The organism is Citrobacter sp. H12-3-2 (assembly GCF_009649895.1).
GTDB lineage: Bacteria > Pseudomonadota > Gammaproteobacteria > Enterobacterales > Enterobacteriaceae > Citrobacter > Citrobacter portucalensis.
This window is the reverse complement of sequence record NZ_CP045837.1, coordinates 979,226-1,036,896: the sequence shown is the minus strand read 5'-3', so window position 1 is coordinate 1,036,896 and position 57,671 is coordinate 979,226. Positions and strand designations below refer to the sequence as shown.

Sequence of the window (57,671 nt, the reverse complement as noted above, 5' to 3'; positions counted from 1 at the left end):
TGCGTCGACGCCACCACGATCAGCAGTTTTTCATTGGCGATTTGTTTGAATTTATAGTCGCCAGCGTTGATGAGAGTGACGTTGAGCTTCGCGGCGATCAGATCATCGCGCAGGGCTTCCGCCACACGGCGCGCATTACCGGTTTGCGAGGCGGAGATAAGCGTAATGCCAGGCATTTCAGCGACAGGCGCAGGCGCCACCGCGTTGCTGCCAGGCTGCTGATTCAGCACGCCCCAAAAATAGCCAGAAACCCACGCAAGCTGTGCGGGAGTGAAATCGGTAGTGGCCGCCTGAAGGCGTGCCAGTTGCTCCGGGTTTAGCGGTAGCAAAGCGGAAGGTGGGGCCTGTGTCGTCATGCGTTGTCATGTTCCAGTAAGCAAAGCGGATTTCAGCAATAAAACCCAAACTGAAGATAAGGTTAACGGCGGGGATAGTAACAATTAAAGAAGGGATGGAAATAACAAATAACCAAATGGACTAACCTGTTTTAGTTATAGTTATTAACTGCAAAACAGATTATATAAGCATTTGATATATAAATAATTAACTAATATTGATCGTATGAATACGTAGCTTTAGTACTGAGCATCCTTTTATACACTAAATAATTTAAGATGCATCGAGGCGGCAACTGAGCAAGTCCCCAGGAGCTTACATGAGTAAGTGACTGGGGCGAGCAAAGGCAGCCAACAAAGAAGCAGCTTAAAGAATGACGTGTATAAATAATGATAAAATTTGCTCTTTACGGTACCCTACCGCGGTTTTTCGCATTCTTGAGAGTAAAAAATGTCCACCACCTTGTTTAAAGATTTCACCTTCGAAGCCGCTCACCACCTGCCGCATGTACCGGAAGGGCATAAGTGTGGCCGCCTGCATGGTCACTCATTTATGGTGCGTCTTGAAATTACCGGTGAAGTCGATCCGCATACCGGTTGGATCATGGATTTTGCTGAGTTAAAAGCCGCGTTTAAGCCGACTTACGACAGACTCGATCACTACTATTTGAACGATATTCCTGGCTTAGAAAATCCAACCAGCGAAGTGCTGGCCAAATGGATTTGGGATCAGGTTAAACCTGTGGTCCCTCTGCTGAGTGCCGTAATGGTGAAAGAGACCTGCACAGCGGGCTGCGTATACCGCAGCGAGTGATTATAGGCTTGCCGGATGGCAATGCGTCTTATCCGGCCTGCAACGAGCAACAAACTCTGGCCGGGTAAGCGAAACGCCCCCGGCACAGTTATCAGGCAATATTCAGATACTTATGGGTCTGCATCGACAGACGCCAGTTACGCGCAATACAGGTATCAATGCACAAACGCGTCGCATCTTCTTTCTGGCTGATTGGCTGTAAGGCGATGATTCGCGGTTTGTCGTCACTCAACGTCGCCAGCAGTTCATCCAGCGCTTCAATATCGCGGACACGGCCAACCGGATGCTTGATTTCATTCGCGCGCTCCAGCGCCTGTGACAGCACATCATAGCCACCGCGCATATTCACCTTCGGCGATACGGTCACCCAGGTATTCGGCGTACAGCGTACTTCGTGCGTGCCGCTGGTCTCAATCTGGCAGCTAAAGCCGTTCTTTTCCAGCAGGTCAGTCAGCGACATCAGGTCATGAATGCAGGGCTCGCCACCGGTGATCACCACGTGACGGGCGGTATAGCCCTGACGCGAAATGACCGCCAGCAGATCTTCGCTGCTCGCAGCACCCCATTTATCGCTTTCTTTGGTCTTGGCCAGGATGCTGTACAGGGAGACTTCCCGATCCTCAAGCTTATCCCAGGTGTGTTTGGTATCGCACCAGGCACAGCCAACCGGGCATCCCTGTAAACGAATAAAAATGGCGGGGACGCCGGTAAAGTAACCCTCACCTTGCAGGGTCTGGAACATCTCGTTAATCGGGTACTGCATAGCGCTCTCAATATGGGGATAAACGATAATTATCGCAGATCCCCGCCAAAGTATCATGCCCCATCGATGCTTTACGAGGCGATCGCTGCGACAAAGCGTGCCGTTATCTGCTGCGGGCGCGTGATAGCCCCACCAACCACCACGGTATGGGCGCCTAATGCCAGGCATCGTGCAGCACGTTCAGGGGTATCAACGTTCCCTTCCGCCACAACCGGTACACTGACCGCAGCCAACACATCACGTAAAAAACCGCAGTCGTTTTCCGCCAGCACATGCCCGGCAGTGTCAGCGGTATAGCCGTAGAGCGTAGTGCCCACGCAGTCAAAACCCAGGCGCTCAGCGGTCACCGCTTCGTCTACGGTGGCAATATCCGCCATCAGCAGTACGGACGGATAGCGAGCACGGATCTGCGTGACCAGTTCTTCCAGCGTTTGCCCACCGGGGCGCGGGCGCGCTGTCGCATCCAGAGCAATAATTTCCGGCTCAACGGTCATCAGTTCATCGACTTCCTGCAAAGTGGCCGTGATAAACACATCGCTACCCGGATAATCACGCTTGATAATCCCAATCACCGGCAGGGAGACGCTCTCTTTGATCGCGCGAATGTCCACCACGCTGTTTGCACGAATACCTACCGCACCGCCCTGCGCTGCCGCCAGCGCCATACGTGACATAATAAACGGGCTGTGCAGGGGCTCATTTTCCAGCGCCTGACAGGAGACAATTAATTGACCTTTCAGGGAATCCAGTACAGTTTTCATTACGATAAGATCTCTTCGACTTCGTTTTTAATGATGGTGACATGCGGGCCATAAATCACCTGAACCCCGTTGCCGCGAATAATTACGCCACGGGCCCCGGTCGCTTTCAGCGCCGCTTCATCGACCTTGCTGCTCTCTTTCACCGTCACGCGTAGACGTGTGGCGCAACAGTCCACCTCTTCCAGATTCTCTTTGCCTCCCAGCCCAGTAATTACGGCCGCAGCACGCTCACTTTGCGGCAGGCCGGATTCAGTCGGTGCTGCGTTTTCACGACCAGGCGTCAACCAGTTAAAGCGGTTAATCAAATAGCGGAAGGTGAAGTAGTAAAGGAAGAACCACGGGATCCCCACCATGGGGACGTACATCCAGTTGGTTTTAGCTTCCCCCTGTAGCACGCCGAAGAGGAGGAAATCGATAAGCCCACCCGAAAAGGTTTGCCCGATGGTGATATGTAAAATATGCGCGATCATAAACGCCAGACCATCGAAGAAGGCGTGAATGACGTATAACACGGGTGCGACAAACAGGAATGAGAACTCGATAGGCTCAGTGATCCCTGTCAGGAAAGAGGTCAGGGCCGCTGACAACAGCAGACCAGCAACAAGTTTTCTGTTCTCAGGCTTGGCGGTGTGGTACATCGCCAGACATGCGCCAAGCAGGCCAAACATCATGGTGATGAAGCGCCCTGACATAAAGCGCGAGGTGCCCGCATAGAACTGCTGCGTATTCGGATCGGCAAGTTGCGCGAAGAAAATACGCTGCGTACCTTCAACTAACTGGCCGTTGACGATTTCACTACCGCCAAGCGCCGTCGTCCAGAACGGCAAATAGAAGATATGGTGTAACCCCAGTGGGCCAAGCATACGCAGGATGAAGCCGTACAACAGCGTCCCCAGATAGCCTGTCGCATCCACCAGACCTCCCAGTCCAAAAATGAGTTTCTGGAAATGCGGCCAAACCACCGTCATGACCGCACCCACGACAATCGCGGCAAGGGAGCTAATAATCGGTACAAAGCGCGAACCGCTGAAGAAACCAAGGAACTGAGGTAATGAGACTTTATTGAAACGGCTATGCAGCGCGCAGGTGACAAGCCCAATCACCACCCCACCGAACACACCCGTTTCCAGTGTCTGAATACCCAGCGTCATCCCCTGGCCTACGGCACCGGGATTCTCGTGTGCCAGCGTTCCGTTGAGCGTCAATAAAGCGTTGATGGTGGCGTTCATCACCAGAAATGCCAGCAATGCCGCAAGCCCAGCGGTGCCTTTATCCGTTTTAGCCAGTCCTACTGCAACACCCACCGCAAAGAGCACCGACAGGTTGGCAAACACAATAGAACCTGCGCTGGTCATGATCGTGAAGATTGCCTGTAACCAGTCAACGTCCAAAAACGGATAAGCAGTCAATGTGTTTGGATTCGACAGCGCGCCGCCAATCCCTAACAACAGCCCCGCAGCGGGCAGTACCGCAATCGGCAGCATGAACGATTTGCCGAACCGCTGTGCCTTTTCGAACCATGCGCCCGATGAAGCGCCGCTAAACATTTGCATCATTTTTTCATCTCTCCGATTAATGATGAAAATTTTTACCATATTTAATATTAATAATGAAAATTTTCATCAAAATCCAGGAAGCCGATCATACTTTTTTAAAATGACTGGCATCTCTCCCCTGCTTTCCGCCACACTATCAACAGAGAAACGCATTAAGGATTTTGCATGTCAGAAAATGAAAACCTGCTGCTGAGATTGCGCCAGGGCGTTGACGGATATAGCCGAACACAGCAGAAGCTGGGAGAGTTTGTGCTCAGCGATCCGGCAAAAGTTGTCTACCTGACGATTACCGAACTGGCGCGTGAAAGCGACACCAGCGAGGCGAGCGTCACACGTCTGTGCCGCGCACTAGGGTGTAAGGGTTATAACGAATTCAAAATGGCGCTGGCACTCGATCTCCAGCAAGGACAGCCGGTAGAGCACAGCGGAGATGAGATTGACAATGTGGTCAATGAATCCGTACAAGCGCTACAGGACACAGCAAAATTACTCGACAGGACATTACTGGAATCCGCCGCTTTGGCGCTGCATCAGGCCCAGTCGGTACAGATTTATGGCGTAGCGGCCAGCGCTATTCTGGGTGAGTATTTACATTACAAACTCCTGCGCCTCGGCAAACCTGCACAATTGTTCAGTGACATGCATCGTGCAGCCATGAACGCCGCAACGCTTAACAAAGACACGCTGGTGGTAGCGATTTCCAGTTCAGGTTCGACGCGCGATCTACTGCATGTCGTTAAACTGGCGCGTAAGCAAGGCGTGCGCGTACTGGCGTTAAGTAATACGCCGCGCAGCCCGTTGGCTTCGCTGAGTGATATTCAACTGGTCGCAGCCAAACCAGAAGGTCCGTTGAGTGCTGGCGCGCTAAACGCCAAGGTGGGAGTGATGCTGTTGGTAGAACTACTGACTACGTCGCTGATTGCTCTGGATGAAAAGTACAGTAATGTGAGCCAGCAAACCGCCAGCGCGACCCTTCCTCTACTGCTTTAAGAGCATAAAAAAACCCGCCGCAGCGGGTTTTTACGTTAAGAGTTAAAGAACAGGATTACGCCTGACCTTTGATCTCTTTACGACCGTTGTACGGTGCTTGTTCACCCAGAGCTTCTTCGATACGAATCAGCTGGTTGTACTTAGCAACGCGGTCAGAACGGCTCATAGAACCAGTTTTGATCTGGCCTGCAGCGGTACCAACAGCCAGGTCAGCGATGGTAGCGTCTTCAGTTTCGCCAGAGCGGTGAGAGATGACAGCGGTGTAGCCAGCGTCTTTCGCCATTTTGATCGCAGCCAGAGTTTCGGTCAGAGAACCGATCTGGTTGAATTTGATCAGGATGGAGTTAACGATGCCTTTTTCGATGCCTTCTTTCAGGATCTTGGTGTTAGTTACGAACAGATCGTCACCAACCAGCTGGATTTTGTCGCCCAGTACTTTAGTCTGGTATGCGAAACCGTCCCAGTCAGACTCGTCCAGACCATCTTCGATGGACACGATCGGGTACTGTTTGGTCAGTTCTTCCAGGAAGTGAGTGAATTCTTCGGAGGTGAATGCTTTGTTGCCTTCGCCAGCCAGAACGTATTTACCGTCTTTGTAGAATTCAGAAGCTGCACAGTCCATCGCCAGGGTGATGTCTTTGCCCAGCTCGTAGCCAGCTGCTTTAACCGCTTCAGCGATTACAGCCAGAGCTTCAGCGTTGGAACCCAGGTTCGGCGCGTAGCCACCTTCGTCACCAACTGCAGTGTTCATACCTTTAGCTTTCAGAACCTTAGCCAGGTTGTGGAACACTTCAGAACCCATACGAACGGCTTCTTTCAGAGTCTTAGCGCCAACCGGCTGAATCATGAATTCCTGGATGTCGACGTTGTTGTCAGCGTGCTCACCACCGTTGATGATGTTCATCATCGGAACCGGCATGGAGTATTTACCCGGAGTACCGTTCAGTTCAGCGATGTGTGCATACAGCGGCAGGCCTTTTGCTGCTGCTGCTGCTTTGGCGTTCGCCAGGGACACAGCCAGGATGGCGTTTGCACCGAAGTTGGATTTGTTTTCAGTACCGTCCAGATCGATCATGATCTTGTCGATGCCAGCCTGATCTTTAGCATCTTTACCCAGCAGAGCCTGAGCAATTGGGCCGTTAACAGCTGCAACAGCTTTCAGTACGCCTTTACCCATGAAACGGGATTTGTCGCCATCGCGCAGTTCCAGTGCTTCGCGGGAACCAGTAGAAGCACCTGACGGAGCTGCTGCCATACCAACGAAACCACCTTCCAGGTGTACTTCGGCTTCAACAGTCGGGTTACCACGGGAGTCGATGATTTCACGACCGATGATTTTAACGATTTTGGACATTAGATTTTCCTCAGTACAAGTTAAACTAAAACTCCAGACAAACAATGCACCCTAATGGGTGCATTGCCGTTCTAACTTATTTACTTCTTACTTCGCCTGACGCTTCTGATGTTCACTGGCGGCTTTCACAAAGCCGGCAAACAGCGGGTGCCCATCACGTGGCGTGGAAGTAAATTCCGGGTGGAACTGACAGGCCACGAACCACGGATGATTCGGTACCTCAATGATCTCGACCAACTGATCATCACCGGAACGGCCTGCAATACGCAGACCCGCAGCTTCAATCTGTTTCAACAGCATATTGTTGACTTCGTAACGGTGGCGATGGCGTTCAACAATTGTCGGCGCGCCGTACAGTTGACGAACCAGGCTATCGTCGCTCAACTGACACTGCTGCGCGCCAAGGCGCATTGTGCCACCCAGATCGCTCTTCTCGGTACGGATTTCGACGTTGCCGTCTTCATCGCGCCATTCGGTAATCAGGGCCACCACCGGGTACTTACAGTCTGGCACAAATTCCGTGGAGTTGGCGTTATCCATACCCACTACGTTACGTGCAAACTCAATCAACGCAACCTGCATACCCAGGCAAATGCCCAGATAAGGAATATTGTTCTCACGCGCAAAGCGCGCCGTCGCGATTTTACCTTCAACACCACGGTAGCCGAAGCCGCCTGGGATCAGGATTGCATCAAGACCTTTCAGGATCTCAACGCCACGCGTTTCGACATCTTGCGAATCGATCAGCTTGATGTTGACGGTGACACGATTCTTCAGACCACCGTGCTTCAGCGCTTCGATAACTGACTTATAGGCATCCGGCAGTTCAATGTACTTGCCGACCATACCGATAGTCACTTCGCCTGCCGGATTCGCTTCTTCGTAGATAACCTGTTCCCATTCTGACAGATTAGCTTCCGGACAGTTCAAGCTGAATCGTTTACAAATATAATCGTCAAGGCCCTGAGATTTCAACAGGCCCGGGATTTTATAGATGGAATCGACATCTTTCAGAGAAATCACCGCTTTTTCCGGAACGTTACAGAACAATGCAATTTTTGCACGTTCATTAGCCGGAACTGCGCGATCGGAGCGGCAAATCAGGATATCTGGCTGAATACCGATAGAAAGCAGCTCTTTTACAGAGTGCTGAGTCGGTTTAGTTTTGACTTCACCAGCCGCCGCCATGTACGGAACCAGCGTCAGATGCATAAACAGCGTGTGCTCACGGCCAATTTCTACGGCCATCTGGCGAATCGCTTCAAGGAACGGCAGAGATTCGATATCCCCAACGGTTCCGCCGATTTCGACCAGAACAACATCATGACCTTCACCGCCTTCCAGAACGCGCTCTTTAATGGCATTCGTGATGTGCGGGATAACCTGAACTGTTGCGCCCAGGTAGTCGCCACGGCGCTCTTTACGCAGAACGTCGGAGTAGATACGACCCGTAGTGAAGTTGTTGCGGCGGCTCATTTTGGTACGAATGAAACGCTCATAGTGACCCAGGTCCAGGTCGGTTTCAGCGCCGTCTTCGGTAACGAACACTTCCCCGTGTTGGATTGGGCTCATAGTACCTGGATCGACGTTGATGTACGGATCCAGTTTCATCATGGTTACATTGAGGCCACGGGCTTCAAGAATGGCTGCCAGGGAGGCTGCGGCAATGCCTTTTCCCAGAGAGGATACGACCCCGCCGGTCACAAAAATATAGTTCGTTGTCATGCTGGACCTGAGAAGTTAGGGTGAAACGATGGAATTACCAAGACGGGAAAGTAGTATACCCGAACATGGCGAGCGCCACAAACTTTCATTATCCCCTCTCCTTCGTTCTTCAAGCCGCACCGGTGTTGGCTTCCTTCACTCACCCCAGTCACATAGCATTTCTATGTTCCTGGGATTCTTTCAGTCGCCGCCTTGTTGCGACTCGAATAACTCGAAGAGGCAGTATACAAGGTGTTTCATCAACATAACGGGAAGAGAAAATAGCCCCTTTTGGGTAAATGTTTTTGACGTAAATCAAGCGCTTGTTATTTAAAAAATCACACAAATCGCCCTTGACCGACGAAATCCCTTAGAGATCAATTTCCTGCCGTTTTACCTGTTGCCAGACTTCTTCCATAGTTTCCAGATCAACACCAGTCATTTCCAAACCGCGCGAAGCCACAATTCGCTCAACTTCACGAAAACGCCGCTCAAACTTCTCGTTCGCTTTCTGCAATGCGGTCTCTGCTTTAGTGCCTAAATGCCGGGCCATATTAACCGTAGCAAACAGCAGATCGCCCATTTCCTCCTCCAGTTTAGCCTGGTCGACAACAGCCTGCTTAGCCTCAAACATGACTTCGTCGATCTCTTCGTAAACCTTGTCGACAACCGGTCCTAACGTTTTCCAGTCGAAGCCAACATTTGAGCAGCGTTTCTGGATTTTTTGGGCGCGCATTAATGCCGGTAAACTGCGGGGAATATCGTCGAGTGCGGAATGCTGTGCCTTCTGGGCGCGTTCTTCACTTTTGATTTTTTCCCAACGGGTCAAAACCTCAGTACTGTTACTGGCAGAAACATCAGCAAAAACATGTGGATGACGGCGTTCAAGCTTATCGCTAATCGCAGCACAAATATCATCAAAGTTGAAGCGTCCTTCTTCCTGCGCCATCTGGGCGTAAAACACCACCTGGAACAGCAGGTCGCCCAGCTCTCCGCGCAGATCGTCAAAGTCTTCACGCGCAATCGCGTCCAGCACTTCATAGGTTTCTTCGAGGGTGTAAGGGGCAATAGTGGAGAATGTCTGCTCTTTGTCCCACGGACAGCCGTTTTCCGGGTCGCGCAGGCGCTGCATAATACCGAGCAGTCGGTCGATTTGATTCATTGGGATATCCTGAAATTTCAATACAGTAGACCGGATAAGGCGATAGCCGACATCCGGCAACATAGCAATGCCTGATGGCAACGCTAACGCGTCTTATCAGGCCTACAAGGTTATCCGGCCTACAAAATCATTAATTACCGTGCAAGCGACGTGCGTCGATCACATCCGGTACCTGGTTCAGCTTGCCGAGCACGCGCCCGAGCACCTGCAGGTTATAAATTTCGATGGTCATATCGATGGTGGCCAGCTGTTGTTTGGTATCACTTCGGCTGGCAACTCCCAGCACGTTCACCTTCTCGTTGGCGAGAATCGTGGTGATATCACGTAACAAGCCGCTGCGATCGTTGGCCTGGACTCGAACCACCAGCGAATATCCTGCCGAGTAGCTTTCGCCCCAGACCGCATCAACAATACGTTCCGGCGCATGGGAGCGCAGCTCAGCCAGCTGTTCACAATCCGCCCGGTGCACGGAAATACCGCGTCCCTGGGTAATAAACCCGACAATCTCATCGCCTGGAATCGGCTGGCAGCAGCGGGCGATGTGGTGCATCAGGTTACCTACCCCTTCCACCACCACACGACCGTCGTCTTTACGACGACTCTGCGGTGCCTGCGTTTTCTGCTGAAGCTGTTTCAGCGCGGCGGCATCCTGTTCGGCAGCACTGGGCTTATTAAACTGCGCCTGCAGGAAGTTCACCATTTGGTTGAGGCGGATGTCTCCTCCGCCAATCGCCGCCAGCAACTCGTCCAGCTCATTGAAGCTGTAGCGCGGCAGCAGGTGTTTTTCCGCCTCTTTCAGGCTGATACCTAAATGCGCCAGCTCATCGTCGAGGATCTGGCGACCAGCAAGGATGTTTTTGTCGCGGTCCTGTTTACGGAACCAGGCGTGGATCTTCGAACGCCCACGACTGGTGGTTACGTAGCCAAGGTTAGGATTCAGCCAGTCGCGGCTTGGGTTTGGCTGTTTCTGGGTGATAATTTCAATTTGATCGCCCATCTGCAGCTGGTAGGTAAACGGTACGATGCGCCCGCCAATTTTCGCGCCAATGCATCGATGCCCCACATCGCTATGAATGTGGTAAGCAAAATCGAGCGGCGTGGAGCCCGCAGGTAAGTCTACAACGTCGCCTTTTGGCGTAAAGACGTACACGCGGTCATCAAAGACCTGGCTACGGACTTCATCCAGCATTTCACCGGAATCCGCCATCTCTTCCTGCCAGGCAATCAGCTTACGCAGCCACGCAATGCGATCTTCATGACCAGAACGCGCCGCGCCTGAAGCGGTGCCCTCTTTGTACTTCCAGTGCGCCGCGACGCCCAGTTCGGCATCTTCGTGCATCTGTTTGGTACGGATCTGAATTTCGATGGTTTTCCCGCCCGGCCCCAGTACAACCGTATGGATTGACTGGTAGCCATTGGGTTTCGGATTAGCAACGTAATCATCGAACTCATCCGGCAGATGGCGATAGTGAGTATGTACTATCCCGAGTGCGGCATAGCAGTCCTGTAAACGCTCTGCCACGATACGCACTGCGCGTACATCGAACAGTTCATCGAAGGCCAACTGCTTTTTCTGCATTTTGCGCCAGATGCTGTAGATATGCTTCGGACGTCCATACACTTCGGCTTTGACGCCTTCCGTTTTCATCTCTGAGCGCAAATGACCGACGAACTCATCAATGTAATGTTCCCTGTCGATACGACGTTCATGCAGCAGCTTGGCTATGCGTTTGTATTCAGCCGGGTGCAGATAACGGAAGCAATAATCTTCCAGCTCCCATTTTAATTGCCCGATTCCCAAACGGTTGGCCAGCGGTGCATAGATATTGGTGCACTCTTTTGCCGCCAGAACGCGTTCATCTTCCGGCGCATCTTTCACTTCACGCAGATGGGCAATCCGCTCTGCCAGCTTGATGACCACACAGCGGAAGTCATCCACCATTGCCAGCAGCATGCGACGGACGTTATCGACCTGCTCGGAAGAAACTGAATCGGTATGCGTGGCTTTAAGCTGGCGTATTGCCGCCATATCACGCACACCGTGGATAAGATGAACAATGGATTTGCCCACGCTCTCGCGCAGGATGTCTTCACTGACCACGTTGGCATCAGCCAGAGGGAACAGCATTGCGGCACGCAGCGTGTCGATATCCATGCTCAACATAGAGAGAATTTCTACCATCTCCACGCCACGCCACAGCAGCAGATCCGCATCCGGATGCCCCTGTGTCTGCTGGAGGCAGTACGCCCAGGTTTCGGCTAAGCGTTCACACGACTGCTGGCTGGAGATCCCCAGACTCGCGATCCATTTCTTTGGATCAAACTCACCAGCTTTATTTATATGTGCACTTCTTACCGCAACCATTGTCCTCTCCTTAAGGGGCCAGGCCTGTCGAAGTCGACAAGCCCTACCCATTGTCTTTCATGCTGCATTACAACCCGAAATCCAATGGGTACAAAATTCATTACAAACGCTCAAACAGGACCATTGATTCCAGGTGTCCAGTGTGCGGAAACATATCGAGCATCGCCAGTCGCCGTATGGCGTATCCAGCGTTGAGCAAAGCATCGCTGTCACGAGCCAGCGTTGCTGGGTTACAGGATACATAAACAACGCGTATAGGTTCTAATTTTATAATATGTTGCATCACACCTGCAGCCCCCGCACGCGCAGGATCAAGCAATACTTTGTCGAATCCGTTTTTCGCCCACGGCTGTCGGGTAACATCTTCCTCAAGGTTTTCATGAAAGAATGTCACATTGTGTAATCCGTTATTCAGCGCGTTTTCTCGGCCTTTTTCCACCAACGCAGGAACACCTTCTACGCCAACCACGCTTGCTGCCCGAGTTGCCAGCGGTAGGGTAAAATTTCCCATGCCACAGAACAGATCGAGTACACGATCTTCAGGTTGCACATCGAGCCATTCCAGCGCACGGGCGACCATTTGTTGGTTTACCCCTTCATTGACCTGAATAAAATCGCGCGGGCTGAAGGTTAACCGTAGTCCATTTGAATCATACCAGGGCGATTCTTCTGATATTGATTCCAGTATCTCGCTTTGCGGGGCCAGAAACAAAGACAGCCCCTGAGAATGCGAAAAGCATTCCAGTTTTTCTTTATCCGCAGCACTCAATGGCGCCGTGTGGCGCAAAATCATCAGGGTTCCGCTTCCCGCCTGCACCAGTTCGACATGGCCAAGATGGCGTAACCCTTGCAGACTTTCCAGACACGCTCTGAGATGGGGCAATAACGCCTCAAGCTGGGGCACCAAAATAGGGCATTGTTTGACATCGATAATGTCGCTGGAACCGGATTTGCGAAACCCCATCTGCAATTTTTGTTCTTTTGGCCGATAGTTCAGACTCAAACGCGCGCGACGACGATAGCCCCACGGGGCATCTGCTATAACATCCGACACCTCACATTTCATTAAACGCGACAACGCCGCGCTTTTGCTACGCTGCTGCAATGAGATGCTGGCATGCTGCTGCTGGCAACCGCCGCACACGCCAAAATGCGGGCAACGTGGCACTTCACGCTGTGGGCTGTCGTTTAAACGTCGTTTTACTTGCGCGCGGGCAAACTGTTTTTTATCTTCGGTAATCACCACCTCGGCGCTTTCCTGGGGTAGCAATTCCGGTATAAACAACGCCTTTCCGTTATGGCGAGCGACGCCCTGACCAAAAGGATCGAGGTCATTGACGGTAACGGTTATGATCTGACGCGTCGTCACGCGTCGTTTTGCAGAGTAGAATTGCGCCATCGACGAGATATTTCTCTATTTAACAGTGTGACCCTAATTGTCCCATAACGGAACTCCATGACCAACTACAGCCTGCGCGCACGCATGATGATTCTGATCCTGGCCCCGACCGTCCTGATAGGTTTGTTGCTCAGTATCTTTTTTGTTGTGCATCGCTATAACGACTTGCAGCGTCAACTGGAAGATGCTGGTGCCAGCATCATTGAACCACTCGCGGTCTCCAGCGAATATGGCATGAACCTGCAAAACAGGGAATCCATCGGCCAGCTTATCAGCGTGCTGCATCGTCGCCATTCCGATATCGTGCGGGCAATTTCTGTTTATGACGAAAATAACCGACTATTCGTCACCTCTAATTTTCATCTCGATCCGTCTGAAATGCAGTTGGCGACAGGTTCACCGTTTCCCCGGAAGCTGAGCGTCACCCGGCACGGGGATATCATGATCCTGCGAACCCCTATTATATCGGAAAGCTATTCACCGGATGAATCCGCCGTAAGCGACGCCAAAAACACCAAAAATATGCTGGGGTATGTGGCGCTTGAGCTGGACCTTAAGTCCGTACGATTGCAGCAGTACAAAGAGATCTTTATCTCCAGCGTAATGATGCTGTTTTGTATTGGTATTGCGTTAATTTTCGGCTGGCGTCTAATGCGCGACGTGACCGGCCCGATTCGCAATATGGTGAATACCGTTGACCGAATACGTAGAGGACAGCTCGACAGCCGCGTGGAAGGTTTCATGCTGGGCGAGCTGGATATGCTCAAAAATGGCATCAACTCGATGGCTATGTCTCTCGCAGCCTACCATGAAGAGATGCAGCACAACATCGATCAGGCCACCTCTGACCTGCGCGAAACGCTGGAGCAGATGGAAATCCAGAACGTCGAGCTGGATCTGGCGAAGAAACGCGCCCAGGAAGCGGCACGTATTAAGTCTGAGTTTCTGGCAAACATGTCCCACGAGCTGCGAACACCGCTGAATGGCGTGATTGGCTTCACCCGTCTGACACTAAAAACCGAACTCAACACCACACAGCGCGATCACCTGAATACCATTGAACGCTCGGCTAACAATCTGCTGGCCATCATCAATGATGTACTCGACTTCTCCAAACTTGAGGCGGGCAAGCTGATTCTGGAAAGCATTCCGTTCCCGCTGCGCAGCACGCTGGATGACGTCGTTACGCTGTTAGCGCATTCATCCCATGATAAAGGGCTTGAGCTGACGCTGAATATTAAGAATGACGTACCGGACAACGTCATCGGTGACCCGCTGCGTTTACAGCAGGTGATCACCAATCTGGTCGGCAACGCCATCAAATTTACCGAAGGCGGCAACATCGACATTCTGGTCGAGAAGCGAGCCCTTAGTAACACGAAAGTGCAAATTGAAGTACAAATCCGCGATACCGGGATCGGTATTCCTGAGCGCGATCAATCCCGTCTGTTCCAGGCTTTCCGTCAGGCGGATGCCAGTATTTCCCGGCGTCATGGCGGAACCGGGCTAGGTCTGGTCATTACGCAAAAACTGGTCAACGAAATGGGTGGGGATATCTCCTTCCACAGCCAACCTAATCGGGGTTCCACGTTCTGGTTCCATATCAGCCTCGATCTCAACCCTAACGTGCTTATTGATCGTTCGACAACCCGATGCCTTGCCGGTAAACGATTGGCCTACGTCGAACCTAACGCCACCGCCGCACAATGCACGTTAGATATCTTGAGTGAAACACCGCTGGAGGTGATTTACAGCCCTTCGTTCTCCGGGTTGCCAGCGGAGCACTACGACATTCTGTTGCTGGGCATTCCGGTCACTTTGCGCGAACCACTCACCATGCAGCATGAGCGGCTGGCAAGCGCAGCAGCGATGACCGACTTCCTGTTGCTAGCCTTGCCTTGTCATGCACAAATTAATGCTGAGAAATTGAAACAGGGCGGCGCGGCGGCGTGTCTGTTGAAACCTCTCACCTCAACCCGCTTACTGCCCGCGCTGACAGAGTATTGTCAGCTGAACCACAGCGCGGATCCGCTGCTGATAGATGAAAGCAAAATTGCGATGACTGTTATGGCGGTAGACGACAACCCGGCGAACCTCAAGCTGATTGGCGCATTGCTGGAAGATAAGGTCCAGCACGTCGTGCTCTGTGACAGCGGGCATCAGGCGGTGGATCGCGCCAGACAAATGCCGTTTGACCTGATCCTGATGGATATTCAGATGCCAGACATGGACGGTATTCGTGCCTGCGAACTGATCCACCAGCTTCCTCATCAACAGCAGACACCGGTCATTGCGGTCACCGCACACGCCATGGCCGGGCAGAAAGAGAAGCTGCTCAGCGCCGGGATGAACGATTACCTGGCGAAGCCTATCGAGGAAGATAAGCTGCATAATCTGCTGTTACGTTACAAACCGGGCGCAAGCACATCGCTGCGGGCACTCACCGCAGAACCTCTTGAGCCGGTCGTCAATCCGAACACGACGCTCGACTGGCAACTGGCATTAAGGCAAGCCGCGGGTAAGAACGATTTGGCGCGGGATATGCTGCAAATGCTGATCGATTTTCTGCCTGAGGTGCGTAACAAAATCGAAGAGCAACTGGTCGGAGAGAACCCCGAAGGGCTGGTGGATATGATTCACAAGCTGCACGGTAGTTGCGGTTATAGTGGTGTCCCCCGCATGAAAAACCTGTGTCAGCTCATTGAACAACAGCTACGCAGTGGAACCAAAGAAGAAGAGCTGGAACCTGAATTTTTAGAGCTTCTGGATGAAATGGACAACGTTGCGCGCGAAGCGAAACGGATATTGGGGTGATATTCGCCGGATGCGGCGTAAACGCCTTATCCGGTCTACAGGTTTCGCTGTTTACCGTAGGCCCGATAAGCGTCGCGCATCGGGCACATCGCCGAATGCGGCGTAAACGCCTTATACGACCTACAACTCAGCGTAATTGCTGCCCTGCTTTAAGCGTTGCGGCTACGTTTCGCGCCGTCATTCGTACGTTGTCGCTCGCGTTCTTCAGCGCCTCATCCAGGGTACAGATGGTATAGATGACACTGAAAACCGCATCCAGCCCATGCTCGTGGACCACACCGACATCGGCCGTCAGGCTACCTGCGATACCGATAACCGGCTTGTTGTAACGCTTTGCGACCTTCGCCACGCCAACCGGAACCTTACCGTGAATGGTCTGACTATCAATGCGCCCTTCACCTGTGACCACTAAATCCGCATCCGCAACGCAGGCATCAAGGTGTAACGCATCGGTCACTATCTCAATACCGCAGCGTAACTGTGCGCCGCAAAACGCATACAGCGCCGCCCCCATACCACCCGCCGCACCACCACCGGCCAGATCCAGCACGTTGACGTCCAGATCGCGGGCAATAAGTCGCGCATAGTGCGTGAGCGCCCGATCCAGGCGGGTAATCATCTCCGGCGTCGCCCCTTTTTGCGGACCAAAAACCGCAGATGCGCCCTCTTTTCCAGTCAACGGGTTGGTCACATCGCAAGCCACTTCTATAAGGCACCCGGCAAGACGGCTGTCTAACTGAGAAATATCAATCTGGGACAGAGATTCCAGACCGATTCCGCCTTGCGCAATTTCGTTATTTTGCGCATCCAGCAGTTTTGCTCCCAGCGCTTGCACCATCCCGGCACCGCCATCATTGGTGGCGCTACCGCCAATCCCAATGATGATATGCTCAACGCCAGCGTCCAGCGCATGACGAATTAACTCCCCGGTTCCCCAGGATGTCGTTTTCAGCGGATCGCGTAACCCCACAGGAACCTGTTCCAGTCCGCTGGCGGCCGCCATTTCGATAAACGCCGAGCGCTCATCACCAGATAAACCATAAAATGCCTGAATTGTGTTGCCCAAAGGGCCGGTAACATCAACATGCACAAGGTGACCTTGCGTTGCGGCAACCATCGCTTCGACCGTTCCTTCACCGCCATCTGCAACCGGAATCTTCACGTAATCCGCATCGGGCCAGATCTCACGAAACCCCAGCTCTATAGCCGTTGCCACCCCAAGCGCACTCAAACTTTCCTTATAGGAATCGGGTGCGATTACTATTTTCATAAAGCATCCTTACGCATGTTGATTATGTTAAGCATACACCAGGAGCAAAACCGCTCACTCTATAGGAGCGGTCCTGGATCACTTAGCGAACCATGCACGGACGCTTATTATCAAACGTCCAGTTCGGGATAAGATACTGCATACCCATCGCATCATCACGCGCACCCAGTCCATGTTGCTGGTACAGCTCATGCGCTTTCATGACCTGATCCATATCCAGCTCCACGCCCAGACCCGGTTTTGCCGGAACCTGCACCATGCCGCCTTTGATTTCAAACGGCTCTTTGGTCAAGCGCTGGTTGCCTTCCTGCCAGATCCAGTGGGTGTCGATAGCGGTAATTTTTCCTGGAGCCGCCGCCGCAACACACGTAAACATCGCCAGCGAAATATCAAAGTGGTTGTTAGAGTGCGATCCCCAGGTCAGCCCGAACTCATGGCACATCTGCGCCACACGGACAGAACCCTGCATGGTCCAGAAGTGCGGGTCCGCCAGTGGGATATCCACAGACTGCAACGACAGCGTATGCCCCATCTGACGCCAGTCGGTGGCGATCATGTTGGTGGCGGTCGGCAGACCGGTGGCGCGGCGGAACTCCGCCATCACTTCACGACCAGAGAAGCCCTGCTCGGCACCGCACGGATCTTCCGCATAGGCCAGAGAACCCTTCAGATACTTGCCGATTTTAATCGCTTCATTTAGCGACCACGCGCCGTTCGGATCCAGCGTGACGCGGGCCTGCGGGAAACGCTTCGCCAGCGCAACGATAGATTCTGCTTCCTCTTCCCCGGCCAGCACGCCGCCTTTCAGTTTAAAGTCGTTGAAACCATACTTCTCATACGCGGCTTCCGCCAGGCGCACTACCGCATCCGGGGTCATCGCTTCTTCATGACGCAGACGATACCAGTCGCATTTCTCATCCGGCTGACTCTGATACGGCAGCGGCGTTGCCTTACGGTTACCCACGAAGAACAGATAACCCAACATTTCAACTTCGCTACGCTGCTGGCCATCCCCCAGCAAAGAGGCGACGTTTACGCCCAAATGCTGACCTAACAGATCCAACATGGCCGCTTCGATCCCAGTAACCACATGAATAGTGGTACGTAAATCGAAGGTCTGCAAACCGCGACCGCCCGCATCACGATCGGCAAAAGTATTGCGTACTGCATTCAGCACATTTTTATATTCGCCTAACGTTTTGCCTACCACCAACGGGATCGCATCTTCCAGCGTTTTGCGGATTTTTTCGCCGCCGGGAATTTCACCCACGCCGGTATGACCGGAGTTATCTTTAATAATCACAATATTGCGCGTGAAGAACGGAGCATGTGCGCCGCTCAGGTTCATCAACATGCTGTCATGACCCGCAACCGGAATAACCTGCATAGAGGTAACCAATGGGGTAGAAAATTGTGCGCTCATAATTAAGTCCTTATTCAAAATTAGTGGCGGCCGAAAACGGGACGTTTACGGTCAAAAGTCCATCCGGGGATCAGATACTGCATTGGGCCTGCGTCATTACGCGCGCCGCCGGGCAGCGCCTTATAGGTTTCATGCGCTTTCTGTACCTGATCCCAGTCCAGTTCCACGCCCAGACCGGGCGCATCGGGTACCGCAATTTTTCCGTTTTTAATCTCCAGCGGATTTTTGGTCAGGCGGCAATCGCCCTCCTGCCAGATCCAGTGGGTATCAATAGCCGTTGGATTACCCGGTGCAGCCGCACCGACGTGGGTAAACATCGCCAGCGAAATATCAAAATGATTGTTAGAATGGCAGCCCCAGGTCAGGCCCCAGTCATCGCATAACTGTGCCACGCGTACCGCGCCAGAAAGGGTCCAGAAGTGCGGATCGGCCAGCGGAATATCTACTGAATTCAGCATCACCGCATGGCCCATTTCACGCCAGTTGGTAGCTATCATGTTCGTTGCTACCGGCAGACCGGTTGCACGGCGGAACTCGGCCATCACTTCACGGCCAGAAAAACCCTGTTCAGCGCCGCATGGATCTTCGGCGTAGGTCAGAACATCGTTCAGCCCTTTACACAGGGAGATGGCTTCATCCAGCAGCCAGGCACCGTTGGGATCAACCGTAATACGCGCATCCGGGAAGCATTTTTTCAGCGCACGAGCGGTGTCGATTTCCTGCTCACCAGGCAGTACACCACCTTTGAGTTTGAAATCTTTAAAGCCGTAGCGATCCTGCGAAGCCTGAGCCAGACGTACCACTGCCTCACTGTTCATCGCTTGCTGATGACGCAGGTGATACCACTCATGGTTTCCCGACGTGCTTTCCAGATACGGTAAATCGGTCTTTGTGCGATCGCCCACGTAGAACAGATAACCGAGTACGGTGACCGCATCGCGCTGCTTGCCCGGCCCTAACAGTTCACAAACCGGCACGTTCAGCGCCTTACCCAGCAGGTCGAGCAATGCGGCCTCCAGCGCCGCTACCGCATTGACCCGTAGTTCAAAGGTCCAGGCGCCTTTGCCAAAGGTGTCAAAATCAGCGGCCTGGTTGCCCTTATGCACCTGCTGCACCACCTTATTCAGGCGCGCCACTTCCTGGCCCAACACCTGCGGAATCGCATCCACCAGCGTCTGATAAATCACTTCACCACCAGGCGCTTCACCGACACCGGTGTTTCCGGCATTATCGGTGAGCACCACGATATTACGAGTAAAGTATGCGTTATGCGCGCCGCCAATATTGAGCAGCATGCTGTCATGACCGGCCACCGGGATGACCTTCATATCGGTAATAACGGGACTCGATTGTGTTGTCATCATCATTGTCCTGCGACAGGTTTCAGTTCGATACGTTTAATATCGCCCACCAGCACCAGATAGCTCACCACCGCAATCAGCGCATGTACCCCGACGTAAATCAACGCGCCGTTAAACGAGCCGGTAGTCCCGACGATGTAGCCGATAGCAATTGGCGTGACGATGCCGGAGATGTTGCCAAACATGTTGAACAAACCGCCGCTCAGACCGCTGATCTCTTTAGGTGCGGTATCAGCCATCACTGCCCATCCCAGCGCACCGATACCTTTGCCGAAGAAGGCCAGCGCCATAAAGCCGATGATCATCCACTCCACATTGACGTAGTTACAGAACACCATCACCATCGACAGCAGCATACCGAGTACGATTGGCGTTTTACGGGCGATATTCAGCGAACCGGTACGGCGCATCAGCCAGTCGGAAATAATGCCGCCGAGCACGCCGCCGGCGAATCCGCAAATGGCCGGAACCGAAGCAACAAAGCCAGCTTTCAAAATCGACATACCGCGAGCCTGCACCAGATAAACCGGGAACCAGGTGATAAAGAAGTAGGTCAGCGCGTTAATGCAGTATTGGCCGATGTAAATCCCGATCATCATCCGTGAACCCAGCAGCTGTTTGATTTGCCCCCACTTCACGCTAAACGGCACTTTTGTTTTGGCTGCCGCCTGATCCATGTTGATCAGCGCCCCACCTTCGGCAATGTAATCCAGCTCTTTTTGGTTTACGCCTGGATGCTGGTTAGGTTCATGAATCACCTTCAGCCAGACGAAGCTGATAATGATCCCGAGGCCGCCCATAAAAAAGAACACATGCGACCAGCCCACTTCGTGGGTCAGCCAACCCATGATTGGCGCGAAGATAACGGTGGCAAAGTATTGCGCAGAGTTAAAGATAGCGACCGCCGTGCCCCTTTCCTGTGCCGGGAACCACGCCGCCACAATACGACTGTTGCCGGGGAAGGAGGGCGCTTCAGCTAAACCGACGAGGAAACGCAGAGTAAACAGCGCAACGATAATGCCGAAACCACTGAAGATATCGACAAAACCCTGCAACAGGGTAAACATGGACCAAATAAAGATGGACCAGAAATAAACGCGTTTTGAACCAAAGCGGTCGAGCAACCAGCCGCCGGGGATCTGGCCGATAACATAGGCCCATGAGAAAGCGGAGAATACATACCCCATCCCTACCGCATCCAGACCAATGTCTTTGGCCATCTCCGAACCGGCAATGGATAAGGTGGCGCGATCGCCGTAGTTGAAGGATGTGACGATAAACAGCATCACCACTATCCAGTAGCGAGCGTTAGTGCGTTTTTCCGCGCTGCTCGCCGCCTGACTTAATGAACTCATTGTTGCACTCCTGAATCCTGGCTTTCGCCAGTTCATTCTGTACAGCACCTGTAGGGTGATCAGAATGAGAGGTTAGTGTGTGGCAGTGTTGGTACAGCTCAGGGCCGTTTTATTCTGACTCGCTGCCATTCCGGGAACTGACGGGAAAAGTATATGAAGGAGTGCCACTTGCCCTCACCGTGCATGAACACAACATTAGGGAGGCAGTGAGAAGTTGTTTGGGGCATAAGCCCAAAGTAGTGGAAGTTAGTTCACGTAATTGGGGTTTTATTGCCGGGTGGCGGCTTCGCCTGGCCCGGCTTGCGGTTCAAAGGAGGGTTACATGCCCGTACGAGCGAGGGAGTTATTTAAGCAAGGTTCCCCAGTTTTCTACCCAGGGATTGGATTCGCTTTCCGGTTCAGGATGCTCGCTGGCATCAATCAGCAGCATTTCTCCTACACGGTGGGCGCTTTGTTCCTGCAACAGCGCATCGAACTGCTTGCCGCCATTGCAGAAATTAACGTAGCTACTGTCGCCCAGCCCAATTACCCCGTAATGCAGATTTGGCTGGAAACCGAGATTATCTTTGATCCCCTGAAACAGCGGCACGATGCTATCCGGCAGATCGCCCTGCCCGGTCGTGGAAGTCACCACCAGTACATATTTATCCTGATATGCCTGCCAGTCGCTAAGTTCCGGATCTTCGAACACCGTAGCTTTATGACCCTGCGCCGTCAAAATAGCTTCGGCCTCTTCGGCAACCAGCAGCGCGTTTCCGTACATCGTGCCGACAAAAATTCCAATTTCCGCCATAACCGTAATCTCCTGGGACTTAAGAATCTATCTGCTCATCCTGACCTGACAGCCCGCTGAACTCAACCCTTTCATTCTCAGGGAGAAGTCCACGCCAGCCAAACTGTGATAACGCCTGCATCCAGACGTCATCCAGCCCGGCGCGAATAACCAGCGGTTCGCCGGTGAAAGGATGGGTCAGCGCAAGCTGGCTGGCATGCAGCATTAATCGCTGACAACCAAAATGCTCTGCGGCGCTGCGATTTTGCCGCAAATCACCGTGCTTGCTGTCGCCGATAATCGGATGGCGCAAGTGCGCCAGATGGCGTCTGAGCTGGTGCTTGCGACCGGTTTTAGGGTCCAGCTCCACCAGCCCGTAACGGGTAGTTGGATAACGCCCGGTCGCTACCGGCATTTCTACCGTTGCCAGGCCACGATAATGAGTGACAGCAGGCTGCGGGCCTTTATCATCGCGAGCAAACTTATCGGCAATCTTATCCAGCTCTTCGACCAGCGGGTAATCCAGCACGGCATCATCCATCAGCCAGCCACGCACAATCGCATGATAGCGTTTCTGAATTTGATGATGTTCAAACTGCTGGGACAGCAAACGCCCGGCTTCGCTGGACAGTCCCATCAGCAGCACGCCGGAGGTTGGTCTGTCGAGTCGATGGGCGGTAAATACGTGCTGACCAATCTGGTCGCGCACCGTTTGCATCACCACCACTTTCTCATCCCGGTCGAGCCAACTGCGGTGAACCAACCAGCCCGAAGGTTTATTGACGGCGACCAGCCATTCGTCCTGATAAAGAATTTCCAGCATCAGGCGTTATCACTTGTAAACAGCGCATCCAGCTCCTGCAATGCCGCCAGAAGAATGTCGCGTTGCGGGTGAGCGGCTGCCAGCGCCATTTCGTAATACGGTGCGACGGCAAAAGCCTGCGGAAGCGGCTGCGCGTTATCAATCAACGTATGCATGCGGGGAATCAACACCCACTGCAGCCACTCGACCGGTTCCATGGTATCCATACAAAAAGGCTGCGTACTGGTAAACAGATGCTCTGCTGGCTCATCCATCCGCCAGTGATGATGTTCACGCAGTAGCGCTTCAAGTGCGTGTAACTGCTGGCGCACACGGTCATGAGTCGTCATGAAATTAACCTCAATGATGAAAAAATCTGGCGCGAAGAATAGCACTAGTGAAGGGAAATAAAAAAAGGGAGCACTGTAAAAACAGTGCTCCCGGTTCGTTTCGCAGCATTCCAGCTACTTTTAGTGCTCCCTGCTCATCCTTGACAACTTTTCCTGTGGTCTTGCGACCGTGTTCATCCTGAACTTTTGCATCCTGCTCACATCACCCCGATGTGAAAACTTCATCCTGAAGTATCCTGGCCATCCAGACCCGCCGAACATCCTGACCGGCTCTCATTCTCCATCCTGGAGGTGTCCTTTAACGCATCCAGCGTCTTCCTCTTTGCTTCGTCCTGAAGCCTGTCCTTGCAACACCGTCCTGGTGTGTCCTGGCGAAGAGCCATCATCCTGATGTTCTCTTCGTTGTGCGACTCCTTGTCGACAGATATAGAATCGCCTGTTTCGCTTTGTCTTACAAGATGCTTACAGGCTTACCCTTACGATTATTTTCGTATGAAAGTTGACAATAAAACACTAACCAATTGAATAATAATAAATTATTATTTTATCAATTCATTAAGTCTTTACTTATCACCTGGCAATGTCCTACAGGGTTTGTAAGAGATCTCTCACAAGATTCAGGGCAAACTGGATTACAGAACTGGCTTAAGTTGAGTGAGGAATTCCGCAAGTGAGGCCGCCAGCACCGTTCGTTTACGGGTTCCCAGCGTTTCTTTGCACACTTCACCGGACAGATTGCACACCGAAATGACGTCAAGCTCATTATCTTGTGTGGCAATAAAAAGCGTAGGTGATAGCTTGAGGCGCTTTTGCGTTACCAGATGACCAATCAGGTTTTCCTGAACGCGCCTGAAGTCATCTTCACTCCAGGTTTGCAGCAGCGTGAGCTTTTCATCCGCAAACTGCGCGTGCATATCACCAGCAAACTGGGTGGTGTAAAAAGCGTGAACGGCAGGTTGTACCACAATATCAAAGGCCCGTTCAACCGCATTGAGATTATTTTCGCCGACAAAAGGTTGAGGCTGCCAAAATACCGCATCGTCTGTGGAAGAAATGATACACGGAGAAGGTACGCCATACAGCTCTTCGCTGAGCGGCCAACTGTTGTTTTTTTCATGCCATGCGTCGCAATAACGCGTCGTAAAGGCTATCAACGCCTGCGCTGTCAATTCGTCCACTGATTTCTCTCTTCACAAAAGCCAGGATACACTTGTCGCATAGTGTATCTGGTTTATGACGGTGAAACATGTCCTCTTATGAAAATCATCAGGCGCTTAACGGCCTGACACTCGGTAAATCAACGGATTACCGAGACAATTACGATGCAAGTCTGTTGCAGGGCGTTCCGCGCAGCCTGAATCGCGACCCGCTGGATTTAAAGGCCGATAACTTGCCTTTTCACGGTGCGGATATCTGGACGCTATATGAACTGTCGTGGCTGAATGCCAACGGCTTACCGCAGGTTGCGGTCGGTCATGTGGAGCTGGATTACACCAGCGTAAATCTTATTGAATCGAAAAGCTTTAAGCTGTACCTGAACAGTTTTAACCAGACGCGTTTTGATTCCTGGGACGCGGTACGCCAGACGCTGGAAAACGATCTGCGCGCCTGCGCTCAGGGCGATGTCAGCGTGGCGCTGTACCGCCTTGACGAACTGGAAGGGCAGCCGATAGCCCACTTTAATGGGACCTGTATCGACAATCAGGATATCGTCATCGACAACTATCAGTTCAGCACTGCGTATCTGGAAAATGCCGTGAGCGGTGAAAAGGCAGTCGAAGAGACGCTGGTCAGCCATCTACTGAAATCCAACTGTCTGATTACCCATCAGCCTGACTGGGGCTCCATACAAATTCAGTATCGTGGACGGAAAATCGACAGAGAGAAGCTGCTGCGTTATCTGGTCTCCTTCCGCCACCATAATGAATTTCATGAGCAGTGCGTGGAACGTATTTTCAATGACATTCTGCGCTTCTGCCAGCCAGAGAAACTGAGCGTCTACGCACGCTACACGCGACGTGGCGGTCTGGACATTAACCCATGGCGCACCAACACCGATTTCACTCCGGCAACCGGTCGTCTGGTACGTCAGTAATCTTTTTTCTCAATTTTGCGTGTCGGATTCCGCGCACAAGGTTGTGAAAGGTCATAAGCCAGGGCTATTGTAATCAATAGGGAATGACGTGTTGCGTCCCATAAGGAGTTTACTTGATTACACATATTAGCCCGCTTGGCTCAATGGACATGTTGTCGCAGCTGGAAGTCGATATGCTTAAACGCACGGCCAGCAGCGACCTGTATCAACTGTTTCGTAACTGTTCGCTTGCCGTTCTGAACTCCGGCAGTTTGACCGACAACAGTAAAGAACTGCTGTCCCGCTTTGAAAGTTTCGATATTAACGTACTGCGCCGCGAACGGGGCGTGAAGCTGGAACTGATCAACCCACCTGAAGATGCGTTTGTTGATGGACGCATTATTCGTGCGCTACAGGCTAACCTGTTTGCCGTGCTGCGCGACATTCTGTTCGTCAATGGACAGATCCATAACGCCGGTCGTTTTCAGCATCTGGATCTCGAAAGCTCGGTGCATATTACCAACCTCGTATTCTCGATCCTGCGTAATGCCCGGGCGCTGCACGTCGGTGAAGCGCCGAACATGGTCGTCTGCTGGGGCGGTCACTCAATCAACGAAAATGAGTACCTGTATGCCCGTCGCGTCGGCACCCAACTGGGTCTGCGCGAACTGAACATCTGTACCGGCTGCGGTCCGGGGGCGATGGAAGCGCCAATGAAAGGCGCTGCGGTCGGCCACGCCCAGCAGCGATACAAAGACAGCCGCTTTATTGGCATGACCGAACCGTCAATCATCGCCGCTGAACCGCCTAACCCGCTGGTAAACGAACTGATCATCATGCCGGACATTGAAAAACGTCTGGAAGCGTTCGTGCGTATCGCCCACGGTATTATCATCTTCCCGGGTGGCGTAGGGACAGCAGAAGAGCTGCTGTATCTGCTGGGGATCCTGATGAATCCGGCCAACAAAGATCAGGTTCTACCGCTGATCCTGACCGGACCAAAAGAGAGTGCGGATTACTTCCGCGTGCTGGACGAATTTATCGTGCACACGCTAGGGGAAGATGCGCGTCGCCACTATCGCATTATCATTGACGATGCGGCCGAAGTGGCGCGTCTGATGAAAAAAGCGATGCCGCTGGTGAAAGAAAACCGTCGCGACACAGGAGATGCTTACAGCTTTAACTGGTCGATTCGTATCGCGCCCGATCTGCAGATGCCGTTCGAGCCGTCTCATGAAAACATGGCCAACCTGAAGCTGTACCCGGATCAACCCGTTGAAGTATTGGCCGCCGATTTACGTCGTGCATTCTCGGGTATTGTGGCCGGTAACGTGAAGGAGGTCGGCATTCGCGCCATCGAAGAGTTTGGCCCGTACAAAATCCACGGTGACCGCGAAATGATGCGCCGCATGGACGATCTCCTGCAGGGCTTTGTTGCACAACATCGTATGAAGTTACCGGGCACTGCGTATATCCCTTGTTACGAGATCTGCGCCTAACCTTCAACACCCGCTAGCAGCGCTATAGCGGTGACAGTTTTGTCCATATCAAAGCCGGGTTTGGCGCACTTGCCTCCCGGCTTTTTTTAGTGATACCAGTCACATAGCTCCGACAATCATATAAATACCAGTGATGATTCATAAAAAACAGCGCGCTACGCAAACGATTACCTTGAAAAACCAACCGTGATTTATCTTAGAAAATTATTATTAGTCGCCGAAATCATCTAAAAACAACAGTTTTTACAGCTGAACACGCCTATCTTCGCGCCTTCGCTTTCATGAGATATGTCGTTAATGTTAGCCTTCGCGCCCGTAAATTCGCTTTGACTATTTTTTAACAGATTAATGGCCCAAATTTATCCACATAAAAGGTGGATTATTGCATTTGGGATCCCGATCACTGATACATTCATTACTAAAATGTATCTTTCCGCCCGAAAATTATTACGGCGAAAAATTATATAAAAATCGCTCAACGAATTTCGATTTACAGTCGGGTACTTTCTCATTGGATTGACCCCAAACCCGACTTTTTAAGCTTCCTCCAGGAGAAATAGATGGAAAACACTCAAACCAGCACTATCGTTACGGGCCAGACCCGCAGCGCATGGCGCAAAACAGACACCATGTGGATGCTGGGCCTTTACGGCACGGCGATTGGGGCGGGTGTATTGTTCCTGCCGATTAACGCAGGCGTAGGCGGTATGATCCCGCTGATCATCATGGCGATCCTTGCCTTCCCAATGACCTTCTTTGCACACCGCGGCCTGACTCGCTTTGTGCTGTCCGGTAAAAATCCGGGTGAAGACATCACCGAAGTAGTAGAAGAACACTTTGGTGTTGGTGCAGGTAAACTGATTACCCTGCTCTACTTCTTCGCTATCTACCCGATTCTGTTGGTTTACAGCGTAGCAATCACCAACACGGTTGAAAGCTTCCTGACCCACCAGCTGGCGATTACGCCGCCGCCGCGCGCAATCCTGTCACTGATCCTGATTGTCGGCATGATGACCATCGTGCGCTTCGGTGAGCAGATGATCGTTAAGGCGATGAGCATCCTGGTATTCCCGTTCGTTGCGGCTCTGATGCTGCTGGCGCTGTACCTGATCCCTCAGTGGAGCGGTGCGATTCTGGAAACCATGTCTTTTGACTCTGCGGCAACCACCGGCAACGGCCTGCTGTTGACCCTGTGGCTGGCAATTCCGGTAATGGTGTTCTCCTTCAACCACTCCCCGATCATCTCCTCCTTCGCCGTGGCGAAGCGTGAAGAGTACGGTGATGAAGCAGAGAAAAAATGCTCCAAGATTCTGGCATTCGCTCACATCATGATGGTACTGACCGTTATGTTCTTCGTCTTCAGCTGCGTGTTCAGCCTGACTCCGGCGGACCTGGCAGCAGCGAAAGAGCAGAACATCTCGATTCTGTCTTACCTGGCGAACCACTTTAACGCGCCGATTATTGCCTGGATGGCACCGATCATCGCGATTATCGCTATCACCAAATCCTTCCTGGGCCACTACCTGGGCGCACGTGAAGGCTTCAATGGTATGGTGATTAAGTCTCTGCGTGGCAAAGGCAAATCCATCGAAATCAACAAACTGAACAAAATCACTGCGCTGTTCATGCTGGTAACCACCTGGATTGTGGCGACGCTGAACCCAAGCATCCTCGGCATGATTGAGACCCTGGGTGGCCCAATCATCGCGATGATTCTGTTCCTGATGCCGATGTATGCCATTCAGAAAGTACCGACAATGCGTAAGTACAGCGGCCATATCAGCAACGTCTTCGTTGTGATTATGGGCCTGATCGCTATCTCCGCTATTTTCTACTCTCTGTTCAGTTAATTCCCCTGCGCCGCTCCTCGGGGCGGCGCACCTCGATACACAATGGACGCCTCATGATTAGCGTATTCGATATTTTCAAAATCGGCATTGGCCCTTCCAGCTCCCACACTGTTGGCCCGATGAAAGCAGGCAAACAATTCACGGATGACCTGATTGCACGCGGAATTCTCACTGACGTAACCCGCGTAGTGGTTGATGTCTATGGCTCTTTATCTCTGACGGGGAAAGGTCACCATACCGACATCGCGATTATTATGGGCCTGGCGGGTAATCTGCCGGATACCGTAGACATTGATGCCATTCCGTCCTTTATCCAGGATGTGAATACTCATGGGCGTTTGCTGCTGGCAGACGGTCAACATGAGGTCGAGTTCCCGGTCGACAAGTGCATGAATTTCCATGCGGACAATCTGTCCCTGCACGAAAATGGGATGCGCATTACCGCACTGGCGGGCGAAAAGGCTATTTACAGCCAGACTTACTATTCCATTGGCGGTGGGTTCATCGTTGATGAAGAACATTTTGGTTTACCGAACAACTCTCCGGTAAACGTGCCATATCCGTATAAATCCGCAGCTGATTTGCAACGTCATTGCCAGGAAACCGGCCTGTCACTTTCCGGTCTGATGATGCAAAACGAACTGGCGCTGCACAGCAAAGAAGAACTGGAACAGCACTTTGCTAACGTCTGGGAAGTGATGCGTAGCGGGATTGAACGCGGCATCACTACCGAAGGTGTATTGCCGGGCAAACTGCGCGTTCCGCGTCGTGCTGCTGCGCTGCGTCGCATGCTGGTCAGCAGCGACAAAACCACCACCGACCCGATGGCGGTTGTTGACTGGATCAACATGTTCGCGCTGGCCGTGAACGAAGAAAACGCAGCCGGTGGACGCGTGGTGACTGCACCAACCAACGGTGCATGCGGGATTGTTCCTGCCGTACTGGCGTATTACGACAAGTTTATCCGTGAAGTGAACGCTAACTCGCTGGCACGCTACATGCTGGTCGCGAGCGCCATTGGTTCACTGTACAAGATGAACGCCTCTATCTCTGGTGCCGAAGTCGGCTGTCAGGGTGAAGTTGGCGTCGCCTGCTCCATGGCAGCGGCTGGTCTGGCTGAACTGCTGGGTGGTAGCCCAATGCAGGTGTGCATCGCGGCAGAAATCGGCATGGAACACAACCTGGGTCTGACCTGCGACCCGGTTGCCGGCCAGGTTCAGGTACCGTGCATTGAGCGTAATGCCATTGCTTCGGTTAAAGCGGTGAACGCTGCACGTATGGCGCTGCGCCGTACCAGTGAACCACGCGTGTGCCTCGATAAAGTTATCGAGACCATGTACGAAACTGGTAAAGACATGAACGCCAAATACCGCGAAACCTCTCGTGGTGGTCTGGCGATGAAGATTGTCACCTGCGATTAATTCTCAGCACATTTTCGTATCTGTAGGCCGGATAAGGCGCTCGCCGCATCCGGCTTTTATTGCCTGATGGCGCTTCGCTTATCAGGCTTACGGATAGCGCTCTTTCGCAATGCTCGTCTCCACTCGTCGTGAATGTTACCCTACAGACTAATTTGTTAGGGAGAACACCGTGGCCGTCCACCTGCTCATTGTTGATGCACTGAATCTCATCCGCCGTATTCACGCCGTACAGGGCTCCCCCTGCGTGGAGACATGCCAGCACGCGCTCGATCAGCTGATTGTGCACAGTCAGCCCACGCACGCCGTGGCGGTATTTGATGACGAAGCGCGTAACAGCGGCTGGCGTCACCAACGGTTACCTGACTACAAAGCCGGTCGCCCGCCGATGCCTGACGATTTACACCAGGAAATGCCCGCCTTACGCGCCGCTTTTGAACAGCGCGGCGTCTGCTGCTGGGTATCCAGCGGGAATGAAGCCGATGATTTAGCCGCCACTCTGGCGGTGAAAGTTAGCCAGGCGGGACATCAGGCGACTATCATCTCAACCGATAAAGGCTACTGTCAGCTACTCTCCCCAACGCTGCGAATTCGCGATTATTTCCAGAAACGCTGGCTGGATGCGCCGTTTATCGAGAAAGAGTTCGGCGTACTGCCGCAACAGCTGCCAGATTACTGGGGACTGGCCGGGATCAGCAGTTCTAAAATACCGGGGGTTGCCGGTATTGGTCCTAAAAGTGCCACACAACTGCTGGCACAGTTTCCAACGCTGGAAGCGCTGTATGAACATCTGGATGACGTACCGGAGAAATGGCGTAAGAAACTCGAAGAACATCGGGAGATGGCATTTTTGTGCCGCGATATCGCGCGGCTGCAAACAGACTTACATATCGACGGAAACCTACAGCAGCTACGACTGGCGCGGTAGTCTTATTTCCGGATGGCGCTGCGCTTATCCGGCCTACTTATTGTACAACCCTATAGGCCGGATAAGCGCCAGGTGATTACCAGGCGGTATGGTACAGCTCAACGATATCCCCAAGGCTCGCTTCACGCGGATTTCCCCCGGTACAAACATCGTCAAATGCGGCTTGCGCCAGCGCAGGAATATCCTCTTTACGGACGCCAACATCACGTAGATGCAGTGGGATACCTACATCGCGATTAAGGGCGAAGACGGCATCCACCGCCGCTTTGCGTGCCTCTGCCAGCGTCAGTCCTTCAACCTTAACCCCCATTACCCGGGCGATATCGCGGAATTTTTCCCCGGTGAATTCGGCGTTATAATGCATCACGTGTGGCAGCAAAATGGCATTCGCGACGCCGTGCGGCGTGTTGTAGAACGCGCCTAACGGGTGTGCCATGCCATGCACTAATCCCAGACCTACGTTGGAGAAACCCATCCCGGCAACGTACTGGCCCAGAGCCATCGCTTCCCCCGCCTGGCTGTCGCCCGCAACGGAACCGCGTAATGACCCAGCAATAATTTCGATGGCTTTAATGTGCAGCGCATCGGTAAGCGCCCACGCAGCCCGCGTGATGTAGCCTTCAATGGCATGAGTCAGTGCATCTACGCCAGTAGCCGCTTTTAATGCAGCAGGCATGCCGTCCATCATGTCAGCATCAATGAACGCCACCTGCGGGATGTCATGTGGATCGACACAAACAAACTTACGCCGATTCTCTTCGTCAGTGATCACGTAGTTAATGGTCACTTCCGCCGCCGTTCCCGCAGTGGTTGGTATAGCCATAACTGGCACGCTCGGGAAGCGTGTCGGCGATAACCCTTCAAGGCTGCGTACATCCGCAAACTCCGGGTTATTGTTAATAATGCCAATCGCTTTACAGGTATCCTGCGGGGAGCCACCGCCAATGGCGACCAGATAGTCTGCGCTGCTTTGCTGAAAGACACTCAATCCTTCCTGCACTACCGCAATGGTTGGATTAGGAATAACGCCTGAATAGATTTCCCATGCCAGACCTGCAGCATCCATTCGGGAAGTCACCTTCTCAACAATGCCGCACTGCACCAGATTTTTATCAGTCACAATCAATGCCTTGCGATAACCACGACGAATAACTTCATCGGTTAATGCGCCAACAGCTCCCCGGCCAAACCATGCCGTTTCGTTCAGAATCATTCTGTTCGCCATCGTTTTATCTCCTATTCCTCAATACGCAATCCATATGTTTTGAATTTTTCCAGCACAATAGCGATAGCCTCATCGTCCAGTACCGGAACCGGATCGGTAATCGCCAGCGTGCTGAGATAAAGCTGCGCCAGCACTTCCACTTCATGCGCTAACCACAGGGCTTTTTCCAGATTTTCCTCGCAGGCGATCAGCCCATGATGCTGCAACAGCGTTGCTTTTCGGTTTTTCAGCGCTACCGCAACGTGCTCGGAAAGCTCACGCGTACCAAACGTCGCATATGGCGCACAGGGAATTGAGTTACCGCCAGCCGCCGCAATCATGTAATGGATTGCCGGGATTGGCCGATTGAGAATAGAAACAGCAGTACAATGCACGGCATGATTATGGACCACCGCCTGAGCATCGGGACGCGTCTGATAAGCGGCCATATGGAACCGCCACTCGCTGGAAGGTAATTTCCCTTCCTCGTGCTGCCCCTCAGCGTTGATATACACTATGTGGGATTCGGTGAGTTTGTCATACGGAATACCCGTCGGGGTAATTAACATCCCGTCCTGGTAACGCACACTTACATTACCCGCAGTCCCCTGATTCAACCCCAGACGGGTCATTTCCAGGCAGGTATTGATAATCTGCCGTGCCAGCGTATTTCGTTCCATTACTTACCTCTCTCAGTGAGTCAAAATGCGACAACAGAACATTGCTAATACCTCGACGCTCTGTTGATTTAAGCGGGTATTTGCTAACTATCATCATGCTGAATAAAGAGAAGGGAATTTTTAGCACTGGATTTTGTGATGTTCATCAACTAATAACGCTGAATAAAAACATGCAGGCATAATATTACAATTGCAAAATGTCCGTTCTTAATAAAACCATTGTAAAACGGTCATTTGCGAATAAATTGTTACCATTGCCCGTTTTCCACTTAACTAATTAATTCGGGCATTATCCCTGTGGCTTTTTAATTTATTTTTCTCAAACGGTCATTGTTTTTAAGAAATTAAAGTGATGATAATCACATAAACCCACACCCTGAGCATAAATGTGACCACCATCATATTAATGGCCGGTTTTTATTTGAAAATGAATTCATGAGTTCATTCATGAAGGCCAATTTTATCTGGCAGGTTACCGGAACTCACCTGGATTAGCAGGTTGGTAAAAATCACCAATCGTACTCTTAAGCTGTTGAACATGCTTATGAACTGATGAGGATGCTATGGGAAACACATCAATACAAACACAAAGTTTTCATGCGGTAGAGCGGGGGCAGACAAAAAATTATGTCATTCCCTTCGCGTTACTCTGTTCACTGTTTTTTCTTTGGGCGGTTGCCAATAATCTTAATGACATTTTATTACCACAATTTCAGCAAGCTTTTACATTAACAAACTTTCAGGCTGGTCTGATTCAATCTGCTTTTTATTTTGGTTATTTCGTCATTCCAATCCCAGCCGGGATTCTGATGAAAAAACTTAGTTATAAAGCAGGCATTATTACCGGATTATTTTTATATGCCATCGGTGCAGCATTATTCTGGCCAGCGGCTGAGGTAATGAATTACACCTTATTCCTGATTGGCCTATTTATTATTGCGGCGGGCTTAGGTTGTCTGGAAACGGCTGCCAACCCCTTTGTAACCGTACTGGGCCCAGAAAGCGGCGGTCACTTCCGATTAAATCTCGCGCAAACTTTTAACTCATTTGGTGCCATTATTGCGGTTGTTTTTGGGCAAAGTCTTATTTTGTCTAATGTGCCACATCAATCTCAAGACGTACTCGATAAGATGGCGCCAGAACAGCTAAGCGCCTACAAGCACAGCCTAGTGTTATCGGTTCAAACCCCTTATATGATCATCGTCGCGGTCGTTTTGCTGGTCGCCCTGCTGATCATGTTTACCAAGTTTCCGACCCTGCAAAGTGACGATCACAGTGACAACGCTCAGAGTTCATTCTCCGCGTCCCTTTCCCGCCTGGTGCGCATTCGCCACTGGCGTTGGGCGGTACTGGCGCAGTTCTGCTACGTCGGTGCACAAACTGCCTGCTGGAGCTACCTGATTCGCTACGCAATCGAAGAGATCCCAGGCATGACGCCAGGTTTCGCCGCCAACTACCTGACCGGCACCATGGTGTGCTTCTTTATCGGTCGTTTCTCCGGCACCTGGCTTATCAGTCGCTTTGCGCCGCATAAAGTGCTGGCCGCATATGCCCTGCTTGCCATGATTCTGTGCCTGATTTCCGCCTTCACCGGTGGCCAGATCGGCCTGCTGGCCCTGACGTTGTGCAGCGCATTTATGTCGATTCAGTACCCAACCATTTTTTCTCTGGGGATCAAAAATCTGGGACAAGACACCAAATACGGCTCGTCTTTTATCGTCATGACCATCATTGGCGGCGGCATTGTGACCCCGGTGATGGGCTTTGTCAGCGATGCCGCTGGCAATATCCCGACCGCTGAACTGGTCCCGGCGCTTTGCTTCGCCATCATCTTTATTTTTGCCCGCTTCCGTTCACAAACGGCAGCCAACTGAATATTTATCCGAATAACGTGAGGAATCTGTGATGAAAAAAATCAGCTTACCAAAAATTGGTATTCGCCCGGTTATTGACGGACGTCGTATGGGTGTACGTGAGTCGCTCGAAGAGCAAACCATGAATATGGCTAAAGCTACCGCAGCGCTTATCACTGAAAAACTTCGTCATGCCTGCGGCGCACAAATTGAATGTGTGATTGCCGATACCTGTATCGCCGGCATGGCGGAATCCGCAGCCTGTGAAGAAAAATTCAGCAGCCAGAATGTTGGCGTGACGATTACCGTTACCCCATGTTGGTGCTACGGCAGTGAAACCATCGACATGGATCCGATGCGCCCGAAAGCGATCTGGGGCTTCAACGGCACGGAACGTCCGGGAGCGGTTTACCTGGCCGCCGCACTGGCAGCTCACAGCCAAAAAGGCCTTCCTGCCTTCTCCATCTATGGTCATGACGTACAGGATGCAGACGACACATCTATCCCTGCCGATGTTGAAGAAAAACTGCTGCGCTTTGCCCGTGCCGGCTTAGCGGTCGCCAGTATGAAAGGGAAAAGCTACCTGTCTGTCGGTGGTGTATCAATGGGCATCGCCGGTTCTATCGTCGACCATAACTTCTTTGAATCCTGGCTGGGTATGAAGGTGCAGGCGGTTGATATGACCGAGCTGCGTCGTCGCATTGACCAGAAAATCTATGATGAAACCGAGCTGGAAATGGCGCTGGCGTGGGCGGACAAAAACTTCCGCTACGGCGAAGATCAGAACGCGCAGCAATATAAGCGTAACGCTGAACAAAGCCGCGCAGTGCTGAAAGAAAGCCTGCTGATGGCTATGTGCATTCGCGACATGATGCAGGGTAACAAAAAGCTGGCAGACAAAGGTCTGGTCGAAGAATCCCTGGGCTATAACGCGATCGCCGCGGGCTTCCAGGGGCAACGTCACTGGACCGATCAATACCCAAATGGCGATACCGCCGAAGCGTTGCTCAACAGTTCCTTTGACTGGAATGGCGTTCGTGAACCGTTCGTTGTCGCAACCGAAAACGACAGCCTGAACGGCGTGGCGATGCTGTTCGGCCATCAACTCACCGGCACGGCCCAGGTCTTTGCCGATGTGCGCACCTACTGGTCGCCAGAGGCGGTTGAACGCGTGACGGGTAAACCGCTGACCGGCCTTGCTGAGCACGGCATCATTCACTTGATTAACTCCGGTTCTGCGGCACTGGACGGTTCCTGCAAACAGCGCGACAGCGAAGGTAAACCGACCATGAAACCACACTGGGAAATCTCGCAGAAAGAGGCGGATGAATGCCTGGCGGCAACCGAATGGTGCCCGGCTATTCACGAATACTTCCGCGGGGGCGGTTACTCATCTCGCTTCCTGACTGAAGGCGGTGTGCCGTTCACCATGAGCCGTATCAACATCATCAAAGGGTTGGGGCCGGTGCTACAAATCGCGGAAGGCTGGAGCGTGGAGTTGCCGAAAGATATGCACGACCAGCTTGATGCGCGTACCAACTCCACATGGCCAACCACCTGGTTTGCTCCGCGCTTAACCGGCAAGGGCCCGTTCAGCGACGTCTATTCCGTCATGGCTAACTGGGGCGCTAACCACGGGGTGCTGACGATTGGTCACGTAGGTGCAGACTTTATCACTCTGGCTGCCATGCTGCGTATCCCGGTGTGCATGCACAACGTGGAAGACGAGAAAATTTATCGTCCTTCCTCCTGGGCCGCCCACGGTATGGATACGGAAGGTCAGGATTACCGCGCTTGTCAGAACTACGGTCCGCTGTATAAGCGTTAAACATCGAGCGATTGCCTGATGGCGGCGCGGCCTACGAAGCACACGGTTTTGTAGGCCGGATAAGGCGAAGCCGCCATCCGGCAATAGGTAATCTCCCAGGAGCAATTATGAAACAAGAGGTTATTCTGGTTCTCGACTGTGGCGCGACCAACGTACGGGCCATTGCCGTTGACCGACAGGGAAAGATTGTCGCCCGCGCAGCGACCCCGAACGCCAGTGACATCGCCGCAGAAAACAGTGCCTGGCACCAATGGTCGCTGGAGGCCATTCTGCAGCGCTTTGCCGACTGCTGTCAGCGGCTTTCCTCACAATTGGCCGCCTGCCAAATTCGCGGGATCGCCGTCACCACCTTCGGCGTGGATGGCGCGCTGGTGGATAAGAACGGCAAACAACTGTACCCGGTGATCAGTTGGAAATGCCCACGTACCGCAGCGGTAATGGAGAATATCCATCGCTACATGTCACCGCAGCAACTGCAGGAAATCTCCGGCGTTGGGGCGTTTAGCTTCAATACGCTGTACAAACTGGTGTGGCTGAAAGAGAACCACCCGCAATTACTGGAACAGGCGCACGCCTGGCTGTTTATCTCGTCGCTTATCAACCAACGTTTAACCGGCGAGTTCACAACTGACATCACCATGGCGGGAACCAGCCAGATGCTGGATATCCAGCAACGTGATTTCAGCCAGGACATTTTGCAGGCAACAGGCATACCGCGTCGCCTGTTTCCGCGCCTGGTTGAAGCAGGCGAACAAATTGGGGTACTGCAACGCGAGGCCGCCAGCCAGCTCGGACTTCCAGAGGGTATTCCAGTCATCTCTGCCGGACACGACACACAGTTTGCGCTATTTGGCGCAGGAGCCCAACAGGATGAACCGGTGCTCTCTTCCGGCACATGGGAAATTCTGATGGTACGCAGTGCGCAGGTAAATACCTCCCTGCTCAGTCATTATGCGGGCTCCACCTGTGAGCTGGATAGTCAGGCTGGGCTTAACAATCCCGGTATGCAGTGGCTGGCCTCCGGTGTGCTTGAATGGGTTCGTAAGCTGTTATGGACCGCGGACACGCCCTGGCAAACGTTGATTGATGAAGCTCGGGATATTCCCGCTGGTGCCGAAGGGGTGAAGATGCACTGCGACCTGCTGGCCTGTCAGAATGCGGGCTGGCAAGGGGTTACCCTCAATACTACCCGTGGGCACTTTTATCGCGCCGCGCTGGAAGGACTGACAGAACAGCTGCAGCGGAATCTGCAAACGCTGGAAAAAATCGGCCATTTCCAGGCCACTGAACTGCTATTAGTTGGCGGGGGCAGCCGCAACATCTTGTGGAACCAAATCAAAGCGAACGTTCTCGGGATCCCTGTCAAAGTGCTGGATGATGCCGAAACCACCGTGGCAGGCGCCGCAATGTTTGCCTGGTCAGGCATCGGGGAATTTACCTCCCCGGAGCAGGCGCGCGAACAGGTGCGCTATCAGTACCGTTACTTCTATCCGCAAACCGAATCCGAACTCACAGGAGTCGAGTAACATGCTTAAAACGATATCTCCCTTAATTTCCCCCGACTTACTGAAAGTGCTGGCCGAAATGGGACACGGCGATGAGATTATCTTTTCCGATGCCCACTTCCCGGCCAACAGCATGGGGCCGCAGGTCATCCGCGCTGACGGTCTGCTGGTCAGCGATCTACTGCGGGCGCTTATTCCGCTATTTGAACTGGACAGCTACGCCCCACCGCTGGTGATGATGGCTGCGGTTGAAGGCGACACTCTCGATCCTGACGTTGAGACTCGCTATCGTCAGGCGCTTTCATTACAGACCCCCTGCCCGGACATCACGCGTATTGACCGCTATGCCTTTTACGAACGAGCACAAAAGGCGTTTGCGATCGTTATCACAGGAGAGCGGGCAAAGTACGGGAATATTCTTTTAAAAAAAGGGGTAACGCCGTAATCTCTGGTCAGAATGCCCGTCAGGTACGGGCATTCATCATTAGATGAGGATCAGAACATGAAAGCGGCGCGCCAGCAGGCAATCGTAGATCTGCTTACTAACCACAAAAGCCTGACAACCGAAGCCCTGGCTTTGCAGCTTAACGTCAGCAAAGAGACCATCCGCCGCGATCTCAGCGAGTTACAGACCCAGGGAAAAGTGTTACGCAACCACGGTCGGGCCAAAGTTATTCACCGGGAAAATCAGGACAGCGGTGACCCATTTCATATTCGACTCAAAAGCCACTATGCACACAAAGCGGATATTGCCCGTGAAGCGTTGGCATGGATCGAAGAAGGTATGGTGATTGCCTTAGACGCCAGCTCTACCTGCTGGTATCTGGCGCGACAGTTACCGGACACCAACATTCACGTTTTTACCAACAGCCAGCCCATCTGCCAGGAATTGGCTAAGCGTGAACACATTCAGCTTATCAGCTCCGGCGGTCGCCTTGAGCGCAAATACGGTTGCTACGTTAATCCCTCGCTTATCTCGCAGCTAAAACCACTCGAGATTGACCTGTTTATTTTTTCCTGCGAAGGGATCGACAGCGACGGTGCGCTCTGGGACTCAAATGCAACCAACGCAGACTTCAAATCCATTCTGCTTAAGCGTGCATCGCAGTCTTTATTACTGATCGATAAAAGTAAATTTAATCGTTCGGGAGAGGCCAGAATTGGGCATCTGGATGATGTGACGCATATTGTTTCAGATACACAGCTGATTGAAGCAATCCAGGCCGAATAGGGCAATTATGCCGCCATCCGGCCTGGGTTGTAGCCTTATCGCTCGTCGCGACGACCGCCGACGGCAGCCCACAGACGACGTACGTGAACGGTTACTTCTTCACGGTCATGATACAGCTGACGCGCCTGAATCTGGGCATTTACACCATGTTCATCAAGCTGGGCCTGAATGTAAGCCAGGTTCTGTGATACCTCTTCGTAGCGTTTTTTCATCGGCAGCTTGAGGTTGAAGATCGTCTCACGACACCAGCCGTTGACCAGCCATTGTGCCATCAGCGCGGCAACCTTCGCCGGCTTCTCCACCATGTCACAGACCATCCACGAAATGTTGTTGCGATTCGGACGGTACTTAAATCCGTCTTCACGTAGCCAGGTGACCTGCCCGGTATCCATCAGGCTTTGCGCCATCGGACCGTTATCCACGGAGTAAACCCACATATTGCGTTTAACCAGTTGATAGGTCCATCCGCCAGGGCAGGCGCCTAAATCCACCGCATACATTCCGTTCGCCAGACGCTCATCCCATTCATCGGCAGGGATAAACACGTGCAGCGCTTCTTCCAGCTTGAGCGTTGAACGGCTCGGCGCATCGGCTGGAAACTTCAGACGCGGAATCCCCATGTAAAACGGTGAGTTATTGTCAGGCCAGGAATAACCGGTATAACAACAGCCAGGGGCGATAAAGAAGACGTGAACCACCGGACGCTTTGGCGTTTCATACTTTGCCAGTACGCCCGCTTCGCGCAGCGCTGCACGCAACGGTACGGTAAATTTACGGCAAAATTTAACCAGCTCTTTGCTTTCATTGGTGTCGGCAACTTCTACTCGCAGATCGCCACCCTTTTCCACCACGCCCTGCAACATGCCAACGATCGGTGTAATACGATCTTCCGGCGGTAAGTATTGCAGCAGCTCGCCCACCACAAACATTTGACGAGCAAAAATCAGCGAACTAAACGGCAGCTCTTTCACTAACTTTTCAGCATCGTCCTGCTGATAGCATTCGAAGATGACGTAACCCGCATTGTCTTTCACGCGGGCAAAACCGAAGATTTCCCGGCGTCCTGCTTTATCCGTAATTTCTGCGGCGCACTCTTTTTCAAAACCTGGGCGACACAACAATACAACCTTATTCATGGCTAACGCCCTTACGTTTCAATCGAATAGCGCCCACTAACATCAGCGCCCAGCCTACGAGGAAGCTGAAGCCGCCGACAGGGGTAACAAACGCCCACAGGCGTAAATGAGAGAGCGCGAGACAATACAGGCTGCCGCTAAACAGCACTGTACCTAATGCCAGAAACACGCTACTCCAGTAAAACCAAATACTAATGCGCCGTTGCATGGCGACGGCCAGGCCAAAGATAGCCAGCGTATGAAACGCCTGATACTCAAGGCCGGTCTGAATCCACCCCATTTCAACAACACCGAGGGTTTTGCTCAGAACATGTGACCCAAAGGCGCCCAACGCCACAAAGATAAAGCCACTTACGGCGGCAAAAATCAGCATAAAACGGCTGGTCATTTGAATACCCTACGTAAATTATTGTTCATAACGAAAGCGGAATTTTTCTTGTTCCGTGGCCGCTTTCGCCAGAATCCACTGACGGAAGGCGGCTATTTTACCCAGTTCTGCCTGACTGTCATGACAAACCAGATAAAATGCGTTTTTGCTGACCAGAACATCGTTAAACGGACAGACCAGTCGTCCGGCTTCAATTTCGGACTGCGCCATGACGTTGTTAGCCAGCGCGATCCCCTGTCCATGGATTGCAGCCTGTAGCACCATGGCGCTATGGCTGAAGATAGGTCCCTGCTGCACGTTGATATGATTCAGGCCAAGCTGGCGCGTATAGGCTTGCCAGTCTCGTCGCGACGCATCATGCAATAAAGTGTGTTTTGCCAGGTCGTCCGGTGTCTTTAGCGGTTTATCACCGGTAAGCAACAGCGGAGAGCAGACCGGCAATAAATATTCTGCGTACAATTTTTCAACGCGCAGACCCGGCCAGTTGCCGCGTCCGTAGAAAATCGCCACATCAACATCATCAGCCAGTTTGTCTTCCTGACGGTCCACCGCCTGGATCCTGACATCGATTCCCGGATAAGCTGAGTTAAAGCTAGAGAGTCTGGGCACCAGCCATTGGATCGCAAAACTGGGCAATAAACTAACGGTAAGCGCACCTTTTGCACTGCGTGCCTGAAGTTTACGCGTCGCGTCGGTTAATTGCGAAAAAATCTCTTTAATGTCGAGAAAGTAGCTTTGACCTTCTTCCGTTAACAGCAAAGATCGATTGCGTCGACGAAACAGTTTTAGCCCCAAAAAATCCTCAAGTGACTTGATTTGGTGACTTACTGCGGCCTGCGTCACAAAAAGCTCTTCTGCTGCGCGAGTAAAGCTTAAATGACGCGCTGCAGCATCAAAAACACGTAACGCATTTAAGGGTGGTAATCGTTTTGACATGACTTTTAGGCTTTGATGTTAAATGAATTTAACAATTAGCTAACAGGCTGTAACCTATTAGTTTTTTTTATCTGAGCCATTATAAATTGTCCGTTGAGGTTCTACCAGCAAATACCTATAGTGGCGGCACTTCCTGAAGCCGGAACGAAAAGTTTTATCGGAATGCGTGTTCTGGTGGGCTTTTGGCTTACGGTTGTGATGTTGTGTTGTTGTGTTTGCAATTGGTCTGCGATTCAGACCATGGTAGCAAAGCTACCCTTTTTCACTTCCTGTACATTTACCCTGTCTGTCCATAGTGATTAATGTAGCACCGCCAAATTGCGGTGCTTTTTTTTGTCCACGTTTCGTCGATGGCCGACCGGCTATTATTGCTCCAGTTCTACCATCTCTTTCACGTCAGTGCGGTTAATCTGCTGTTTGTTGCCGTTAGCGTCTTTATACGAAATCATCCCCGTCTCATTATCGGTCTGTGGTTTACCATCAGCTACGATTGATCGACCATCATTGGTGTGCATCACGTAATTCGAGCCAGAACAGGCGCTCAGGGCAAAAGTCAGCATACAGGCAGAAATAATGGCGGCAGTCTTTTTCATCTTCTTCTCCTTAAAGCGATTTATGCTATTAAAAACATACTCCGTAACAGGCAAAATTGTTCGCCTAACGCTATTTAGCATAAGACACTGAACGGGCTTTGCCAGGATATCCAGAGTATTCCGATGGTTAGCACAACCCTTGTATCAATGCCCTTTTTGCGCCACGATCGGTTTACTGAACTGAGGAATACCATGAACGCTTTTAACCCCGCGCAGTTTCGCGCACAATTTCCCGCACTCAACGATGCTGGCGTCTATCTCGACAGTGCTGCTACGGCGCTGAAGCCACAGGCGGTCATTGAAGCTACCCATCAGTTTTATAGCCTGAGTGCCGGGAACGTCCATCGCAGCCAGTTTGCTGAAGCCCAGCGTCTGACCGCACGCTATGAAGCCGCGCGGGAAAAAGTCGCACACCTGATTAATGCGTCGGATGACAAAACCATCGTCTGGACCCGCGGCACAACGGAAGCGATCAACATGGTTGCCCAAAGCTATGCGCGTCCACGCCTTCAACCGGGTGATGAGATTATCGTTAGCGCAGCGGAACATCACGCCAACCTCGTTCCCTGGCTGATGGTCGCGGAGCAAACGGGGGCTAAGGTCGTCAAACTCCCACTCAACCCCCATTTGTTGCCAGACGTTGAGATCCTCACGCAGCTCATCACCCCGCGCAGCCGCATTCTGGCGCTCGGGCAAATGTCGAACGTCACCGGTGGCTGCCCGGATCTGGCCCGCGCCATTACGCTCGCCCATGCGGCTGGCATGGTGGTGATGGTTGATGGTGCCCAGGGGATTGTGCATTACCCTGCCGATGTACAGCAGTTGGATATTGATTTCTATGCGTTTTCAGGCCACAAGCTATATGGCCCCACCGGTATTGGCGTGCTGTACGGTAAGCCGGAACTGCTGGAAGCCATGTCTCCCTGGCTTGGGGGCGGTAAGATGATTAGCGAAGTCAGTTTTGACGGTTTCACCACTCAGCCCGCACCATGGAAGCTGGAAGCCGGTACGCCTAACGTTGCAGGCGTTATCGGGCTAAGCGCGGCGCTCGAATGGCTGGCGGACGTCGACGTTGCGCAGGCCGAAAACTGGAGCCGGGGTCTGGCGACGCTGGCAGAAGATGCCCTGGCGAAACGCCCTGGCTTTCGTTCCTTCCGCTGCCAGGACTCCAGTCTGTTAGCCTTTGATTTCGCGGGTGTTCATCACAGCGATATGGTCACTCTATTGGCCGAATATGGCATTGCGCTGCGCGCGGGGCAACACTGCGCACAACCGCTGCTGGCGGAACTTGGCGTATCCGGAACACTACGCGCCTCATTTGCCCCTTATAATACCCAAAGCGATGTGGATGCGTTGGTCGCAGCCGTCGACCGCGCGCTGGAAATATTGGTGGATTAATGACAAGCCCTCAGTTCGCCGGACACCCGTTTGGCACAACCGTAACCGAAGAGACGTTACGCAATACCTTTATCCCGCTTACTCAGTGGGAAGATAAATATCGCCAGCTGATTCTGCTGGGTAAGCAGTTGCCGGCACTCCCGGATGCGCTAAAGGCGCAGGCCAAAGAAATTGCGGGCTGCGAAAACCGCGTCTGGCTGGGGCATACTCTTCATGAGAATGGCACTCTGCATTTCTTCGGCGACAGCGAAGGTCGAATAGTACGTGGACTGTTGGCGGTATTACTCACCGCGGTCGAAGGTAAAACGGCAGCCGAGTTACTGGCGCGTTCTCCGATGGCGTTATTTGACGAACTGGGTTTACGCGCTCAGCTCAGCGCCTCGCGTAGCCAGGGACTACATGCTCTGAACGAGGCGATTCTCGAGGCGGCCCAGAAAGCCGGATGACGACGCAGATACGTCTTATCCGGCCTACAACACTGCACGAACTGTAGGTCGGATAAGCACAGCAACATCCGACACAATCAGGCCTGACGCGCGGCCTTCGCCATCATCTTCTTCAGCGCATGGGAGACAGCAACAAAGCCAAAGGTGGCTGTCACCATGGTGGCCGCGCCAAACCCGGACGCGCAATCCATACGCTTCGGCCCTTCCGCCGTCGCTTTCATCGCACATACCGAGCCATCCGCCTGCGGGTAAACCAGCGCTTCGGTCGAGAACACGCAGTCCACGCCCAGCTTGCCTTTGCTGTTTTTCACCACGCCAAAATCGCTTTTCAGCCGCTCACGTAGCTTGGCCGCCAGCGGATCCTGGATGGTTTTTGCCAAATCAACGACCTGAATCTGGGTAGGATCGATCTGTCCGCCCGCACCACCGGTGGTCACCAGCGGAATTTTGTTGCGCCGACAGTACGCAATCAGTGCCGCTTTTGGGCGCACGCTATCAATCGCATCGATGACGTACGAAAATCCCGCATTCATATATTCAGCAACGTTATCTGGGGTAACAAAATCATCGACCACGTTCACCCGGCACTCCGGGTTAATCTGTCGGATACGCTCCGCCATCACTTCAGCTTTTGCCAGACCGACGTTATCACGCAGCGCATGGATCTGGCGGTTTGTATTGGTGACGCACACATCATCCATATCAATGAGTGTGATAGCGCCAATACCGGTTCGCGCCAGCGCTTCCGCCGCCCATGACCCTACTCCGCCAATCCCAACCACGCAAACGTGCGATTGGGCAAACAGCTGCAACGCATTTTCGCCATACAGACGTGCCGTACCGCCAAAACGTTGGCGCCAGGCATCGCTAATAACCACAGACATAGAACCTCAAATTCATTAATACCGAGCAGTCTGACTGCCTGATGTCGGCTACGCCTTACCAGGCCTACTCAATAATGTAGGCTTGATAAGCGAAGTGCCATCCGGCAATTAACCGCTGAACACGTTACCCGCACCCGGCGCTGTTTTTAGTACCCATACGCGACCGTAGTGATTATACCACCCGGCACGGTGTCCGGCGTCAGCGCCAATACCCTGATAGATGTCGAAGTGTTGCCCTTTAATAGCCCCACCCACATCTAACGCCACCATCAGGCGCAGTTCGTACTGACCGGTAAACTTGCCGTTATTGTCCAGTAACGGGACTTCCGCCAGTAACGTTGTGCCCGCAGGAATGATACTACGGTCAGAAGCTACGGACGCGCGGCCAATCAGCGGCACCGCGCTGGCCCCTTTCACCGGAGCAAAAGATTGCGGTTTAAAGAAGACAAACGATGGGTTCTGCTCCAGCAGCTCACGCACTTCGGCTTCGCTGTGCGTTTCACCCCAGTGGCGAATAGCCTGCATCGACATATCTTCTTTTTTCACTTCGCCACGGTCGATAAGCACTTTACCGATACTGCGATAGGCGTGGCCGTTTTTCCCGGCATAGCTAAAGAAGTTGAGCGGGCTGCCATCGCCAAAATCGATGTAACCACTGCCCTGAACATCCATAATGAAGTTATCCATCAGGGAGTTACTGTATGCCAGAATATAATTGTCGCTTAGTGCGCCCGCGTAGATCTCGGCACGAGAGGGTAAGCGCCCACGTTTTGGCGGCATGCGATAGATAGGATACTGAAACTCGCCCTGGCGCGTATGGCGCGCCTGGATAACCGGTGTGTAGTAACCAGTAAACTGGACGTTACCGTAGTTGTCCGCCCCTTCCATTTGCCAGGCATCAATACCAAACTGGCGCATACTGCGCGTATCACCGCCCGCACGTAACCATTGCTGGATAGCGTTGTAGACGTCGCTCTGGTTGCCGTACAAACGTGGCGAAGCGCTGCGAATTTGATTAACCTGCTCGGCGAAATCACCGGCATTGATTGGCGCGCCAACCGCATCAGGCTGGTTCACCAGTGAGAAAGGCTGGGTAAATTTCCCGTCTTTATACTGCTGCCCACGATCGGTGGGTTTTGAGGAACACGCGGCGAGCATCGCGACTACAGCTCCCGCCAGAAGATATTTTGCCCAACGTCCTTTCATTGTTCTCGTCTTATGTTGCCTGAATGCGAGACGAAGATAACAAACCCCCGAACCTAATGAAATGCGTATACATACCCGAACGCAAATTTTGAGCAAAAAATAATCCAGAATGCGTTGTTTTTGTTCATTTTCACCCTAAAAACGTGATCAAGGTGAAAAAAGGGTTGCATGAAAATGCGAGCAGAGTATAGTGCGCATCCACGGACGCGGGGTGGAGCAGCCTGGTAGCTCGTCGGGCTCATAACCCGAAGGTCGTCAGTTCAAATCTGGCCCCCGCAACCAATTAAAATTTGATGTAAGATTTTTGCAAAGTAGTTCGAATCACAGCAAGGCGGCGACGCAGTGAATCCTTAGGAGCTTACTCCAGTAAGTGACTGAGGTGAACGAGGAAAGCCAACGCTGATGTGGTTTGAAATACGAAGCAAAAAGACGGACGCGGGGTGGAGCAGCCTGGTAGCTCGTCGGGCTCATAACCCGAAGGTCGTCAGTTCAAATCTGGCCCCCGCAACCAATCAAATTTGATAAAATATAAGCAGTACGGTGACGCGGGGTGGAGCAGCCTGGTAGCTCGTCGGGCTCATAACCCGAAGGTCGTCGGTTCAAATCCGGCCCCCGCAACCAACACATTAAACACCTTAACGGGTGTTTTTTTGTTTCTGTCGCCCATAAAAAAAGCGCTTTTCAGCGCTTTTTTGTTATCCCCTTCTCGCCAGCGTCGCCCCATCGGCAAAGTAGGCTTTAATCCCTGCCAGAATCGACTCTGCAACTTCCTGCTGGAAGGTCGCCGTTTTGAGTTTGCGCTCTTCCTCAACGTTACTGATAAAAGCCGTTTCGACCAGAATAGACGGGATATCCGGCGCTTTTAGCACCGCAAACCCGGCCTGTTCAACCTGGTTCTTGTGCAGATTGTTGATTTTGCCAAGCTTACTCAATACCGCTTTACCAAACTTCAGGCTGTCGGCGATGGTCAGCGACTGCACCATGTCGAACATGGTGTGGTCGACGTAGCGGTCACCGCTCTTACTGACGCCACCAATGAGATCCGAGGCGTTCTGGGTCTGCGCCAGATATTTCGCGGCGGTACTTGTCGCGCCTTTGGTCGAGAGCGCAAACACCGACGAACCGCTGGGTTGTCGACTGGTAAAGGCATCGGCATGAATAGAGACAAACAGGTCAGCACGCTGCTTCTGCGCTTTCGCCACGCGGACTTTAAGCGGAATGAAGATATCTTCATTTCGTGTCATAAAGACCTTCATGTTGCCCTCTTTCTCTATGAGGGCTCGCAGGCGGCGGGCAATCTGCAGCACCACATCCTTTTCACGCGTCTTGTATTTCCCCACCGCACCGGAGTCTTCTCCGCCGTGGCCTGGATCGAGCATAATGACAATGGGACGATCGCGCCCCGCTTTACCCGGCTGCGGGCCACTTTGTGCAGGTGGCACCTGTTTATCCAGATCGCCCTTGTTGTAATCTTCCAGCAATGCCAGCAGCGGATCCTGAACGTCCTGGGCATTCGCGGGATAGAGATCCATCACCAGACGTTCTTTAAAGCCTGCCACCGGAGCCAGCGCAAAAAGTTGCGGCTTCACATTCTGTTTCAGCTCGAACACCATCCGCACGGTCTTTGGATCAAACTGACCAACGCGCGCCGACTTAATATACGGATCGTCAGGACGAATCTGCGTCCCAATGCCCTTGAGCACCGAGTTCAAATTAACGTCTTCAATATCCACAACCACACGCTCAGGATTACTCAGGGCAAACTGTTTGTATTTCAGCAGACGGTTAGATTCTACCGTGACGCGAGTGTAGCTGGACGCAGGCCAGATACGTACGGCAACGACCTGACTCACGGCCGCCAGACCCACCTGGCTGACGCTCAAAAGCCACATAGCACCCGCACCTTTCAATAAACGGCGGCGACTGATTGCTGAATTGGATCCCGACATGCTTCTCCCGAGCAAAAGAAATCTTTTTTAGAGGTAATACGTAAAACGTCCGAATTGACCGGAAACTTTAGCGAATGACGCATAATCTGTCATCTATAAAAGGGTAAACATTCTTTTTATATTCACGGCATTACTGAGAAAAATCTTCGGCATGGGTAAAAATTACGCTTGCGCACAGCGCAAAAACAGAATAAAAATACACAAATTACGAATAATCATGCAATGAGGGTGTGCCGTGGTGAAGGAGCGTAGAACCGAACTGGTACAGGGATTCCGCCATTCTGTTCCCTATATCAATACCCATCGGGGAAAAACGTTTGTCATTATGCTAGGCGGCGAAGCCATCGAGCATGAAAATTTTTCCAGTATCGTCAATGACATTGGTCTTCTTCATAGCCTCGGCATCCGCCTGGTCGTGGTCTATGGCGCACGACCGCAGATTGATGCCAATCTTGCGGCGCATCATCATGAGCCGGTGTACCACAAAAATACGCGCGTTACCGACGCTAAAACGCTGGAGCTGGTCAAACAGGCTGCGGGTTTACTTCAGCTTGATATTACCGCCCGCCTGTCGATGAGCCTGAATAATACGCCATTGCAGGGTGCTCACATCAATGTGGTCAGCGGTAATTTTATTATCTCTCAGCCGCTGGGCGTTGATGACGGCGTAGATTACTGCCATAGCGGGCGTATTCGTCGTATTGATGAAGATGCCATTCACCGCCAGTTAGACAGCGGCGCAATTGTGCTGATGGGCCCGGTTGCCGTTTCCGTCACCGGTGAGAGCTTTAACCTGACGTCAGAAGAGGTCGCCACGCAGTTGGCTATCAAACTGAAGGCCGAGAAAATGATCGGCTTTTGCTCCTCTCAGGGGGTCACCAACGATGACGGCGATATTATTTCCGAGCTGTTTCCTAACGAAGCTCAGGCTCGCGTTGAGTTGCAGGAAGAGAAAGGCGATTACAGCTCCGGCACGGTGCGCTTCCTGCGTGGGGCAGTGAAGGCCTGTCGCAGTGGCGTACGTCGCTGTCACCTGATCAGTTATCAGGAAGATGGTGCATTGCTGCAGGAACTGTTCTCCCGCGACGGGATCGGTACGCAGATCGTAATGGAAAGCGCCGAGCAGATCCGTCGCGCTACCATTAACGATATCGGCGGGATTCTGGAGCTTATCCGCCCGCTGGAGCAGCAAGGTATTCTGGTGCGCCGCTCGCGCGAGCAGTTGGAAATGGAGATCGACAAATTCACGATTATTCAGCGTGATAACCTGACCATCGCCTGTGCCGCTCTGTACCCTTTCCCGGAAGAGAGGATTGGCGAAATGGCGTGTGTAGCAGTGCATCCGGACTACCGTAGCTCGTCACGCGGGGAAGTGTTGCTGGAACGAATCGCCGCGCAGGCCCGGCAAATGGGGTTGAGCAAGCTGTTTGTGTTAACCACACGCAGCATCCACTGGTTCCAGGAGCGCGGCTTCACGCCAGTGGATATCGACCTGCTGCCGGAAAGCAAGAAAGAGATGTACAACTATCAGCGGCGGTCAAAAGTGCTGATGGCGGATTTGGGGTAAGAGTCGTTGCCGGATGCAGCATAACAGCCTTATCCGGCTTACATCGCTGGCACATCTTTTTTAGGCCGGATGGCGCTGACGCTTATCCGGCCTACATCTACATCATGCCGTCATTAAATAATGCTGACAGTCCGCTGCGGCGTTCAGTGCGGGTGGCAATGGCGCGGCTCAATATCCGCTCATCGGCATACAGCGACAGGCGGCGGCGCGCGCGGGTAACGGCGGTATAGACCAGCTCGCGGGTAACCACGGGTGAATGCTGGCTGGGTAAAATCAACGCCGCGTGGTCAAACTCAGATCCCTGCGATTTGTGCACCGTCATCGCCCAGGTGGTTTCATGTTCAGGCAAGCGGCTGGGCTGCACCGATTTGATAGAACCATCCGGCAACGCAAACCACACCCTCAGGCCCTGTCCACGGTCAAGGGCAATGCCGATATCACCGTTAAATAATCCCAGCGAACTGTCATTGCGCGCGATCATCACCGGCCTTCCCTCATACCAGCGGCTATGCGTCGAACGATGAATTTTACGTTTTTGCGCCATCACCTGCTCAATGCGTTCATTCAAACCACTAACGCCAAACGGACCTTCCCGCAGGGCGCATAGCAGTTGATACTCATTGAAGGCCTGAATGACAGCCCCCGGCTCCGCACCCTCGTGCAACAAATCCAGGTAGTGCCCATATCCCGCCAGCGCCTCATCCAGCATCGCGGCATAATCCTCGCTGCTGTGTAGCGTGCGTTTTTCGATGTCGCTAAATCCCTGCTGGAACACCGTTTTTATCGCAGTTTTGTCGCCGCGATTAATCGCCGCAGCCAACTGACCGATTCCGGAATCGCTGCCGAAACGGTAGCTTTTTTGCAGCAGGCACAGACTGTCGCGCAACGCTGCTGCCTGAATTCCCGAACCGGCAGGAATAGCACTCCCGGTCAGGCGACTGAGCTGGCGGGCGCGTTCCGGGGTAAACCCGTCACCGACGAAAGCACAGATATCCCCCAGCACGGCCCCCGCTTCGACGGAAGCGAGCTGGTCGCGATCGCCCAGAAAAATCACCCGTCCGTGCGGCGGCAGCGCATCGATAAGGCGCGACATCATCGGCAAATCAATCATCGAGGCTTCATCCACCACCAGCACATCCAAATGCAACGGGTTTCCCGCATGATGACGCAGGCGCTGACTGCCAGGCTGAGCGCCTAATAATCGATGCAGCGTACTGGCGTCATCGGGGATGCGTTTCTTTTGCTCATCGGTTAGCGGTAGCTCTCGTAACGCCGCTCCCAGTGAGGCGGTCAGGCGCGCAGCCGCTTTTCCCGTTGGCGCCGCCAGTCGAATACGACAGCGCTCACCGTCGGCCATTTGAATCAACGCCGCCAGCAGCCTTGCGACCGTTGTCGTTTTTCCCGTCCCCGGTCCGCCGGAGATCACCGATATCCGGCGGGTGAGCGCAACAGCAGCGGCTACTTTTTGCCAGTTAACCCCCTCCGATGGCGGAAACAGCGCCGCCAGCGTGTGGGTCAGCCGTTGTTCATCCACTTCAATGGCGTGGTTCACTTCACTGAAAAAGCGAGCCACCGTACGTTCGTTGTGCCACATCCGGTTCAGATACAAGCGATCGCCGTACAGCACCAGCGGCGTGGGTTGCTCGCCACGGCTTACCGCACTGGAAGCCAGCAGACATTCCGCCCAGTCTTCTGGCTCGCCCGTTTCAGCGAGCCAGGCGCTTAACAGAGGATGCGCGTCCTCGCTCAGAGATAACCGTGAAAGCGGTAAGCAGACGTGCCCTTCTCCCGCTTCACGACTGAGCAACGCCGCAGCCAGCGCAACGGCAGGGTTGTTATTTCCGGCAACCGCCAGCGCGAACTGAGCATCCAGAGGCCGGAGCTGTTTTTGCTCAACAGCCTCCAGAAATCGTTTCTGGATTGTCATAGCATCGTCTCCTGCACCGCACCGGCAAACATCTCGTCCATCAACGCAATCAACTCTCCGTCAGGTCGGGTCGCGTAAATTCCCTGCTGCGGATTTTCACTGTCAACGCCGCGCAGGAAGAGATAGATAACGCCGCCAAAATGGCGTTCATAATCGTAATCAGCAATGCGATGGCGTAAGTAGCGATGCAGCGCGAGGGTATAAAGTTGGTATTGAAGGTCGTAGCGATGCGCCTGCATGGCAGAGGCCATTGCCTGCTGCGTATAGGCGGAGCTGTCTTCACCCAGCCAGTTCGATTTGTAATCGAGCAGGTAATAACGCCCCTGGTGGCGAAATACCAGGTCAATAAAGCCTTTCAGCATGCCGCGAACCTGCATAAAGTCCAACGCAGGGCACCCCGCCGAGAGCGGATCGTATTGGCGAATTAACGCATCAAGCTGGTTGGCCATCAACGGCTGCGAAATCGGCAGATAAAACTCCATCTCCACCTGTTTTTCACGCGCGGATAGCTGGCTCAAACTCACGCCAGTCTCGTTGAGAGGCGCCTGCAAAATGGCGTCCAGCCATTCGGTCAAAACCGGCGTCCAGTGTGCGTCATAACCGCCCAACGCCAGTTGCTCCTCGACCCAATGCGGATCCACCGGTTGCGTAAAATCGAGGTCTTCAAACAGGCTATGCAAGAATGTACCCGGCGAAGCGCCGCGCGGAAACTGATGCGGTGTAAGCCCTGACTCTTCAATAACCTCGCCGACGCCTGTGGCATCGATATCCAGTCGTGGGATCAGATCCTGCGCGATACCCTGTCCACGCTGTTGCAGACCGGAATAACTGGTCACGCGCCAGCTATCGCCGGGCTTACGCTGCAGTATTTTAGCACTCAGTTCGCTGCTAACAGCCTGCGCAACCTGCCAGGGTTCACCGTCAGGCTGCGCGGGTGTCTGGCAAGCAATATCATTGCTGCAAAGCGCTTCAATCGCGCTACGCAGACCCACGGCATCCATCGGCTCACCTTTTTGCAACAGGCGACCAAGGGCACTCTGATGCACATCGGTATCCCCTTTTTTATCGCCCCGACGTCGTACCAACGGCGCAACGCCAAGGCTGCAATGCCATACCGAACGGGTTAGCGCGACATACAGCAAACGCAGATCTTCCGCCAGACGCTCTGCTTCGGCTAGCTCAACGCTCTCCTCAGCATCGCTGAGATCCAGCACGGCTTCAAAAGAGCTACGATCGTGGTAGAAAGCCTGATCCTGAACGCGGAAATTGGTGATAAACGGCAGCCAGACCAGCGGATACTCCAGCCCTTTCGATTTATGGATGGTGACGATTTTGACCAGATGCTTGTCGCTTTCAAGCCTGAGCTGCTGGCTGGACGCGTTGCTGTCGGGTTCAAGAATATGCTGGGACAACCAGCGCACCAGCGCATGCTCGCTTTCCAGCTGCGAGCCCGCTTCCTGCAACAGTTCGCTGATATGTAAAATGTCGGTCAGTCGACGTTCGCCTCCCGCCGTCGCCAGCAGGTTCTCTGCAATCTGTCGAGCCGTCATCAGCGCACGTAGCATCGGCATCACGCCGCGTTTATGCCAGATCTGACGATAGCCGTCGAATTCTTCGACCACCGCATCCCAAGCATTCTCGTCGGTATTTAACGCTTCAATATCCTGCGCATTCAGCCCCATCATTGAGGTCGCCAGCGCGCTACGCAACGTGTTCTCACGTTCCGGCGTCATCACCGCCTGCAGCACCCATAGCAACTCCTGCGCTTCCAGTGTTTCAAATACGCTGTCACGGTTGGAGAGGTAGACAGAGGGAATGGCCAGTTGCGTCAGCGCATCACGGACCAGCGCCGCCTCCTGGCGGCTTCGCACCAGTACGCTGATATCTGACGCGCGTACCGGGCTGGATGCTTTGCCACTGACCAGTTGCGCTGCGCCAGAATGCCCGGCCTTAAGCCAGTCGCGAATTTGTGTGGCGCACACCTGGGCCATGTAGCTCTGATAATCGCCTACGCCGCAACTTTCTCCTTCCATCAGCCACATACTCATAGCTGGCTGCGTTTCGCCGTGCAAAACAAACCGTAACGCCTGGTTTTTTTCTGCGGATTTTACCGGGCTGAAAGGGATTTCGCGGAACATAAAGGCGTCGTCCATCTGGCTGAAAAGCGTATTCACGCTATTGACCATGCCGGGGGCCGAACGCCAGTTGGTATCAAGCGTATAGTGTGCGCTGACTTCGCTGCGCGCCTTCATATAGGTGAAGATATCCGCGCCGCGAAACGCGTAAATTGCCTGTTTCGGATCACCAATTAGCAGCAGTGCGGTATCCGGCTGATGCTGCCAGATCCGACGAAAAATACGGTACTGCTGCGGATCGGTATCCTGGAATTCATCGATCATGGCGACCGGGAAACGAGTACGAATAGCCGTCGCCAGCGCATCGCCGCTTTCACTGCGCAACGCCGCATCCAGACGGCTGAGCATATCGTCAAAACCCAGCTCGCCGCGGCGACGTTTTTCCTCGGCAACTGCCGAGCGGATCTCCGCCAGCGCCCGGGTGATCACCAGATCGCGGAGAGTTAACGGTTCGCTAAGCAGTTCATCAATAGCGACAAACAGCGGGTGCTGAGGGGTTATCCCGCCCGCTTTGGTTCGCTCTTCCAGAAAACGCTGTGAGAATTTCTCCAGCGCGTCAGGAAGCTGGTAACTTTGTGTTTCTTCCTGCGCCCACGCGCTGATCTTTTCGATCCACTTGCCCTGATTACCGCGATTAAATTTACGTCGGTCAATTCCGGAGGCTTCCATCAGGCCATCCAGCTCATCAACAGAATCACACCATTGCTGCTTGATCTGGTTAATGCGTGCGAGAATTTGTTCATGCCGGGAGGCCAGCGTTTCGTCATCAGACGGTGGCGCCTTGATAACCGGCGCTTCCCCCTGCAGATAGCGATCGATATCTCTCAGCAGCGCTTGCGGTCCTTTCCACGTTTCAAAAACCACCTGCGCAATGTCGCGGGGCAGCGGGTAGCAGTGCCGACGCCAGAAGTCCGCGCAGGCCTGATAGCGCAGCAGCGATTCATCTTCTATCAGCTGCTGTTCGAACAGCATGCCTGACTCAAAGGCATTAAGACTGAGCATACGCTGACAAAAGCCGTGGATGGTAAACACCGCCGCTTCATCCATCTGTCTTTCAGCCAATAGCAGCCACTGCGCGGCCTGTTTTTTATCGGCAATTTCATCTAACAAACGGGCATATAGCGGGTTGTCGGTGGTTTCACGCAGGCAGGCAATTCGCAGTTCATGAATATTGCTACGAATTCGACCGCGCAACTCTTCGGTAGCCGCCTCGGTGAAGGTGACCACCAGCAGTTCTTCGACGGTCAGAGGACGAGGAAAGGCGGCAGAGCCGCCCAGTCCAAGCAGTAAACGTAAATATAGGGCGGCGATGGTAAAGGTTTTACCGGTGCCCGCAGAGGCTTCAATCAGGCGCTCGCCCGTCAGAGGCAAGCGCAGTGGATCAAGGGACTCAGCGGCATCATTCATTCTTATCACTCATCAGGGGTAAGGTTTGCTGCAACGCGCTGACGGTCTGCCACACTTTCCAGCCTTCCGGGTGCACATATTCTGCTTTCCCATTCTGACTGCCGGAAACCTGTGACAATATCGCCATGCCTTGCGGCTCAACCACCGCCTGATGGAAGAAGTCGGCAAGTTTTTGCGGCGTCAGCAGTTTAATCTGAGCCACTATTTTATCACGTGAATCGAAGCGCATATTGCCGCGATCAAAATCTTTGCTTAACTGTGAGGCTTCTGCCCCCAGCGTTTGCGGCGCCTGCAGCATTTGCGCAATAATCGCCTGCTGAATTTGCGCGAACTCTTCAGGTTTCATCGCCCGCAGCTTCGCTTCCGCCGTCGGGAAGAACGCTTTATAACGCTCCCAGAGGTAAGACGGCTGCTTATCACTGCTTTGCAGCAGGAACCCCATTCCCCACTGACGGCCAACACTCATCGGGAAAGCAAATACGGCGTAGCCTAACTGTTCTTCAGTACGCAGCTGATTGTAGAACCACGGCTGAACAATCTGACCTAACATGGCGCTGTATGCTGAACTGGCGTATTCATCGTATCCGGTTGGCACAAATACCGCCGCCAGCGCTGAATCCGTACTGCTGCCTGCTTTTTCAAAGATGACGGACTGCTTCTTGTCCACAACCACATCTTTGTTGCGACACCATTGTGACCCGTTCGCACCAAGCTGTTTTTGGATATCCCGCGCCATGCTCGTCGTCTGAGCTTCGCTCATATTGCCAATGACCAGGAATTCAGGTCGCGCACCGGTTTTTAAAGCGTCGCGGTAGGTCATCACCTCTTTCAGGGTGATGGAAGGCAGCAGCTTACGGCGCTCGTCGCGGGAGAAGTACGGCACCTGAGAAAGCATCTGCACCGGCATAATAGCCTGATCGTAAGCTTTACCCTTTTCTGCGGAATCCATCATCTGGGCATACCAGGATTTCGCCTGTTCCAGCTGTTCGTCCGTTGAGGTATAGCTGAAATAGCCACTCAGCAGCGCCTGAAAAAGCTGCGGCAAACGTTGGGTGTAGCCGTTGGCGTTAAGCATCAACCCATTGTTAGCGTTGGTAGAGAAACCAATTCCACCTACCGATGCCTGGTTACTTAACTGATCGAGCGCAATCCCTGCCAGGTAATCGTTCAGGGCGAATAAGACCTGGTTGCGGGCGCTGTCCATGGCTTTCGGGTTACGCAGGATCACGCTGACGTCAGCCTTCGGCTCGCTGGCAAAATACTGGCTCGGGGCATACACCACGCGTAAATCCGGCTCATCAACAATCAGCTCTGGGTGAGCGTATTTTTTATCCGTCTTAATCAGCGTGAAATCATCCGGAATGTAGGGGTTCAACTCCGGTAACGACAGCGCAATGCCCTGCGCTTTTTGCTGCCAGTCGGCAAAGGTTTTGTCGCTGATTTTATCCACCTGGTAAGGCGCATCGACAAAATAAGCGGTTTTATTATGTGGCTCTTTCGCGCTGATATACCAGATACGCGCATTCTGCGGCGTCATCATTGCCAGACGTTGCTCAACGGCTTTCGCATCGTACTGGTCAGCAATATTCACCGCATCCAGCGTATGCTCGACGGGAACGCGGATCATGGTATCAGCCAGCCATTCCACGTAGTCCATATCACGGGTGATGGAGGGATAACGGAAATCGAGATCCAGCACGTGCGCCAGCTCGTCAAAATAGCGTTTATCGACACCTTTCTCGCGTAACAAATTGAGGTAGCTAAAGATTGCCGCGACAACTTCATCGCGGTTCGCCAGCCCCTTGTCGGTTAACGTCGCGGAAATGGCTAATACGCCGCTGTTCCCGTTGACCACCGGATCGGAGTCTGCGCGAATACCTTCAACCAGGCCCTGCTTTTGCAGCCAGTCAGACAACGTGCCCGGGCTACGATTGCCAATCAGGTAGGTCACCAGTTCATCGGTTTTACTGCGGAACTGCGCGCTGTTGTTATCGATACGAAACTCGACGCGCAATACTTTACGCGGCATTGCCGGAACATAGTGGATGATGATGCCCTTTTGCGCATCAGTGACGACCGGGACGGTAATCTCAGGCTTTGCGATATTCCTGTTCGGTACGCGCCCAAAGGTGTCAGCCGCTATCCGCGCCAGCTCTGGCAGCGGTTTATTGCTATAAATCACCGTCTTCATCAGGTTCGCAGAGTAGTACTTTTCATGAAATTTTTGTAATGCTTGCAGCACCGGGTTGCCCGGTTTATCGCTTAATGTCTCAAGATTC

The 57,671-nt window shown here is 52.9% G+C and carries 45 protein-coding genes and 3 tRNA genes (2 of these 48 running past the window's edge); 19 read left to right on the top strand and 29 right to left on the bottom strand.

Features of this window, described 5'->3' with window-relative positions; translation table 11 throughout:
* A protein-coding gene (gene cysJ / locus GHC22_RS04995) for an NADPH-dependent assimilatory sulfite reductase flavoprotein subunit (RefSeq protein WP_153752355.1) crosses the window boundary here: on the bottom strand, positions 1 to 356 show its 5' portion. Its footprint begins 1,444 nt before the window's first position; 356 of the gene's 1,800 nt are visible here — the first part of the coding sequence; it begins with the start codon at positions 354 to 356; its stop codon lies off the left edge, out of view.
* Between the two features lie 430 nt (positions 357 to 786).
* Here cysJ and queD point away from each other — a divergent pair, with 430 nt between their 5' ends.
* Complete coding sequence (gene queD, locus GHC22_RS04990) at positions 787 to 1,149, top strand: 6-carboxytetrahydropterin synthase QueD (protein WP_153752353.1); 363 nt, start codon at positions 787 to 789, stop codon at positions 1,147 to 1,149.
* Positions 1,150 to 1,240: 91 nt separating this feature from the next.
* Here the strand turns inward: queD and queE are convergent, their stop codons facing one another.
* The 3 genes from queE to GHC22_RS04975 all read right to left on the bottom strand — a co-directional run bounded on the left by queE (position 1,241) and on the right by GHC22_RS04975 (position 4,229).
* Complete coding sequence (queE, locus tag GHC22_RS04985) at positions 1,241 to 1,912, bottom strand: 7-carboxy-7-deazaguanine synthase QueE (protein ID WP_153752351.1); 672 nt, start codon at positions 1,910 to 1,912, stop codon at positions 1,241 to 1,243.
* A gap of 71 nt (positions 1,913 to 1,983) precedes the next feature.
* Complete coding sequence (locus GHC22_RS04980; protein ID WP_008785681.1) at positions 1,984 to 2,673, bottom strand: N-acetylmannosamine-6-phosphate 2-epimerase; 690 nt, start codon at positions 2,671 to 2,673, stop codon at positions 1,984 to 1,986.
* Positions 2,673 to 4,229 (bottom strand): maltose/glucose-specific PTS transporter subunit IIC, encoded by a 1,557-nt coding sequence (locus GHC22_RS04975; RefSeq protein ID WP_057068342.1) that lies wholly within the window; start codon positions 4,227 to 4,229, stop codon positions 2,673 to 2,675. Before GHC22_RS04975 ends, GHC22_RS04980 begins: the two co-directional genes overlap by 1 nt.
* Before the next feature lie 165 nt (positions 4,230 to 4,394).
* Between GHC22_RS04975 and GHC22_RS04970 the strand changes: the two genes are divergently transcribed.
* Positions 4,395 to 5,219 (top strand): MurR/RpiR family transcriptional regulator, encoded by an 825-nt coding sequence (locus GHC22_RS04970; protein ID WP_057068337.1) that lies wholly within the window; start codon positions 4,395 to 4,397, stop codon positions 5,217 to 5,219.
* Positions 5,220 to 5,274: 55 nt separating this feature from the next.
* On the opposite strand, the gene eno is transcribed toward GHC22_RS04970, so the two are convergent.
* The 5 genes from eno to rlmD all read right to left on the bottom strand — a co-directional run bounded on the left by eno (position 5,275) and on the right by rlmD (position 13,203).
* Positions 5,275 to 6,573 carry a phosphopyruvate hydratase gene (eno, locus tag GHC22_RS04965; RefSeq protein ID WP_003034129.1) on the bottom strand — a complete coding sequence of 433 codons (1,299 nt, stop codon included), beginning with the start codon at positions 6,571 to 6,573 and terminating at the stop codon, positions 5,275 to 5,277.
* A gap of 87 nt (positions 6,574 to 6,660) precedes the next feature.
* Positions 6,661 to 8,298, bottom strand: coding sequence for a glutamine hydrolyzing CTP synthase (pyrG, locus tag GHC22_RS04960; RefSeq protein ID WP_008785683.1), 1,638 nt, complete (start codon positions 8,296 to 8,298; stop codon positions 6,661 to 6,663).
* A 349-nt stretch (positions 8,299 to 8,647) separates the two neighbouring features.
* Entirely contained in the window at positions 8,648 to 9,439 is a 792-nt protein-coding gene (gene mazG, locus GHC22_RS04955; RefSeq protein ID WP_003825693.1) for a nucleoside triphosphate pyrophosphohydrolase, read from the bottom strand.
* 130 nt (positions 9,440 to 9,569) lie between these two features.
* Positions 9,570 to 11,804, bottom strand: coding sequence for a GTP diphosphokinase (gene relA, locus GHC22_RS04950; protein WP_003825690.1), 2,235 nt, complete (start codon positions 11,802 to 11,804; stop codon positions 9,570 to 9,572).
* A gap of 100 nt (positions 11,805 to 11,904) precedes the next feature.
* The gene (gene rlmD, locus GHC22_RS04945; protein WP_008785684.1) at positions 11,905 to 13,203 is read right to left on the bottom strand and encodes a 23S rRNA (uracil(1939)-C(5))-methyltransferase RlmD; all 1,299 of its coding nucleotides are present in this window, start codon (positions 13,201 to 13,203) and stop codon (positions 11,905 to 11,907) included.
* Positions 13,204 to 13,260: 57 nt separating this feature from the next.
* On the opposite strand from rlmD, the gene barA reads away from it, so the two are divergent.
* Complete coding sequence (gene barA / locus GHC22_RS04940) at positions 13,261 to 16,017, top strand: two-component sensor histidine kinase BarA (protein ID WP_153752349.1); 2,757 nt, start codon at positions 13,261 to 13,263, stop codon at positions 16,015 to 16,017.
* Between the two features lie 127 nt (positions 16,018 to 16,144).
* On the opposite strand, the gene GHC22_RS04935 is transcribed toward barA, so the two are convergent.
* From GHC22_RS04935 to syd, 8 genes are all read right to left on the bottom strand, one after another.
* Entirely contained in the window at positions 16,145 to 17,287 is a 1,143-nt protein-coding gene (locus GHC22_RS04935; protein WP_153752347.1) for a glycerate kinase, read from the bottom strand.
* Positions 17,288 to 17,369: 82 nt separating this feature from the next.
* The gene (gudD, locus tag GHC22_RS04930) at positions 17,370 to 18,710 is read right to left on the bottom strand and encodes a glucarate dehydratase (protein WP_153752345.1); all 1,341 of its coding nucleotides are present in this window, start codon (positions 18,708 to 18,710) and stop codon (positions 17,370 to 17,372) included.
* A gap of 20 nt (positions 18,711 to 18,730) precedes the next feature.
* Complete coding sequence (locus GHC22_RS04925; RefSeq protein WP_153752343.1) at positions 18,731 to 20,071, bottom strand: enolase C-terminal domain-like protein; 1,341 nt, start codon at positions 20,069 to 20,071, stop codon at positions 18,731 to 18,733.
* A gap of 2 nt (positions 20,072 to 20,073) precedes the next feature.
* The gene (gene gudP / locus GHC22_RS04920; RefSeq protein WP_153752341.1) at positions 20,074 to 21,426 is read right to left on the bottom strand and encodes a galactarate/glucarate/glycerate transporter GudP; all 1,353 of its coding nucleotides are present in this window, start codon (positions 21,424 to 21,426) and stop codon (positions 20,074 to 20,076) included.
* 343 nt (positions 21,427 to 21,769) lie between these two features.
* Entirely contained in the window at positions 21,770 to 22,219 is a 450-nt protein-coding gene (locus GHC22_RS04915; RefSeq protein ID WP_003825676.1) for a flavodoxin, read from the bottom strand.
* 19 nt (positions 22,220 to 22,238) lie between these two features.
* Complete coding sequence (gene truC, locus GHC22_RS04910; RefSeq protein ID WP_003825671.1) at positions 22,239 to 23,021, bottom strand: tRNA pseudouridine(65) synthase TruC; 783 nt, start codon at positions 23,019 to 23,021, stop codon at positions 22,239 to 22,241.
* A complete protein-coding gene (locus GHC22_RS04905) occupies positions 23,021 to 23,350 on the bottom strand; it encodes a YqcC family protein (protein ID WP_153752339.1) in 330 nt (109 codons plus the stop codon). Before GHC22_RS04905 ends, truC begins: the two co-directional genes overlap by 1 nt.
* Before the next feature lie 632 nt (positions 23,351 to 23,982).
* Positions 23,983 to 24,528 (bottom strand): SecY-interacting protein, encoded by a 546-nt coding sequence (syd, locus tag GHC22_RS04900; RefSeq protein ID WP_032944836.1) that lies wholly within the window; start codon positions 24,526 to 24,528, stop codon positions 23,983 to 23,985.
* Positions 24,529 to 24,596: 68 nt separating this feature from the next.
* Between syd and queF the strand changes: the two genes are divergently transcribed.
* The 5 genes from queF to xni all read left to right on the top strand — a co-directional run bounded on the left by queF (position 24,597) and on the right by xni (position 31,119).
* Positions 24,597 to 25,445 carry an NADPH-dependent 7-cyano-7-deazaguanine reductase QueF gene (gene queF, locus GHC22_RS04895; protein WP_003825665.1) on the top strand — a complete coding sequence of 283 codons (849 nt, stop codon included), beginning with the start codon at positions 24,597 to 24,599 and terminating at the stop codon, positions 25,443 to 25,445.
* Positions 25,446 to 25,558: 113 nt separating this feature from the next.
* Positions 25,559 to 26,923: a nucleotide 5'-monophosphate nucleosidase PpnN gene (gene ppnN / locus GHC22_RS04890; protein ID WP_003034076.1), complete on the top strand. Its 1,365-nt coding sequence runs from the start codon at positions 25,559 to 25,561 to the stop codon at positions 26,921 to 26,923.
* 560 nt (positions 26,924 to 27,483) lie between these two features.
* On the top strand, positions 27,484 to 28,773 hold the full coding sequence (locus GHC22_RS04885; protein ID WP_153752338.1) for an HAAAP family serine/threonine permease: 1,290 nt from the start codon (positions 27,484 to 27,486) through the stop codon (positions 28,771 to 28,773).
* 53 nt (positions 28,774 to 28,826) lie between these two features.
* Positions 28,827 to 30,194 (top strand): L-serine ammonia-lyase, encoded by a 1,368-nt coding sequence (locus GHC22_RS04880; RefSeq protein WP_003034070.1) that lies wholly within the window; start codon positions 28,827 to 28,829, stop codon positions 30,192 to 30,194.
* Positions 30,195 to 30,363: 169 nt separating this feature from the next.
* The gene (gene xni / locus GHC22_RS04875) at positions 30,364 to 31,119 is read left to right on the top strand and encodes a flap endonuclease Xni (protein WP_153752336.1); all 756 of its coding nucleotides are present in this window, start codon (positions 30,364 to 30,366) and stop codon (positions 31,117 to 31,119) included.
* A 76-nt stretch (positions 31,120 to 31,195) separates the two neighbouring features.
* Here the strand turns inward: xni and fucO are convergent, their stop codons facing one another.
* The gene (gene fucO, locus GHC22_RS04870; RefSeq protein WP_153752334.1) at positions 31,196 to 32,344 is read right to left on the bottom strand and encodes a lactaldehyde reductase; all 1,149 of its coding nucleotides are present in this window, start codon (positions 32,342 to 32,344) and stop codon (positions 31,196 to 31,198) included.
* Positions 32,345 to 32,355: 11 nt separating this feature from the next.
* The gene (fucA, locus tag GHC22_RS04865) at positions 32,356 to 33,003 is read right to left on the bottom strand and encodes an L-fuculose-phosphate aldolase (protein WP_003825656.1); all 648 of its coding nucleotides are present in this window, start codon (positions 33,001 to 33,003) and stop codon (positions 32,356 to 32,358) included.
* 563 nt (positions 33,004 to 33,566) lie between these two features.
* On the opposite strand from fucA, the gene fucP reads away from it, so the two are divergent.
* The 5 genes from fucP (at position 33,567) to fucR (ending at position 39,420) form a co-directional block, all read left to right on the top strand.
* A complete protein-coding gene (gene fucP, locus GHC22_RS04860) occupies positions 33,567 to 34,877 on the top strand; it encodes an L-fucose:H+ symporter permease (protein ID WP_008785696.1) in 1,311 nt (436 codons plus the stop codon).
* Positions 34,878 to 34,908: 31 nt separating this feature from the next.
* Positions 34,909 to 36,684 carry an L-fucose isomerase gene (fucI, locus tag GHC22_RS04855; RefSeq protein ID WP_003825648.1) on the top strand — a complete coding sequence of 592 codons (1,776 nt, stop codon included), beginning with the start codon at positions 34,909 to 34,911 and terminating at the stop codon, positions 36,682 to 36,684.
* A 107-nt stretch (positions 36,685 to 36,791) separates the two neighbouring features.
* Complete coding sequence (fucK, locus tag GHC22_RS04850; RefSeq protein WP_008785697.1) at positions 36,792 to 38,210, top strand: L-fuculokinase; 1,419 nt, start codon at positions 36,792 to 36,794, stop codon at positions 38,208 to 38,210.
* Position 38,211: 1 nt separating this feature from the next.
* On the top strand, positions 38,212 to 38,634 hold the full coding sequence (gene fucU / locus GHC22_RS04845; protein ID WP_008785698.1) for an L-fucose mutarotase: 423 nt from the start codon (positions 38,212 to 38,214) through the stop codon (positions 38,632 to 38,634).
* 57 nt (positions 38,635 to 38,691) lie between these two features.
* Positions 38,692 to 39,420 carry an L-fucose operon activator gene (gene fucR / locus GHC22_RS04840; RefSeq protein WP_153752333.1) on the top strand — a complete coding sequence of 243 codons (729 nt, stop codon included), beginning with the start codon at positions 38,692 to 38,694 and terminating at the stop codon, positions 39,418 to 39,420.
* A 35-nt stretch (positions 39,421 to 39,455) separates the two neighbouring features.
* On the opposite strand, the gene rlmM is transcribed toward fucR, so the two are convergent.
* The 4 genes from rlmM to GHC22_RS04820 all read right to left on the bottom strand — a co-directional run bounded on the left by rlmM (position 39,456) and on the right by GHC22_RS04820 (position 42,473).
* A complete protein-coding gene (gene rlmM / locus GHC22_RS04835; protein WP_003034040.1) occupies positions 39,456 to 40,556 on the bottom strand; it encodes a 23S rRNA (cytidine(2498)-2'-O)-methyltransferase RlmM in 1,101 nt (366 codons plus the stop codon).
* On the bottom strand, positions 40,549 to 40,944 hold the full coding sequence (locus GHC22_RS04830; RefSeq protein ID WP_153752331.1) for a DUF423 domain-containing protein: 396 nt from the start codon (positions 40,942 to 40,944) through the stop codon (positions 40,549 to 40,551). Before GHC22_RS04830 ends, rlmM begins: the two co-directional genes overlap by 8 nt.
* 18 nt (positions 40,945 to 40,962) lie before the next feature.
* Positions 40,963 to 41,880 (bottom strand): glycine cleavage system transcriptional regulator GcvA, encoded by a 918-nt coding sequence (gcvA, locus tag GHC22_RS04825; protein WP_003034035.1) that lies wholly within the window; start codon positions 41,878 to 41,880, stop codon positions 40,963 to 40,965.
* A gap of 365 nt (positions 41,881 to 42,245) precedes the next feature.
* Positions 42,246 to 42,473, bottom strand: a complete 228-nt coding sequence (locus GHC22_RS04820) for a YgdI/YgdR family lipoprotein (protein ID WP_003825635.1) — start codon at positions 42,471 to 42,473, stop codon at positions 42,246 to 42,248.
* Between the two features lie 192 nt (positions 42,474 to 42,665).
* Here GHC22_RS04820 and csdA point away from each other — a divergent pair, with 192 nt between their 5' ends.
* Both csdA and csdE read left to right on the top strand, forming a co-directional pair.
* Entirely contained in the window at positions 42,666 to 43,871 is a 1,206-nt protein-coding gene (csdA, locus tag GHC22_RS04815) for a cysteine desulfurase CsdA (RefSeq protein WP_153752329.1), read from the top strand.
* A complete protein-coding gene (csdE, locus tag GHC22_RS04810) occupies positions 43,871 to 44,317 on the top strand; it encodes a cysteine desulfurase sulfur acceptor subunit CsdE (RefSeq protein ID WP_048236692.1) in 447 nt (148 codons plus the stop codon). The genes csdA and csdE overlap by 1 nt, the downstream gene beginning before the upstream one ends.
* A 77-nt stretch (positions 44,318 to 44,394) precedes the next feature.
* On the opposite strand, the gene tcdA is transcribed toward csdE, so the two are convergent.
* Both tcdA and mltA read right to left on the bottom strand, forming a co-directional pair.
* Positions 44,395 to 45,201 carry a tRNA cyclic N6-threonylcarbamoyladenosine(37) synthase TcdA gene (gene tcdA / locus GHC22_RS04805; protein WP_003825630.1) on the bottom strand — a complete coding sequence of 269 codons (807 nt, stop codon included), beginning with the start codon at positions 45,199 to 45,201 and terminating at the stop codon, positions 44,395 to 44,397.
* A 108-nt stretch (positions 45,202 to 45,309) separates the two neighbouring features.
* The gene (gene mltA / locus GHC22_RS04800) at positions 45,310 to 46,407 is read right to left on the bottom strand and encodes a murein transglycosylase A (protein WP_008785702.1); all 1,098 of its coding nucleotides are present in this window, start codon (positions 46,405 to 46,407) and stop codon (positions 45,310 to 45,312) included.
* A 205-nt stretch (positions 46,408 to 46,612) separates the two neighbouring features.
* Here mltA and GHC22_RS04795 point away from each other — a divergent pair.
* From GHC22_RS04795 to GHC22_RS04785, 3 genes are all read left to right on the top strand, one after another.
* Positions 46,613 to 46,689 (top strand) — tRNA-Met (locus GHC22_RS04795).
* A gap of 152 nt (positions 46,690 to 46,841) precedes the next feature.
* A tRNA-Met gene (locus GHC22_RS04790) sits at positions 46,842 to 46,918 on the top strand.
* Between the two features lie 33 nt (positions 46,919 to 46,951).
* A tRNA-Met gene (locus GHC22_RS04785) sits at positions 46,952 to 47,028 on the top strand.
* Positions 47,029 to 47,102: 74 nt separating this feature from the next.
* Here GHC22_RS04785 and amiC read toward each other — a convergent pair.
* Positions 47,103 to 48,356 (bottom strand): N-acetylmuramoyl-L-alanine amidase AmiC, encoded by a 1,254-nt coding sequence (gene amiC, locus GHC22_RS04780; protein WP_048215635.1) that lies wholly within the window; start codon positions 48,354 to 48,356, stop codon positions 47,103 to 47,105.
* A 235-nt stretch (positions 48,357 to 48,591) separates the two neighbouring features.
* On the opposite strand from amiC, the gene argA reads away from it, so the two are divergent.
* Entirely contained in the window at positions 48,592 to 49,923 is a 1,332-nt protein-coding gene (argA, locus tag GHC22_RS04775) for an amino-acid N-acetyltransferase (protein ID WP_008785703.1), read from the top strand.
* A gap of 97 nt (positions 49,924 to 50,020) precedes the next feature.
* Here the strand turns inward: argA and recD are convergent, their stop codons facing one another.
* The 3 genes in view from recD to ptrA are tightly spaced (each overlapping or abutting the next) and all read right to left on the bottom strand, a layout consistent with a single transcriptional unit that may run on beyond the window.
* Positions 50,021 to 51,850, bottom strand: a complete 1,830-nt coding sequence (gene recD / locus GHC22_RS04770) for an exodeoxyribonuclease V subunit alpha (RefSeq protein WP_153752328.1) — start codon at positions 51,848 to 51,850, stop codon at positions 50,021 to 50,023.
* Complete coding sequence (gene recB, locus GHC22_RS04765; protein WP_153752326.1) at positions 51,847 to 55,392, bottom strand: exodeoxyribonuclease V subunit beta; 3,546 nt, start codon at positions 55,390 to 55,392, stop codon at positions 51,847 to 51,849. The genes recD and recB overlap by 4 nt, the downstream gene beginning before the upstream one ends.
* A protein-coding gene (gene ptrA, locus GHC22_RS04760; RefSeq protein WP_153752325.1) for a pitrilysin crosses the window boundary here: on the bottom strand, positions 55,385 to 57,671 show its 3' portion. 602 nt of this gene lie beyond the right edge of the window; the window shows 2,287 of its 2,889 coding nt (coding positions 603-2,889); its start codon lies off the right edge, out of view; it ends in the stop codon at positions 55,385 to 55,387. The genes recB and ptrA overlap by 8 nt, the downstream gene beginning before the upstream one ends.

Bases quoted from the DNA above. Each gene is read 5' to 3' on its own strand.
- fucO (WP_153752334.1), bottom strand. From the start codon at position 32,344: ATGGCGAACAGAATGATTCTGAACGAAACGGCATGGTTTGGCCGGGGA.
- GHC22_RS04880 (WP_003034070.1), top strand. From the start codon at position 28,827: ATGATTAGCGTATTCGATATTTTCAAAATCGGCATTGGCCCTTCCAGC.
- fucP (WP_008785696.1), top strand. From the start codon at position 33,567: ATGGGAAACACATCAATACAAACACAAAGTTTTCATGCGGTAGAGCGG.
- pyrG (WP_008785683.1), bottom strand. From the start codon at position 8,298: ATGACAACGAACTATATTTTTGTGACCGGCGGGGTCGTATCCTCTCTG.
- fucU (WP_008785698.1), top strand. From the start codon at position 38,212: ATGCTTAAAACGATATCTCCCTTAATTTCCCCCGACTTACTGAAAGTG.
- barA (WP_153752349.1), top strand. From the start codon at position 13,261: ATGACCAACTACAGCCTGCGCGCACGCATGATGATTCTGATCCTGGCC.
- GHC22_RS04830 (WP_153752331.1), bottom strand. From the start codon at position 40,944: ATGACCAGCCGTTTTATGCTGATTTTTGCCGCCGTAAGTGGCTTTATC.
- fucI (WP_003825648.1), top strand. From the start codon at position 34,909: ATGAAAAAAATCAGCTTACCAAAAATTGGTATTCGCCCGGTTATTGAC.
- GHC22_RS04885 (WP_153752338.1), top strand. From the start codon at position 27,484: ATGGAAAACACTCAAACCAGCACTATCGTTACGGGCCAGACCCGCAGC.
- rlmD (WP_008785684.1), bottom strand. From the start codon at position 13,203: ATGGCGCAATTCTACTCTGCAAAACGACGCGTGACGACGCGTCAGATC.
- csdE (WP_048236692.1), top strand. From the start codon at position 43,871: ATGACAAGCCCTCAGTTCGCCGGACACCCGTTTGGCACAACCGTAACC.
- GHC22_RS04980 (WP_008785681.1), bottom strand. From the start codon at position 2,673: ATGAAAACTGTACTGGATTCCCTGAAAGGTCAATTAATTGTCTCCTGT.
- gcvA (WP_003034035.1), bottom strand. From the start codon at position 41,880: ATGTCAAAACGATTACCACCCTTAAATGCGTTACGTGTTTTTGATGCT.
- GHC22_RS04905 (WP_153752339.1), bottom strand. From the start codon at position 23,350: ATGACGACTCATGACCGTGTGCGCCAGCAGTTACACGCACTTGAAGCG.
- fucK (WP_008785697.1), top strand. From the start codon at position 36,792: ATGAAACAAGAGGTTATTCTGGTTCTCGACTGTGGCGCGACCAACGTA.
- amiC (WP_048215635.1), bottom strand. From the start codon at position 48,356: ATGTCGGGATCCAATTCAGCAATCAGTCGCCGCCGTTTATTGAAAGGT.
- queF (WP_003825665.1), top strand. From the start codon at position 24,597: ATGTCCTCTTATGAAAATCATCAGGCGCTTAACGGCCTGACACTCGGT.
- csdA (WP_153752329.1), top strand. From the start codon at position 42,666: ATGAACGCTTTTAACCCCGCGCAGTTTCGCGCACAATTTCCCGCACTC.
- GHC22_RS04935 (WP_153752347.1), bottom strand. From the start codon at position 17,287: ATGAAAATAGTAATCGCACCCGATTCCTATAAGGAAAGTTTGAGTGCG.
- fucR (WP_153752333.1), top strand. From the start codon at position 38,692: ATGAAAGCGGCGCGCCAGCAGGCAATCGTAGATCTGCTTACTAACCAC.
- GHC22_RS04925 (WP_153752343.1), bottom strand. From the start codon at position 20,071: ATGACAACACAATCGAGTCCCGTTATTACCGATATGAAGGTCATCCCG.
- eno (WP_003034129.1), bottom strand. From the start codon at position 6,573: ATGTCCAAAATCGTTAAAATCATCGGTCGTGAAATCATCGACTCCCGT.
- GHC22_RS04975 (WP_057068342.1), bottom strand. From the start codon at position 4,229: ATGATGCAAATGTTTAGCGGCGCTTCATCGGGCGCATGGTTCGAAAAG.
- rlmM (WP_003034040.1), bottom strand. From the start codon at position 40,556: ATGAATAAGGTTGTATTGTTGTGTCGCCCAGGTTTTGAAAAAGAGTGC.
- mazG (WP_003825693.1), bottom strand. From the start codon at position 9,439: ATGAATCAAATCGACCGACTGCTCGGTATTATGCAGCGCCTGCGCGAC.
- gudD (WP_153752345.1), bottom strand. From the start codon at position 18,710: ATGAGCGCACAATTTTCTACCCCATTGGTTACCTCTATGCAGGTTATT.
- mltA (WP_008785702.1), bottom strand. From the start codon at position 46,407: ATGAAAGGACGTTGGGCAAAATATCTTCTGGCGGGAGCTGTAGTCGCG.
- GHC22_RS04970 (WP_057068337.1), top strand. From the start codon at position 4,395: ATGTCAGAAAATGAAAACCTGCTGCTGAGATTGCGCCAGGGCGTTGAC.
- queD (WP_153752353.1), top strand. From the start codon at position 787: ATGTCCACCACCTTGTTTAAAGATTTCACCTTCGAAGCCGCTCACCAC.
- truC (WP_003825671.1), bottom strand. From the start codon at position 23,021: ATGCTGGAAATTCTTTATCAGGACGAATGGCTGGTCGCCGTCAATAAA.
- GHC22_RS04915 (WP_003825676.1), bottom strand. From the start codon at position 22,219: ATGGCGGAAATTGGAATTTTTGTCGGCACGATGTACGGAAACGCGCTG.
- gudP (WP_153752341.1), bottom strand. From the start codon at position 21,426: ATGAGTTCATTAAGTCAGGCGGCGAGCAGCGCGGAAAAACGCACTAAC.
- tcdA (WP_003825630.1), bottom strand. From the start codon at position 45,201: ATGTCTGTGGTTATTAGCGATGCCTGGCGCCAACGTTTTGGCGGTACG.
- fucA (WP_003825656.1), bottom strand. From the start codon at position 33,003: ATGGAACGAAATACGCTGGCACGGCAGATTATCAATACCTGCCTGGAA.
- queE (WP_153752351.1), bottom strand. From the start codon at position 1,912: ATGCAGTACCCGATTAACGAGATGTTCCAGACCCTGCAAGGTGAGGGT.
- relA (WP_003825690.1), bottom strand. From the start codon at position 11,804: ATGGTTGCGGTAAGAAGTGCACATATAAATAAAGCTGGTGAGTTTGAT.
- GHC22_RS04820 (WP_003825635.1), bottom strand. From the start codon at position 42,473: ATGAAAAAGACTGCCGCCATTATTTCTGCCTGTATGCTGACTTTTGCC.
- recB (WP_153752326.1), bottom strand. From the start codon at position 55,392: ATGAATGATGCCGCTGAGTCCCTTGATCCACTGCGCTTGCCTCTGACG.
- recD (WP_153752328.1), bottom strand. From the start codon at position 51,850: ATGACAATCCAGAAACGATTTCTGGAGGCTGTTGAGCAAAAACAGCTC.